Source organism: Vibrio sp. CAU 1672, assembly GCF_029223195.1.
GTDB lineage: Bacteria > Pseudomonadota > Gammaproteobacteria > Enterobacterales > Vibrionaceae > Vibrio.
Window position 1 is genome coordinate 173014 of record NZ_JARHUF010000005.1, and the last position, 57671, is coordinate 230684.

The 57671-nt window shown below is 48.4% G+C and carries 48 protein-coding genes (2 of these 48 only partly in view); 24 read left to right on the top strand and 24 right to left on the bottom strand.

From position 1 onward, the window contains the following. From nuoF to P2G85_RS07210, 3 genes are all read left to right on the top strand, one after another. On the top strand, positions 1 to 757 hold the 3' portion of the coding sequence (gene nuoF / locus P2G85_RS07200; RefSeq protein ID WP_275863424.1) for an NADH-quinone oxidoreductase subunit NuoF. Its footprint begins 2381 nt before the window's first position; the window shows 757 of its 3138 coding nt (coding positions 2382–3138); its start codon lies off the left edge, out of view; the stop codon is at positions 755 to 757. Then, positions 750 to 2522 carry an NADH-dependent [FeFe] hydrogenase, group A6 gene (locus tag P2G85_RS07205; protein WP_275863425.1) on the top strand — a complete coding sequence of 591 codons (1773 nt, stop codon included), beginning with the start codon at positions 750 to 752 and terminating at the stop codon, positions 2520 to 2522. The genes nuoF and P2G85_RS07205 overlap by 8 nt, the downstream gene beginning before the upstream one ends. 240 nt (positions 2523 to 2762) lie before the next feature. Continuing rightward, entirely contained in the window at positions 2763 to 3377 is a 615-nt protein-coding gene (locus P2G85_RS07210) for a 3'-5' exonuclease (RefSeq protein ID WP_275863426.1), read from the top strand. Positions 3378 to 3757: 380 nt separating this feature from the next. Here the strand turns inward: P2G85_RS07210 and P2G85_RS07215 are convergent, their stop codons facing one another. From P2G85_RS07215 to P2G85_RS07225, 3 genes are all read right to left on the bottom strand, one after another. Next, a complete protein-coding gene (locus P2G85_RS07215; RefSeq protein WP_275863427.1) occupies positions 3758 to 4639 on the bottom strand; it encodes a hypothetical protein in 882 nt (293 codons plus the stop codon). Beyond that, positions 4639 to 5379: a DUF3944 domain-containing protein gene (locus tag P2G85_RS07220; RefSeq protein ID WP_275863428.1), complete on the bottom strand. Its 741-nt coding sequence runs from the start codon at positions 5377 to 5379 to the stop codon at positions 4639 to 4641. The genes P2G85_RS07215 and P2G85_RS07220 overlap by 1 nt, the downstream gene beginning before the upstream one ends. Before the next feature lie 644 nt (positions 5380 to 6023). Next, the gene (locus P2G85_RS07225) at positions 6024 to 6239 is read right to left on the bottom strand and encodes a DUF3820 family protein (RefSeq protein ID WP_275863429.1); all 216 of its coding nucleotides are present in this window, start codon (positions 6237 to 6239) and stop codon (positions 6024 to 6026) included. A gap of 138 nt (positions 6240 to 6377) precedes the next feature. Here P2G85_RS07225 and P2G85_RS07230 point away from each other — a divergent pair, with 138 nt between their 5' ends. Then, on the top strand, positions 6378 to 6686 hold the full coding sequence (locus P2G85_RS07230) for a cysteine-rich CWC family protein (protein WP_275863430.1): 309 nt from the start codon (positions 6378 to 6380) through the stop codon (positions 6684 to 6686). A gap of 169 nt (positions 6687 to 6855) precedes the next feature. On the opposite strand, the gene P2G85_RS07235 is transcribed toward P2G85_RS07230, so the two are convergent. Further along, a complete protein-coding gene (locus P2G85_RS07235; RefSeq protein ID WP_275863431.1) occupies positions 6856 to 8535 on the bottom strand; it encodes an amidohydrolase in 1680 nt (559 codons plus the stop codon). A 110-nt stretch (positions 8536 to 8645) separates the two neighbouring features. On the opposite strand from P2G85_RS07235, the gene P2G85_RS07240 reads away from it, so the two are divergent. Further along, positions 8646 to 9536: a LysR family transcriptional regulator gene (locus P2G85_RS07240; protein WP_275863432.1), complete on the top strand. Its 891-nt coding sequence runs from the start codon at positions 8646 to 8648 to the stop codon at positions 9534 to 9536. A 121-nt stretch (positions 9537 to 9657) separates the two neighbouring features. Here the strand turns inward: P2G85_RS07240 and P2G85_RS07245 are convergent, their stop codons facing one another. The 3 genes from P2G85_RS07245 to phhA all read right to left on the bottom strand — a co-directional run bounded on the left by P2G85_RS07245 (position 9658) and on the right by phhA (position 11482). Further along, positions 9658 to 10005, bottom strand: coding sequence for a HopJ type III effector protein (locus P2G85_RS07245; RefSeq protein ID WP_275863433.1), 348 nt, complete (start codon positions 10003 to 10005; stop codon positions 9658 to 9660). Positions 10006 to 10359: 354 nt separating this feature from the next. After that, positions 10360 to 10698 (bottom strand): 4a-hydroxytetrahydrobiopterin dehydratase, encoded by a 339-nt coding sequence (locus P2G85_RS07250; protein WP_275863434.1) that lies wholly within the window; start codon positions 10696 to 10698, stop codon positions 10360 to 10362. Then, the gene (phhA, locus tag P2G85_RS07255) at positions 10688 to 11482 is read right to left on the bottom strand and encodes a phenylalanine 4-monooxygenase (protein ID WP_275863435.1); all 795 of its coding nucleotides are present in this window, start codon (positions 11480 to 11482) and stop codon (positions 10688 to 10690) included. Before phhA ends, P2G85_RS07250 begins: the two co-directional genes overlap by 11 nt. Positions 11483 to 11703: 221 nt before the next feature. Between phhA and P2G85_RS07260 the strand changes: the two genes are divergently transcribed. Further along, the gene (locus tag P2G85_RS07260) at positions 11704 to 13692 is read left to right on the top strand and encodes an acetoacetate--CoA ligase (RefSeq protein WP_275863436.1); all 1989 of its coding nucleotides are present in this window, start codon (positions 11704 to 11706) and stop codon (positions 13690 to 13692) included. A gap of 58 nt (positions 13693 to 13750) precedes the next feature. Here P2G85_RS07260 and P2G85_RS07265 read toward each other — a convergent pair whose 3' ends face one another. Then, positions 13751 to 14326, bottom strand: a complete 576-nt coding sequence (locus P2G85_RS07265) for a class I SAM-dependent methyltransferase (protein WP_275863437.1) — start codon at positions 14324 to 14326, stop codon at positions 13751 to 13753. A 172-nt stretch (positions 14327 to 14498) separates the two neighbouring features. Between P2G85_RS07265 and P2G85_RS07270 the strand changes: the two genes are divergently transcribed. Both P2G85_RS07270 and P2G85_RS07275 read left to right on the top strand, forming a co-directional pair. After that, a complete protein-coding gene (locus tag P2G85_RS07270; protein ID WP_275863438.1) occupies positions 14499 to 15377 on the top strand; it encodes a LysR family transcriptional regulator in 879 nt (292 codons plus the stop codon). Between the two features lie 175 nt (positions 15378 to 15552). Beyond that, positions 15553 to 16446: a cation diffusion facilitator family transporter gene (locus P2G85_RS07275; RefSeq protein ID WP_275863439.1), complete on the top strand. Its 894-nt coding sequence runs from the start codon at positions 15553 to 15555 to the stop codon at positions 16444 to 16446. A gap of 99 nt (positions 16447 to 16545) precedes the next feature. Here P2G85_RS07275 and yddG read toward each other — a convergent pair whose 3' ends face one another. After that, on the bottom strand, positions 16546 to 17448 hold the full coding sequence (yddG, locus tag P2G85_RS07280; RefSeq protein ID WP_275863440.1) for an aromatic amino acid DMT transporter YddG: 903 nt from the start codon (positions 17446 to 17448) through the stop codon (positions 16546 to 16548). A 130-nt stretch (positions 17449 to 17578) separates the two neighbouring features. Here yddG and P2G85_RS07285 point away from each other — a divergent pair, with 130 nt between their 5' ends. The 4 genes from P2G85_RS07285 (at position 17579) to P2G85_RS07300 (ending at position 21069) form a co-directional block, all read left to right on the top strand. Further along, positions 17579 to 17719 (top strand): hypothetical protein, encoded by a 141-nt coding sequence (locus P2G85_RS07285; protein ID WP_275863441.1) that lies wholly within the window; start codon positions 17579 to 17581, stop codon positions 17717 to 17719. Positions 17720 to 17731: 12 nt separating this feature from the next. Beyond that, positions 17732 to 18382 (top strand): isoprenoid biosynthesis glyoxalase ElbB, encoded by a 651-nt coding sequence (elbB, locus tag P2G85_RS07290; RefSeq protein ID WP_275863442.1) that lies wholly within the window; start codon positions 17732 to 17734, stop codon positions 18380 to 18382. Between the two features lie 326 nt (positions 18383 to 18708). Further along, positions 18709 to 19857 (top strand): L-threonine dehydrogenase, encoded by a 1149-nt coding sequence (gene yiaY / locus P2G85_RS07295; RefSeq protein WP_275863443.1) that lies wholly within the window; start codon positions 18709 to 18711, stop codon positions 19855 to 19857. Positions 19858 to 19986: 129 nt separating this feature from the next. Next, complete coding sequence (locus P2G85_RS07300; protein ID WP_275863444.1) at positions 19987 to 21069, top strand: PQQ-dependent sugar dehydrogenase; 1083 nt, start codon at positions 19987 to 19989, stop codon at positions 21067 to 21069. On the opposite strand, the gene P2G85_RS07305 is transcribed toward P2G85_RS07300, so the two are convergent. After that, a complete protein-coding gene (locus P2G85_RS07305; RefSeq protein ID WP_275863445.1) occupies positions 21064 to 22053 on the bottom strand; it encodes a S66 peptidase family protein in 990 nt (329 codons plus the stop codon). The two genes, P2G85_RS07300 and P2G85_RS07305, sit on opposite strands and share 6 nt — an antisense overlap. Positions 22054 to 22179: 126 nt before the next feature. On the opposite strand from P2G85_RS07305, the gene P2G85_RS07310 reads away from it, so the two are divergent. Beyond that, positions 22180 to 22815 carry an HAD-IA family hydrolase gene (locus tag P2G85_RS07310; RefSeq protein ID WP_275863446.1) on the top strand — a complete coding sequence of 212 codons (636 nt, stop codon included), beginning with the start codon at positions 22180 to 22182 and terminating at the stop codon, positions 22813 to 22815. Here the strand turns inward: P2G85_RS07310 and P2G85_RS07315 are convergent. Both P2G85_RS07315 and P2G85_RS07320 read right to left on the bottom strand, forming a co-directional pair. Then, on the bottom strand, positions 22812 to 23669 hold the full coding sequence (locus tag P2G85_RS07315) for a sterol desaturase family protein (protein WP_275863447.1): 858 nt from the start codon (positions 23667 to 23669) through the stop codon (positions 22812 to 22814). The genes P2G85_RS07310 and P2G85_RS07315 overlap by 4 nt on opposite strands. Positions 23670 to 23677: 8 nt before the next feature. Then, entirely contained in the window at positions 23678 to 24697 is a 1020-nt protein-coding gene (locus P2G85_RS07320) for a DUF2804 domain-containing protein (RefSeq protein ID WP_275863448.1), read from the bottom strand. Between the two features lie 530 nt (positions 24698 to 25227). Between P2G85_RS07320 and P2G85_RS07325 the strand changes: the two genes are divergently transcribed. From P2G85_RS07325 to P2G85_RS07335, 3 genes are all read left to right on the top strand, one after another. Then, the gene (locus P2G85_RS07325; RefSeq protein WP_275863449.1) at positions 25228 to 27978 is read left to right on the top strand and encodes an EAL domain-containing protein; all 2751 of its coding nucleotides are present in this window, start codon (positions 25228 to 25230) and stop codon (positions 27976 to 27978) included. A gap of 305 nt (positions 27979 to 28283) precedes the next feature. Beyond that, a complete protein-coding gene (locus P2G85_RS07330) occupies positions 28284 to 29672 on the top strand; it encodes a nodulation protein NfeD (RefSeq protein WP_275863450.1) in 1389 nt (462 codons plus the stop codon). 9 nt (positions 29673 to 29681) lie between these two features. Next, complete coding sequence (locus P2G85_RS07335) at positions 29682 to 30449, top strand: slipin family protein (protein WP_275863451.1); 768 nt, start codon at positions 29682 to 29684, stop codon at positions 30447 to 30449. Positions 30450 to 30510: 61 nt separating this feature from the next. Here the strand turns inward: P2G85_RS07335 and P2G85_RS07340 are convergent, their stop codons facing one another. The 7 genes from P2G85_RS07340 to iolC all read right to left on the bottom strand — a co-directional run bounded on the left by P2G85_RS07340 (position 30511) and on the right by iolC (position 39785). Further along, positions 30511 to 31929, bottom strand: a complete 1419-nt coding sequence (locus P2G85_RS07340) for an aspartate kinase (protein ID WP_275863452.1) — start codon at positions 31927 to 31929, stop codon at positions 30511 to 30513. A 73-nt stretch (positions 31930 to 32002) separates the two neighbouring features. After that, complete coding sequence (locus P2G85_RS07345) at positions 32003 to 32389, bottom strand: ectoine synthase (RefSeq protein ID WP_275863453.1); 387 nt, start codon at positions 32387 to 32389, stop codon at positions 32003 to 32005. 25 nt (positions 32390 to 32414) lie between these two features. Then, the gene (gene ectB / locus P2G85_RS07350) at positions 32415 to 33680 is read right to left on the bottom strand and encodes a diaminobutyrate--2-oxoglutarate transaminase (protein ID WP_275863454.1); all 1266 of its coding nucleotides are present in this window, start codon (positions 33678 to 33680) and stop codon (positions 32415 to 32417) included. A gap of 25 nt (positions 33681 to 33705) precedes the next feature. Next, positions 33706 to 34248, bottom strand: a complete 543-nt coding sequence (gene ectA / locus P2G85_RS07355) for a diaminobutyrate acetyltransferase (RefSeq protein WP_275863455.1) — start codon at positions 34246 to 34248, stop codon at positions 33706 to 33708. Between the two features lie 564 nt (positions 34249 to 34812). Then, the gene (locus P2G85_RS07360; RefSeq protein WP_275863456.1) at positions 34813 to 35994 is read right to left on the bottom strand and encodes an EAL domain-containing response regulator; all 1182 of its coding nucleotides are present in this window, start codon (positions 35992 to 35994) and stop codon (positions 34813 to 34815) included. Between the two features lie 322 nt (positions 35995 to 36316). Beyond that, entirely contained in the window at positions 36317 to 37825 is a 1509-nt protein-coding gene (locus P2G85_RS07365) for a CoA-acylating methylmalonate-semialdehyde dehydrogenase (RefSeq protein WP_275863457.1), read from the bottom strand. 10 nt (positions 37826 to 37835) lie between these two features. Continuing rightward, on the bottom strand, positions 37836 to 39785 hold the full coding sequence (gene iolC, locus P2G85_RS07370; protein WP_275863458.1) for a 5-dehydro-2-deoxygluconokinase: 1950 nt from the start codon (positions 39783 to 39785) through the stop codon (positions 37836 to 37838). Between the two features lie 780 nt (positions 39786 to 40565). Here iolC and P2G85_RS07375 point away from each other — a divergent pair. After that, positions 40566 to 41396 (top strand): MurR/RpiR family transcriptional regulator, encoded by an 831-nt coding sequence (locus tag P2G85_RS07375; RefSeq protein ID WP_275863459.1) that lies wholly within the window; start codon positions 40566 to 40568, stop codon positions 41394 to 41396. 518 nt (positions 41397 to 41914) lie between these two features. After that, entirely contained in the window at positions 41915 to 43288 is a 1374-nt protein-coding gene (locus P2G85_RS07380; RefSeq protein WP_275863460.1) for a carbohydrate porin, read from the top strand. A gap of 54 nt (positions 43289 to 43342) precedes the next feature. Here the strand turns inward: P2G85_RS07380 and P2G85_RS07385 are convergent, their stop codons facing one another. Then, positions 43343 to 44329, bottom strand: coding sequence for a LacI family DNA-binding transcriptional regulator (locus tag P2G85_RS07385; RefSeq protein ID WP_275863461.1), 987 nt, complete (start codon positions 44327 to 44329; stop codon positions 43343 to 43345). A 242-nt stretch (positions 44330 to 44571) separates the two neighbouring features. Between P2G85_RS07385 and P2G85_RS07390 the strand changes: the two genes are divergently transcribed. The 3 genes from P2G85_RS07390 (at position 44572) to P2G85_RS07400 (ending at position 48610) form a co-directional block, all read left to right on the top strand. Next, complete coding sequence (locus tag P2G85_RS07390; protein WP_275863462.1) at positions 44572 to 46011, top strand: sucrose-specific PTS transporter subunit IIBC; 1440 nt, start codon at positions 44572 to 44574, stop codon at positions 46009 to 46011. A gap of 166 nt (positions 46012 to 46177) precedes the next feature. Then, positions 46178 to 47101: an aminoimidazole riboside kinase gene (locus tag P2G85_RS07395; protein WP_275863463.1), complete on the top strand. Its 924-nt coding sequence runs from the start codon at positions 46178 to 46180 to the stop codon at positions 47099 to 47101. Between the two features lie 72 nt (positions 47102 to 47173). Further along, the gene (locus P2G85_RS07400) at positions 47174 to 48610 is read left to right on the top strand and encodes a sucrose-6-phosphate hydrolase (RefSeq protein WP_275863464.1); all 1437 of its coding nucleotides are present in this window, start codon (positions 47174 to 47176) and stop codon (positions 48608 to 48610) included. Between the two features lie 192 nt (positions 48611 to 48802). On the opposite strand, the gene lamB is transcribed toward P2G85_RS07400, so the two are convergent. Further along, complete coding sequence (gene lamB / locus P2G85_RS07405) at positions 48803 to 49999, bottom strand: maltoporin LamB (protein ID WP_275863465.1); 1197 nt, start codon at positions 49997 to 49999, stop codon at positions 48803 to 48805. Positions 50000 to 50634: 635 nt separating this feature from the next. Between lamB and P2G85_RS07410 the strand changes: the two genes are divergently transcribed. Further along, positions 50635 to 52176 (top strand): sulfatase-like hydrolase/transferase, encoded by a 1542-nt coding sequence (locus tag P2G85_RS07410; protein WP_275863466.1) that lies wholly within the window; start codon positions 50635 to 50637, stop codon positions 52174 to 52176. Positions 52177 to 52282: 106 nt separating this feature from the next. Then, complete coding sequence (locus P2G85_RS07415) at positions 52283 to 53434, top strand: anaerobic sulfatase maturase (RefSeq protein WP_275863467.1); 1152 nt, start codon at positions 52283 to 52285, stop codon at positions 53432 to 53434. A gap of 149 nt (positions 53435 to 53583) precedes the next feature. Here the strand turns inward: P2G85_RS07415 and P2G85_RS07420 are convergent, their stop codons facing one another. The 3 genes from P2G85_RS07420 to P2G85_RS07430 form a co-directional block, all read right to left on the bottom strand. Further along, positions 53584 to 54480, bottom strand: coding sequence for a LysR family transcriptional regulator (locus tag P2G85_RS07420; protein WP_275863468.1), 897 nt, complete (start codon positions 54478 to 54480; stop codon positions 53584 to 53586). Positions 54481 to 54607: 127 nt separating this feature from the next. After that, a complete protein-coding gene (locus tag P2G85_RS07425) occupies positions 54608 to 55612 on the bottom strand; it encodes a DUF2955 domain-containing protein (RefSeq protein WP_275863469.1) in 1005 nt (334 codons plus the stop codon). Beyond that, entirely contained in the window at positions 55602 to 56666 is a 1065-nt protein-coding gene (locus P2G85_RS07430) for an HlyD family secretion protein (RefSeq protein ID WP_275863470.1), read from the bottom strand. The genes P2G85_RS07425 and P2G85_RS07430 overlap by 11 nt, the downstream gene beginning before the upstream one ends. 177 nt (positions 56667 to 56843) lie before the next feature. Here P2G85_RS07430 and P2G85_RS07435 point away from each other — a divergent pair, with 177 nt between their 5' ends. After that, a protein-coding gene (locus P2G85_RS07435) for a LysR family transcriptional regulator (RefSeq protein WP_275863471.1) crosses the window boundary here: on the top strand, positions 56844 to 57671 show its 5' portion. It continues 72 nt past the right edge of the window; only the first 828 of its 900 coding nucleotides appear in the window; it begins with the start codon at positions 56844 to 56846; the stop codon falls past the right edge of the window.

Here is a 57671-nt window from a genome sequence, read left to right on the forward strand (position 1 = left end):
GGGCAATGCCGCCATTGATGCTGCTCGCACCGCGATTCGGCTGGGTGCGGAGACGGTCACCGTGCTCTATCGTCGTACCCGCGAGGAGATGCCAGCCTACACCGAGGAGATCGATGAAGCGATCCAGGAAGGGGTCAGGATTAAAACCCTGACGGCGCCACAAGAGATTAAGAGCGATTCGGCAGGCCGGGTGGCCGCGGTGAAATGCCGACATATGCATCTGGGTGAGTTTGACAGATCCGGTCGCAGGCACCCTGAAGCGGATGAAAATGAATGTTTCAGCGTCGATGCCGACCAGGTGATCCTGGCGGTGGGACAGACTCTGGATACCAGTGTGTTTGGTACAGAGCCGTTACTCAGCAGCAATGGCTGGGTGAAAGCCGATCCTGTCACCGGCCAGACCGCAATGGAGGGCGTGTTTGCCGGTGGCGATTCTGTGACCGGACCGATGTCGGTGGTCAGGGCGATTGCCGATGGTGAGCGGGCTGCCGTGGGCATCGACTGCTTCCTGAGCGGTAAGAAGCATGCCTTCTGGCGGGCAGAGCATGAAAATACCACCGACTATGATCCCGATGCCGATCCCGTTCCCTATCCAAGGGAGGCAATACAGATGATCCCGGTAGAAAAACGCAAAAATAACTTTGATGAGGTGGAGCTGGCGTGGAACGAGGCCGAAGCGATCCGCCAGGCGAAACGTTGCCTGCGCTGTGATTATGGCAAATGCCCGATTCACGGGGAGGAGGATTCTGATGCATAAGGTTACCATCAATGGCAAGGAGGTTGTCGCAGGGGAAGGCACGACCATTCTGGAGGCGGCGAAGCAGGCCGCCATCCATATTCCTACGCTCTGCTTTCTGGAGAAGCTTGCTCCCACCGGGGCCTGTCGGGTCTGCCTGGTTGAAATAGAGGGGGCGCGAACCCTGATGGCTGCCTGCTCTACACCGGTTGCAGACGGAATGCAGGTGATGACCCATAGCCCTAAAGTGCGTGACGCCCGCAGGAAAGTGGTTGAACTGATCCTTTCCGAGCATCAGGGCAACTGCCAGATCTGTGACCGTAATGAAGATTGTGAGCTGCAGCAACTGGCCGCAGAGCTGGGACTGAAAGCGATTCGCTATCAGGGCGAAAAGGCCACCTCACACATCGACGACAGTACGCCAGCACTGCTGCGCGATACGGGCAAATGCATTAAATGCCGCCGCTGTGTCACCGTCTGCTCCCAGGTGCAGGGCGTGGGGGCACTCTATCCGCAGGGGCGCGGCTTCGATACCGTTATCGGACCAGCATTTACCCAGGAGCTGAATGATGTGGCATGCGTCCAGTGTGGTCAGTGTGCCGCGGTTTGCCCGGTTGGTGCCATCTCAGAGCGCAACCATGTAGAGGATGTCTGGAAAGTACTTGAAGATCCGCAGCAAACCGTGGTGGTGCAGACCGCTCCGGCCATTCGCGCGGCACTTGGTGAGTGCTTCGGCTGTAAGCCCGGTACCCTGGTGACAGGCAAGATGACCAGCGCACTGCGCCAGTTGGGGTTTGACCGGGTGTTCGACACCAACTTTACTGCAGACCTCACCATTATTGAGGAGGGAACAGAACTGCTGATGCGGCTGAAGAAAGCGCTGCTGGATAAGGAAAAGGTTCCACTGCCAATGTTCACCAGCTGTTGCCCTGCGTGGATCAATTTTGCCGAATATTACTATTCTGACATGCTGCCCAACCTCTCCAGCTGTAAGTCGCCACAGCAGATGTTTGGTGCGGTTGCCAAAACCTACTATGCCCGCAAGCTGGGGATCCGGCCGGAACAGATGACTGTTGTCTCCATCATGCCCTGTACAGCGAAAAAATTTGAGTGTCAGCGGCAGGAAATGACAGATAGCAGCGTGCAGGATGTGGACTATGTTCTGACAACCCGCGAATTAGCGCAGATGATCAAAGAAGCAGGTATCGACTTCATGGCACTACAGGAGAGCGAGATGGATGCACCGCTGGGGCTGAGCTCCGGAGCTGCAGATATCTTTGCCAATACCGGTGGGGTCATGGAGGCAGCATTGCGTACCGCCTACGAGATAGTTACCGGACGGGAGCTACCGATGGAGAACCTGCACGTTACTCCGGTGACCGGACTGGAAGGAATAAAGGAGGCATCGATTGTGATTGAACAGCCGGTGGCAGACTGGTCATTCCTGGACGGCGTGGAAGTCCGCGTGGCGGTATCGCACGGGCTGGCCAATGCCCGCAACCTGATTGAACGTATTACATCAGGCGAGAAGAGTTACCATTTTATCGAGGTAATGGCTTGTCCGGGTGGCTGCATCGGCGGTGGCGGGCAACCGCGCCTGACCAATGATGCGGTACGCATGAAACGGATTAACGCAATTTATGCTGAAGACGAAGGCAAGCTGTTGCGTAAGTCCCATGAGAATAAAGCGGTTCAGCAGTTGTACGCCGAGTTCCTCGGAAAGCCGCTTGGCGAGAAATCTCACCATCTGTTGCATACAAAATACAAGGGTAAACCTCCAGTCTGAGTTAAGCGGGAACATCGAAGCCAAACTGAAGACCGCTGGCCGTAATGGCCAGCCGCGGGCTGCTGAACAACACCCTGTCAGACACGTGGCTAAATTAGCCATTGTCACATAACTTCAGGTATGGGAAAGTCGCTTCACCCAGTGTCTGGTTTTGATGGTGCAGATCAGAGCGTCATCGCCTTTCTTTTTCTATCGTTTTCGATGATACTCTTGCAGATTATTGTCTAGTAGGAAAACTTCATGCCTCAAGCAAACTCCGTGGTCGTGCTCGACTTTGAAACCACCGGCCTCTCTCCTAATCAGGGCGACCGCGCAATTGAAATCGGTGCGGTTAAGTTAGTCGATGGTGAAGTTGTCGATAGTTTTCAGCAACTAATGAATCCTGGCTTCAGAGTGAGCTCATTCATTGAAAATTACACCGGCATCACCAATAACATGTTACGTACAGCACCAGGCTGCGATGAGGTAATGGCATCCTTTAGTGAGTTCATTGCCGATGAGAACCTTATCGCTCACAACGCTTCGTTCGATAAACGATTTCTGGATGCAGAGCTTGAGAGAATCAACTGTGGTTATTCAGGAGAGTTCGCTTGCTCGTTATTGGTGGCGAGACGACTGATTCAAGATGCGCCGTCACATAAACTTGGTGAGCTTGTCCGCCACAGAAACATCGACAACGACGGTGTTTTTCACCGAGCATTAGCCGATGCACAAATGACAGCCAAACTTTGGCTTCAAATGGTAGACGACTTAGAGCAATCAGGAATTGCCAAGCCAAGCTTTAAGTTTATGCAAACCGTTAGTAAAACAGCCAAAGGGAAAGTGGACCTGCTACTCGCTAAAAATCGCGCTTAACTCACTCTTACTCAAACGCTTCTTCATCAAACATTAAAAAACTTTTGAGTTCAGGCTCTGCGACGTTTAAGTGAGTATCCAAATATCAGCGACATAGTTCGTTACCACAATGTATGTCGCTATATTTCTGTTTCACAGCAAAGACTAACCAGTTCAAAAGCATTTGGGGACATTACCTTCTTAGAGTTTCAACTTAATTTAGAAAAAAGCGAATTAATTTAGGTATGGAATATTATTATGCGTGGCCAAATTTGCTATTCCACTACACTGCGCTTGACCTCTAGCGTGAGCTTTTCGGTAAGTCCCCGTTGATAGCTGCTAGCAACATTGATCAAACAAAGCTCTTGAACCAACTTGCTACACCATATCCGCTTATGGCGTTAAACATTATTGGTTATTAATCCAGGAGACTTCATTTCCTGTAAAAGCATCTGATTATCCTGAGAGTTGAACAACGCTTTAAGATCATCTTTTTTCTCGTGGAACGAAATAGCTACAGGATTTGAATCACCGCGAATCGTATCCTTAACTTTGGAATTGCACCAATCCCTAAAGTACTCGATGCTTCGACTATAGCGCTTTGTGTTTTCTCTCATAAGGTGATCAGATAACTTGAACTTACCATATCTATCGCAGAACTGGCTTTCGATATAGATAGCCTTTGGCAAAAGATCTAATACTAAAATAATGAAATCCAACATTTGCTCAAGATGCCGCTCAGTTAACTGGTCTGCGAAAGATATCAAGTTATCAACCAAAGAGAGTACTTCATTTCTTTTTACTGCAAGCTGTGAAATAAGATTCGTTGCAATATCTCTGGTTTCTGAGACAAGAGATTTGTCCAGAAGGATAACTCGTGCTGACTCCACTGAACCAAAGTACTCAGAGAGCTTTTCCATATAAAATATTGCATTCTGAGAAGATATGTCAGATGAAATGACGTCGATTGTCTTTTGAAGCTTATCGATCTTTCTTGATAGATAGATAGTTTGAACAACAATAGCACCGACGATAACAGTAGTAGATAATCCAATAGCAGCTAACTGACTAGTATGCGCTGACTGAATAAGCTTACTAAGCTCATTCAGCTTTTCAGGATCAAAGCTCATTTGCTTAAGCGGCATGTGCTGAGCAATTCCCGATTTTTCGGCTAGTTCTGTCCAGTATGCAACACCATCACGAATAGTAATTGAGCCATCCTGATATCCTTTCAAAACCTCTGGATAAACCTTATCCCAATCAAAAGTAAAAACAGTATCCATTAGAAAACAGGTTCCTCCTCTTTTAGCATTTGTTGCCTCATAGCGGCTACTTGCACAACGGCTGGCAATGTTACTCTAAATGCAGGGCCACTTATTGCGGGTACAGTCAGAAGGACAGTGAAAGCAATACCCACAGGGCCAGCAAACACACCAATAGTTCTAGCTAAACCAGCATTGGTTACGATCGACAGCCCCCTACCAAGTAATGCTTTTGCCACTGCATTAGCAACGATCATTGCGACCTGGTAAGACATAAATCCTCCCATTCGAATCGCGGTAATAATCGCAGTAAGCGCAGCACTACTGGTCAAGGAAGGATCGATTTTAAGCTCCCTTCTAACCTTCTCTCTTTGAGATTCAGACATGTTTTCCCATGAATCTTTAAATAACTTTGCTAACAGCGCTTGCTCGATATTTACCACATCAGCATTGTAGTTGGTTTTGATACTTAGCTTTTTACAGACATCGACTAGTATTTCTCTGTATTCAACACCAGATCGCCTGAAAAAATTTACTATGGTATCTCCACCATAGTGCTGTAGTTCACCTGCAATTAGTTCCCAGATTTTTTGATAGTCCCCATTTGCAGATTTAAACTTGCTGTTACCTGTAAGTGACTGTGTATACCGCGCTTTTCCATCCTTATCGGTTGTCAGGTAATTTACCAGAACCCCTAACATATTGTTGTCAGCGTAACGAAGAAACTCTAAGTTTTTATCTTGTTTATAAGTATTGCTCATACCGAACGTTGCTCTATTATTCTTCTTTTGTTTACCATTGGATTTGATATAAAAAGCAAGTTGATTAGTAATTAATCGACACAATCCATTAGCGTGACGGATGCTGGTCTCTTACCATGAATCGCCTTAACGCCCGCATGTAAAACACCGAATTTTACGCAGTCAAGATTGCTTCTTCTCTAGAATCTAATGCGTTATTCCTACCCAACAAAACATTAATGACAGCCAAGAACCGTGTATAAACGTGTTGCTTAGTGACAGTCGCGTTCTCCTAACTATGGGAAGTACCCTGTACCCGCACTAGGCCTCTGACATGAAATCCAAACGAACAAGCATAAACGATATGAATACATATGCAAAATCTTGATATCCAAACTAGCTTAAATCTTTGTTCTAGTGCAAGCCCAAGGCTCAAGCATTGATATCAGTAACCACAATAGTCATGTGAACGCTCACATTATTCTAAGGTAGGGGAAACACACATCAACGGGATGTGAATAAGCTTTGGGTTTAACTAATAAAGGCACAAAAAAGAGTCAGAACAGATTGGACTGACACCTTTATAGTCATCAATGTATTTTTAGCGCAGGCAAACCTTTAAAAGACCATCATATCGATTACAGGTCGACCATTGCTGCGAAAAATCACATTCGCTTTAAAGGTTTAACCACACTGTCCAGCCCTTCAATCTTTAATGCCAGGCAGAGCTTTAACAAATCGCCCAGTTCGCCGGAAGGCCAGCCCTTTTTATCGAACCAAAGTAAATATTCTTCCGGCAGATCGATCAAAACACGTCCCGCGTACTTGCCAAATGGCATTTGTATACGCGCTAATTTGAGTAAATTTTCTTTTTCTAACATGGTTTTTTGATTTGCAAAATTGCGCTGCGCCTAGCCTATCACCGCACCTTGGTTTAAGCCAGCATCAGGGGAAGCAAAACGCTCGCCCTTTATGCTATGGTAACCAGCAAAGAATCAACCACAACTAGTTAATGTCTCATGAAATCACCATGCCGCGCTGCGTGTAAAAACAATGCTGGGATCTGCTCTGGGTGCCACCGCACCATGGAAGAGATCGCCGAATGGAAGGATATAACCGATCATCAGCGTGATGAGATCGTCAAGCAAATCAGCGGGCATGTATCGACGCATCTGTGTGAAGAATGCGACAAGCCAATGCACTGCGATATCAGCGCGGGCAAATCTCGCTGCTGGTGTTTTGAGCTCGAACCACGTGACCTGTCCGGCTCAGGCAACGATAAGCGTTGTTTGTGTCGTAAATGTTTAGAACAAAAGCCCATAGCATAAAGCAATGAAATTAGTGGGCTTTATCTTTTTTTAAGCGGGTACTTAAAATAGTAAAGCCCCTACTCGATGGCAGGGGCTTACCAATGCCGGCAACCTGTCGAACACATTGCCTTAGCACTATGTTGTCATGAGGTACACTCCGTGTGTGCCCCACTCCATCCACAACGGTTTATTTTCTGAAAACGGTATTACCATCTTTGATGGTTTCAAGCACAGGAATGTCTTTAATCGTCATCGGATCGACTTCGATTGGGTTCTGAGCCAAAACCACTAAGTCAGCGCGTTTGCCCACTTCGATAGTCCCCTTGCTCTCTTCTTCAAAGATTTGGTACGCCGCGTTGATCGTCAGCGCTTCCAGTGCCTGGTATGGGCTGATTTTGTGCGCCTCACCCAGAGTTTCACCAGTACGTGTGGTGCGGTTTACTGCTGCCCACATGTTAGTCATCATATCCGGGAACAGAACCGGCGCGTCCATGTGGATGGTGAACGGCAGGTTGTACTCATTGGCCCAGCCTAACGGCGAGATGTTAGAAGCACGCCATGGTCCAAGCACAGACTTTTTATGGTAATCCCCCCAGAAGTAAGTATGTGCCGGGAAGAAGGAAGCCAGCATGTTGGCATCGACCATACGTTGCACCTGATCAAGACGTACTGTCTGACCATGAATGATCGTGGTACGGTGGTCACGCTCACCATATTTCTCGTTGGCTTTTTCTACCGCCTTGATCAGAAGATCGGCCGCAGCATCACCATTAGCATGGCTGATCAACGGCGCATTATGTTTGAAAGCAAGATCAACATAATGGTTCATCTCATCTTGTTGTAGCGTTGGGTAACCGTGGTAATGATAGCTATGGCTGTGAGGCACTTCCCAGTATGGCGTTGACAGGTAAGCCGTTTTACCCTGTGGCGAACCGTCACCGGTGATTTTCATCCCGGCAAACTTAAACCCATTGTAGTATTCACCGATTGGCGGCATTTCATCCAGAATATCTTCAAAATCAAGCCATTTGGTGTAGGCGAGAACGTCGATGTCTAACATATTGTTGTCAGCCAGCACTTTCATCGCGCGTATAGTATGGCCCATCGCCAGGCCTTCTTGCGCGGTGGTCACACCATAGCCGGTAAACATATCCTGAACTTTTTTGTAGTTCACCGGCAGCTCTTCAGGCGAGACACTTAAATAAGGGAACATAGCGTAGGTTGCTGACTCTTCGAGTAAACCGGTTAGCTCCCCGTTTTCATCTTTGCGGATCACACCGCCTGGAGGATTTTCTGACGCTTTGGTATAACCGATTTTTTCCAACCCTTTCGAGTTACACACTGCTAAGTGACCGGAAATATGGGTCATACAGGCGCTAAAGTCTTTGGTGACTTCGTCCAGCTCCCAGCGGGTTGGATGGCGTTTTTCCGCCAGTTCTGCATTATCGTAACCAAAAGAGAAATGCAATGTATCTTTATCCAAACCCGGCTGAGCAAAATAAGTACGTAACTCATTCTGCAAATCTGCAATTGAATCACCATTTCCCATCGGAGACGGGTACACAAAAGGAGAATTGATCACCGGCAAGTACTGAGAAAAGTGACCATGGCTGTCAATAAAGCCCGGCGTCATGGTTTTCCCAGCCAGATCGCGTACCTCTGTACGTCTGCCTTTCTCTTTCATCACCTCTTTGTTACTGCCCACGGCAATGATGTTGCCATCTTTGACCGCCACCGCCTGAACTCGGTGCTCCTCGCCGGTCATAGTGACAATGTCACCATTAATAAAAATTAAGTCGGCATTAGCCCAGGCAGCACCAGAGGCCATGGCTAAAGCGAGAGATAGGGCAGATTTACGTAATTTCATGTTGTTATCCTCATGACCAAAAATCATTTTGCCGATATCATACGAGGAACAGACCAAACAAAAAAAACACAAATGTATGGACATACCATTCATGCGTTAGAGGCACGATTATGCACACCCTTGAACAGCTAAGCAGCTTTGTCGCGGTATATGACACCGGTTCATACAGTAACGCGGCTAAAATGCTTGGAAAATCACGGGCCACGGTTCGCGAACAAGTCGTCAGCTATGAAGACAGTCTCGGCTTCGATCTTTTTGTCATAGAAGGCAAAAAACTGATTGCCACTGAAAAAGCCCAGGCGCTGTACCACCGGGCACGGCTACTGATTCGCCTGAATGATGAGTTGATCTCCTACAGCCATGCGTTTTTTGACCAGGACTTGATAAACTTAACTGTTTACCATGACACCTCTGTCCCGTCCGATATGCTGGTTTATCTGGAGGATTATCTGCGGCAACGTTTTGCGCACATATCGGTTAACTGGCTGCACCGCAACCGAGACGAAGCGCTGCAAGGCTTGATGGACAAAGAAGCTCAACTGGCATTGCTGCAAAACCGTTCGTCGATCTATCCGGAAAAAGAACTGGAGTTCATCACGCTCGGAAATTTACCAATATCCGTTTATGTGGGCGCTCATTCTCCGCTGTTGGCACAACAACGTGTCCCCAGGCGAGAAATTCAATTACATACCCAATATGTGTTTGAAAACGAAGCCAGAGCCAATAGTTTCTTTGCTAAAGCTTCGCCAAAAACCCATCACGTGAGCAATCCTGACATGCTGTGTAACCTGATTGCCCGGGACGGATGGGGGCTGATACCGGATGCGATTGCTGCCCCCTTTGTAAAACTGGGTCTGCTTAAAAAATTAGAAGTGGATACATTGACCAACTCGCCTCACATCGGCTTGTCGCTTTTCTATCGGCATGGTAATGAAGAGCAGCCCGCTGTCAGTTACCTAATCGACTGTTGTCGGACGTTTGCGAAGACATACTTAAGTTGATGGTTGACTCGGATCCATGCAACCTTAACAAATGCAGCAATGTAAGCCGTAAGCGTTGTCCGGTAGTGAGCCAATAGCCCAGGCGCTGCACTACCGGAATAACGGCCGGACTATCTGGGCCTCATTGTTTTTTCATCAATGCTGGCGTATCAAAGTCAATACCCTGCCAGCCGGTCAGGATAAAATTGCGAATGTTCTGGTGATCGGTGTTGTCTGGGTGTTGCAATACATCTTCCCGGTAAAAGCGGCCAAAGCAGGCCAGCGTCGCTTCCTGGCTGAGTTGATTTAGCTGTCCAAACGCAAATATCTTGCATGAACCGTTGTTTTCTCCCGCTTTGTTTTCAACTTTACCATTGGTAAACGCGCTGGGCGTAAACTCATAATTCTCATCAATCACCGCCATCACCGTTTCAAACTCGATATCCATAGGATTGGTGTTGAGTGCACTGAGTAGTTGTTGCAGTTCCATTTGGTTTTCTCTCCTTTAGTATTAGTGGCCACACGCTGAATGGCGAATCAGTATTATATCAAGCCTGTCTTTAAATCTTGAGCATTCGTATACTCAGACCTACAAGCATGCATAAAAACGCAGTTAGTCCGCATACCAGACATTGTTATTAACAAATAAGGGAATATCATGAACTGCCTACTGCAAGCAATAGATACGTCGATTTTAGCCTGTCGCCTCAAGCAGAAAATACTTTATCACCGTGAGTCATGAAGTCTCCGGTACCGCTTTAGTATTTCGCATCAGACTTTCAGCACTTGCGGCTACAACAAAAATGCCCAAACAGAAATTTGGGCATTTTTCGATCAAGTCATGTTATGCATTATTTGCCAACGCATCACATTTCGCTGCACAGATAAAATCATTGTGGTGTAAACCTTTGATGGAATGGCTCCACCAGGTTACAGTGACGCTGCCCCACTCCAACAAAATGGAAGGGTGGTGGAACTCTTCTTCCGCCAACTCTGCAATCTGATTACTGAATGCCCAAGCCAACTTGAAATTTTTAAACTTGTACACTTTTTCTAGCTGCGGAATACCTTCTCGCTCAATAATTTGCCAGTCAGACAATTGTAACAACAGGGCTTGCTGCTCTTCTTTCGACAGAGCGACAGCATCTAAACTACAGGCTTGGCATTTTTGTTCATTCAACATGAGCAGGTTCCTTAGGTTCAAAAAGTGGGGGTAATAATCCGGCCGCAATGGCTTGGTTAGCCTGTCCGATCAGGTTCATCTGGCTGATTTGAAATAGCTGTGACAGATCTTCTATCACATAGTATTTGGGTTGCATGATATCTATCCGATACGGCGTTCTGAGAACGGTTTGCAAGTCAAACTCGTCCCGGATCGGGCTATCACTCTCTAATGCATAAATGGTTTCACCCGGTGAAGAAAGGATCCCACCACCATAAATTTTGGTTGTGTCCCCCTCTTTGACCAACCCGAACTCAACCGTAAACCAATACAGCCGAGCCAAAAACGCACGTTGCTTCGGGGTTGCAGCTTGCCCCAACTGACCATAGTGTTCAGTGAAGGCGGCAAAATCAGGATTCGTGAGCATCGCACAGTGACCAAAAATTTCATGGAAAAAGTCCGGCTCCTGCAGGTAATCAAACTCCTCACGTGAGCGCAGAAATGTCGCCACCGGAAAGCACTTGCTGCCAAGCAGATTGAAAAACCGATCAAAATCAATCAGGGCCGGGACCGGTTCTACCTGCCAACCCGTTGTTTCTAACAGAACACGATTAATCTCTGGCAGCTGTGGCACACGATCCTGCGGTAAATTGAGCAGCTTCAATCCGTGTAAATACGCCTCGCAAGCACGATCCTGAATCACGCTCATTTGCCTGGTGATCAAGTCATGCCAAATCGCGTCCTCTTCCTGGCTCCATTCCACCAAGCCATCCTGACTAACAGGCTTTGAACGATACTGAGTCATGCGGCCTCTCCGTTAACATTTCCTTTACATCAAGCCTATCGACACTCGTTTGACCTTCCAATCCTTAAGCAAATTTTAGCCCCACCCCAAGATGTAACATTATATTTACACTTAAAGATAAGGTGCTGATTTATTGGCCTGGCTTAGCTTAAACAGTGGTTTGACTTTCTGTACATCACCACCCAGACTAGATTTGTAACTTAATTGTTAACGAGGGAGTTATGTCAAACGCAAAACAAATACTTAAAGCAGATAGACCAGTATGGCTACCCAGTCAGGAGCGAATAGAAAAAGCAAACCTGACGCAGTTTATCGAACACATCAATCATCAGGGATTTGATATCAGCGATTATCCATCCTTACATCAATGGTCTGTCACAGATGAAGAGTTATTTTGGCGAGAAGTGTGGCTGTTTTGCGATCTTATTGGCACTCAGGGTGAGCGGGTTCGCTGTTTGGGAGACAGCAAATGGCAACAATCAATGCCTAATCGTGACACCATCTGGTTTCCTGACGCGCAAATCAATTATGCCGAAAACCTGCTTAGTTTTGACTACCAGCTGGCAGAGCATCCCGCCATCAAGTTTGCTAATGAACGCGGAGAGAAAGCAACCTACACCTGGCAACAGCTGTGTGACCAGGTTTCCAGCGTGCAGCAATGGCTGATTGAGTGTGACGTCCGCCACGGTGACGTGGTTGCAGGCTATTTACCCTACCTGCCACAAACCGTCATCGCCATGCTTGCCACCACCAGCCTGGGTGCGATCTGGACATCCACCTCACCAGATTTTGGCGTCGACAGCGTAATTGAACGTTTTGGTCAGGTAAAACCCAAAGTACTGTTTACCTGTGATGGGTATACCTTTAACGGTAAGACCTTTGATATGTCAGATAAAAACCACCTGTTGTCTGATCAATTAGACGGACTCAAACATGTCTGCCAGATCAACTACCTGAAACCACAGAGCACTGGATGTGATGTCTGTACCCAGGATTGGCAAAGCTTACTCAATCAATATGAACCGCGTCCGCTGAAATTTACCCGGGTCAGTTTCAATGCCCCTCTGTTTGTGCTGTACTCATCAGGAACAACCGGCAAACCCAAATGCATCATTCATTCGGTCGGAGGAACCACGTTAAATCACTTAAAAGAACATCAACTTCACTGCAATGTGCAGCCACAGGATAATGTGTTCTATTACACGACTTGCGGCTGGATGATGTGGAACTGGCATGTTTCAGCTCTGGCTAGCGGTGCGACACTGGTGATTTACGACGGCAGTCCAGTGTACCCAAGTTACGATGTGCTGTGGCAATTGGCTAACGATAGCGATGTCAGTTTGTTCGGCACCTCAGCCAAGTACCTGGAAGCGCTCGAGCGCACAGAGTACTCACCGAAGGACCATTATCCGCTAACCAGCCTGAAGACCCTGTGTTCAACCGGGTCAGTGCTCTACCCTGAGCAGTTCGATTATGTTTATCAACACGTGAAAGACGACCTTCATCTGGCTTCAATCGCCGGTGGCACCGATATCTGTGGCTGTTTTGTCCTTGGCAACCCTATTTCTCCGGTCTATCGCGGTGAATGCCAGTACGCTGGCTTAGGGGTCAATGTCCAGGTTTACAACCCACAAGGTGAGGCGGTGATCGGTGAACGCGGTGAGTTAGTCTGTACCAACGCCCTGCCCAATTTTCCGCTCGGATTTTGGCACGATACAGGAGAGCGCTATCACCACGCTTACTGGGATAAGTTTTATAATGTGTGGCATCACGGAGACGACGTGAAGCAAAGCCCACAAGGCGGTTATACCTTTTTCGGCCGCAGCGACACCACACTTAACCCAGGCGGGGTGCGGATCGGCACGGCAGAAATTTACCAGCAAGTGAACGCGATTGACGGCATCATTGACTCGATCGCCGTCGGCAAAGCGCAGGAACGTAATGAAGTGATTTGGTTGTTTGTCCAGCTCAGCGAAGGGCAGACTCTGGATCAGGAGCTGGTAACGACAATCAAACACACCCTCAAATCATCATGCTCGCCGCGGCATGTGCCCAGTCAGATTTTTGCTATCAGTGATATTCCTAAAACTCGCTCCGGCAAGTTAGTGGAGCTGGCCGTGAAACAAGTGGTCAACGGGAAAGCAGTTGAAAACCAGAGCGCAATTGCCAATCCGGAAGTGCTACAAGAGATTAAGAACATAACCACTTAATTACTAAAAACAAAAAGCGAGCCACTGGCTCGCTTTTTTAATGAAACGTATAGAGAAATTAACGTCGACCGACACCCATAATCACCGGCATGGTCTGCCCGTCAGAGGTGACTTCAAACGCCACACTGACCTGCACGTCATTAAAGCCGGCATTCTCTAATAGCTGTGTTGACCGGGCCTCAGTAAGACCTTGCTGATCGCTATCAGCCAGCCAGTCAAAATGGACAAAGTAACCACCTTGATTCAGTAGGGAATGGGATATTTCCAGTGAGGTTTCAATGTCATTGACAAAGCCCAGCACCGAAGAGGCAACCACAAGATCAAACTGACCACGAAAAGCAGGATGCTGTGCCACCAATCCACGGGTCAATGAATCGACCACCGGTTCTACATTGACAAGTTCTTTTTTATCCAGCTCTTCAATCATGGCTTCAGACGCATCGAGTGCCACTATCTCTTTTGCCAATGGTGACAACAGCTGACTCAATAGCCCCGTTCCACATCCAAAATCCAACACTTTAATGCCATCAAGCTGAGTAAGCGGTTGTAACTGTGCAAATACCGACTGCGCAAATTGTCCTGTTGCTGGATTTGATTCCCAGTCTTTTGCTAAGCCGTCCCAATCTTGTGCCATTGTGGCCTCCATGTTCACTTCTTGTAACCCCCATAGATTACCGCAAAAACTTTAAAAGACCATAGACTTATCTGGCGATTCACGTATTTTTCCGATAATCTTTCTTCACTATGAGATCCTCTGTGCAGGTTTTCGAACATCTCGGTTTTTACAACGCAGGTTATTGCCAATCATGAACTTAGCTCAAGTAGAAGCATTTTGTACCATTGCAGAGTATGGTTCAGTATCTGAAGCGGCCCGGCAGCTTAATTGCAACCGCACCAAACTCAGTATGTCTATCAAAGCATTGGAAAAAGACCTCAATGTTGAGTTGTTTTTCAGAACCGGTAATCAGCTCAGCCTCTCTGAAGCAGGTAAAGCCATCTTTAAAGATTGTCAAAGCCTGCTGGTTACCACGAAGAGGATCAAAAAGACCTGTGCTCAGGTATCAGAAGGATTTAACGCCGAAGTCTGGATCGCACGGGATGACTCCCTGCCAGATGAGCTATGGCAAGATTTATCTCACAAGCTCAATAACCGCTACCCTTCGACTACTTTTAATATCATTCTCGCCTCCAGTGGGGACTTAGCTAACCTCGTCACCACCCAGCAAGTCGATTTTGCCTTTGGCGTAGACTATGAGCGGCGCGGTAACCCACACATCACCTACAATCCTCTCGGCAAGATTCGCATGATGTCCGTCTGTCGGGTTGATCACCCTCTTACTAAGATGCGCCGGGTTGCCGACGACGAATTACGCAATCAGATGCAAGCTTTAATGGTGTATCTCAATGAAAAGGACAACCCTGAACTACAGCCCTTTTCAACACGCTATATCGGCTTTTCCAGTTTCGACTACATGCTCAACACCATTTTAGATGAAGATGCCTGGGGCGTACTGCCGGAACCGTTGATCCGCGATTACCTTCGTCAACAAAAATTGGCCGTAATTAAACACACTTATGGTTTAACCCACGAAGACTACTGTATGTTTTCTCCAAACGGGCAAACAGAGCACCCCGCCATGACCTGGTTATCGGACAAATTGAGTGATTATTTGTTTGACTTCTAAACATTATTCAGTCAGCGTCAACAATATTGACAGCAAGCTTTAGTCATAACCTATTGAATAATAAGAAATAAAATAAAACACGGCCGTTTCAAGGTGAAATATCAGACAGTTTGTATTTGCCTATTCCGGCGAATAGGAGAACAATAAATAGGTAATTTTAACCCGAGCCTATTTTATGTGTCCCCAAACAAGCAAAAATGAAAGTCGTACTCTAACCATCTCAGCCCTGTTAGCATCCGGGTTTGCGGTCGGTGGTATTGCTCTTGGTTTGCTGGCAGGCTCGATTGTTATCGTTTTCGATGGCGTATACTCCTCTGTCAGCCTGCTGTTAACTTTATTGTCACTGGCAGCATCGCATTACATTAACCAACCATCTAAGTCTATTTTCCCGTTTGGCAAAGCCGTTCTGGAGCCGATAGTCATTGCGATTAAAGGCGCGGTTATTTTGTTGGTTGTCAGCTACTCATTGTACTCCGCCATCATCTCCCTTTTTGCCGGCGGACAAGCAGTGGAGCCTTCAATTGCCACCCTTTTTGGGGTGATTAATATCGTCGGATGTGGTTTTGCCTGGTGGTTTGTTGCCCGTCGTCGTCGTCGTTTTTCTTCAGGCTTAATTGAAGCTGAAGAGAAACAGTGGCAAATGGATACATTATTGAGCGTTGCTGTAACGGTAGGCTTCGTTGTCGCCTGGCTGGTATCACTAACCCCCTACGCACACTACGCGATCTATGCCGATCCACTGATGATGGTTTTGATGGGTTTTTACTTCCTTAAAGTACCTTTTGATATGCTGCGTGGTGCGCTACGCGAGTTGTTAATGATGACCCCAAGTAAAGAGCTGTGCCAGATCGTTAACAGTGAAGTTTCTGCCATCGAGAGAATCACAGACCAGCAACTAAAGTTGGCAGGGGTGACCAAAGTAGGTCAGGAGCTACGGGTACACGTTAATCTGCATGTTGATGAAGACATGATTGCTCTGGAAACACTGGAAGAAACGCGACGTCACCTTACCCAGCGTTTATCCAAACACCAGTACAAACTCCAGCTCAATTTAGACGTCGCATACTAAGCAATCGCGGTAAACCGAGGGGGAGCGAACATCCCCCTCTCCCTCTATCTATATATCACATAATAACGTTCGAGCTCTAAACTATAATCTCACCCTGCCTTATCCCGCTGCTTCACGCTTTTCTCTGGTCACTACCCAGCATAACAACGATCCTGTCGTCACCATGAGCACCCCCTGCCAGAACCCCTGGCTTAACGTTACTCCCAGGAGCAGCGATGAAAATAAAGCAGAGAAAACTGGGGTAAAATAGGACAAGGTCGCCAAAAACACCATGTTGCCTCCTACAATCGCAATATTCCACAGCCCATAGCCTCCCGCCATCAGCACAGCCGAGGCTGACAGGTAGCCGATACCTGCCCAGGAGAACACCATCCGGGGTTCATCAGTAAACGCATATTTCACCCACAAAGACACGGCCGTCGCGATAAAAAACAGTGTGATAGCATTGTGCTTTGACTGCTGTTTTTGCGTCAGATTGCAGTATATGGCCCAGATCACTGCACCAGTAAACGCCATTACATATACCGCTGGATTGCTCGCAAGGTTAGTGAACAACTGACGGGCAGACAATCCGTCGCCACCACTGACTGTCCAGGCAACACCAACAAAAGCGAGTAGCACGGCCGGATAAAGAATCCAATGCGGTTTTTTATTACTGCCCAGAACCGCGAATAACACGGTTAATGCCGGCCACAAGTAGTTCACAATCGAGACTTCAATCGCCTGCGACCGCGAATTTGAGTAACCCAGGGACAGAGCCAGAAAAATCTCATAGCAGACGAACATTGCCCCGCCTAACAGCAAATATTTAGGAGCAAAGTAAGAGAGTTTGGGAACACCGATAACGATCATCAACAAAACTGAACTCAGCGTATAGAGCATCGCACTCCCGCCAACCGGGCCAAAACTTTCTGTCACCAACCTTGCCATACCCAGTAAACCGCTCCATGCAAGAATAGCGATACAACCATAAAGAGTGAAACGAACTTGAACCGATTGCATTTTATCTCTGTGACCTACTGCTCATCAAAATCAAACAATCTCACAGCTTAAAGCAAAAATGATCCTCTTCAACGTAAACCGTGAGCAAAATTACTATAAAAAACCACTAAATAAGTAGATAGGAGTTGATATGAAGCATTTTCTTCCTTCGAGTGTCATGCTGACCCCGTTTGTTGTGCGCTACTATGAAGAAGACACAGAAAGTGAAGCCGTGGAACCCAAATCCACTGTCCATTCACCCGCAACAGAAGAAACGGAAGCAACAGACTAAAGGAACTCTGAAATGAAAAAAGTCGCAGTTATTTTAAGTGGTTCAGGCGTCTACGATGGCTCTGAAATTCACGAAGCCGTCTTATCCCTCTATGCAATTGAACGGGCGGGGGCAAGTTGGCACTGTTTCGCACCTAACATTGAACAACTTCATGTCATCAATCATGTCACCGGTAAAGAGATGGATGAAACCAGAAATGTCCTGGTTGAATCTGCACGCATTGCACGGGGCAATATTCAGGATGTTGCCCGCCTCAATGTCGATGAATTTGACGCGCTACTCCTGCCGGGAGGATTCGGTGCGGCCAAAAACCTCACTGACTTTGCCGTATCGGGAGCAGAGTGTTCGATCAACACCCACGTCGCCCAAGCCTGCCGTGGCTTTGCTCGTGCCAATAAACCTGCCGGTTACCTTTGTATCTCACCGGTGATCATTCCGATGATTTATGAGCATGGCGTACAAGGCACAATTGGCCATGACGAAGCAACCGCAGCAGCATTCAACCAACTTGGGGGAGAGCACGTGAATTGCCAGGTTGATGAGATCCACTTCGACGAAACCCACAAAGTGCTGTCAACTCCTGCTTATATGCTGGCGGAGAACATCTCACAAGCCGCTTCTGGCATCGACAAGCTGGTACAAAAACTCATCGATATCGCCTGATTTTACTAATTTACTATTACTCACATTATCCCCATTGATTTTTAATCAGTGGGGATTTTTATTTTTTTAAGCAACTAAGTGCACCTTCATCTTTAAGTGCCTGTTTTACTTAATCGTTTGCCTAATAAAACCGGTATCATATGCAACGAAAATTAACTGATACACCAAATTTGTGTGCAACAGGATCCTGTTCACACATCCACTGAAAGGTAAGACCAGTACTTTAAGGAAATTGTCTCAGATCAAATTCTGTCAACGTCAGCATGTGCCAAATTATTTGCAGAAAACACATAACAACTAAATACTAACTATGGAGCAATCCTGATATGACAAGTGCTTTTTTTATCCCTACAGTAAACCTGATGGGTGCTGGCTGCCTGAAAGACGCAACGGACAACATCCAATCACAAGGCTTTAAAAAAGGTTTGATTGTAACGGATAAAATTCTTAACCAAATCGGCGTAGTAAAACAGGTTCAGGATCTTTTAACCGAGCGTGGTGTCGCCACCGTCGTTTTCGATGGTACCCAGCCTAACCCGACCATCAACAACGTAAATCAAGGTTTAGCGCTGTTAAAAGACAACCAGTGTGACTTTGTCATTTCTCTTGGCGGCGGATCACCACATGACTGTGCAAAAGGCATCGCCCTTGTCGCAGCCAACGGCGGTGAAATCGCTGACTATGAAGGGGTTGATCAGTCAGCGAAGCCAATGTTACCTCTGATCGCAATCAATACCACTGCCGGAACGGCGTCTGAAATGACCCGCTTCTGCATCATTACCGATGAAGAGCGCCACATCAAAATGGCGATTGTGGATAAACACACCACACCATTAATCTCAGTCAACGACCCTGAGCTGATGCTGGCCAAACCAGCGTCACTGACGGCAGCAACTGGTATGGATGCACTAACTCATGCCATTGAAGCCTACGTGTCTATCGCAGCAACGCCTGTCACCGATGCGGTGGCGATTAAAGCAATCGAGCTGATCCAGGCACACCTTCGCACCGCAGTAAGCAACGGTGAGGATCTGGAAGCACGTGAACAAATGGCCTACGCCCAGTTCATGGCGGGAATGGCATTCAATAATGCCTCTCTGGGTTATGTTCACGCCATGGCACACCAGCTAGGTGGTTTCTACGATCTGCCACACGGCGTATGTAACGCAATCCTTCTTCCTCATGTTCAGCGCTACAACGCACAAGTCTGCCCAGAGCGTCTGCGTGATGTGGCAAAAGCCATGGGCGTTGATGTAGAAGGTATGACTGCAGAACAAGGCGCCGAAGCTGCCATAGATGCCATTGTTTCGCTGGCAAAAGATGTCGGTATTCCAGCGGGTATCCAGCAATTGGGCGCGAAAGCAGAAGATATCCCGACACTGGCAGACAATGCCCTTAAAGATGCCTGTGGCTTTACTAACCCGAAACAGGCAACACACGAAGAGATCTCGGCGATCTTTACAGCCGCAATGTAACAACGCGGCAAACATCACTCCAATCCCCGGCCCGGTGCCGGGGATTGTTATATTTACCCCCTCGCACCTGACACATTGGTCATTTTGGTGTTAGCTTGTTAGATAAGTACGCTGACTCCGGAGGGAACCATGAAAGTTATCGCAACGGCCCTGCTCGCCTGCATCTCACTCTCAGCCCATGCTGTCACCTATCACGCCCAACTGATCACCCAAGGTCAGGATGTTGCCTGGGGGATTGAATTTATCGATCACCACCGGCTGATCGTAAACGAAAAACAAGGCAACATCAGACTGATCGACGTCACCACGGGAGCCAGCCAGCACCTGCTGAAGGTGAACGATGTCGACTCGCGCGGGCAAGGCGGTTTACTTGACGTGGCACTGGCCCCCGGCCAGTCTCCGGATCGCCAGCAATTATATTTTACCTACAGTAAAAGCACCAGCAGCGGGACAACCGTAGCATTAGCAAGTGCGGTGTTACAGGACAGCACTCTGAGCAACTGGCAAGATGTGTTCATCGCCGATGCCATCACCACAACCGGGCGCCACTTCGGTAGCCGGATCGCCTTTATCGATGATCACCTTTTCATCTCCATCGGTGATCGGGGTGAACGTGACAATGGTCAGAATGCAAGCAACCATGCGGCAGCGATCTTACGCCTTAACCTTGACGGTAGCGTACCGGAAGACAATCCCTTCATTAAACAGCAAGGCAAACCTGAAATATGGAGTTTTGGCCACCGTAACCCGCAAGGACTATTTTACGATCAGCAAACGGAGCAACTTTGGTCTGTGGAGCATGGCCCTCGCGGCGGTGACGAGATCAACCTGATTGAACCGGGGAACAATTATGGTTGGGCGCGGGCCTCACATGGCAAAGAATATTGGGGACCTCTGGATGTGGGTGAGGCGAAGTCTTTACCAGGTATGATGAATCCAAAGCTGGTCTACATCCCCTCGATAGCCCCCAGTAACCTGATCCTCTACCGAGGTGACAAATATCCGGAACTGGATGGTAAGCTGATCATTGCTGCTCTTAAACTTACGCACCTTAATGTCGTCACAATCTCAGGTCGCAGCACGCTTGCCGAATCCAATCGGTTACTAGAAGAGCTCGGCGAACGGATCCGGGATATCACCACCAGCCCGGATGGTGACATCTACTTTTCAACCGACAGCGGCAAAATATTCCGCCTGGTGCGCAATTTATAACGCTACCGACACCGTTTTCTGCTCAAAATCCAGCGTCATGGTTGCCCCTAACGGCACCGTTAGCATCGGGTGGGTATGGCAGCTGTCAAAGTCATATACAATATTGATATCCTGCCCGTTCAACACTTCAAGCAAGACATCGATTGGCGCTCGTCCGGTTCCTTTGTGATTAAATTTTTCATGTTTACCTAACACTATCGCAGACACTTTATCCAACACGCCGGAAAGTTTAAGCAGCGCAAAAGAGCGCTCAACGGAATCAATGCCCTGCAGGCAGTCCTCGATCATTAAAATATCGCCGTCCTTAATCTCCGGCATATACTCACTGGCCCAAATACAGGTCATGGTGTTCAGGTTGCCGCCAATCACCCGCCCGGAAATCACGCCATTCCCGATAAACTGCCATTGATTCGGCAGCGTCGTTTTTGCCCGCTCCTGGGCAGACCACTCAATCCATTCATCGGTCCACTCGGCTGGCATGGGATACGTATGATCCAGCTGGGCAAGCGCTGAAGTAACCGATTCAAAAGATGCAAAAGTTTCATCAACCAGCGGTGGAAACTCGCCTAAAGAGGCAACCAGCGCCGGTCCGTAGAAGGTCACAATGCCTGTGCGGGCGTAAATGCCCATCAGCAGCGCTGTCACATCAGAATAGCCGACGATGATCTTCGGATCTTTTTTCAATGCGTCATAATCAAGGTAAGGCAGTAAGGCATTGCTGTTAAAACCACCAATGGTGGACATAATGCAGCGTACCTCAGGGTCACGGATTAACGCGTTCAGTTCGTCAACGCGTTCCTGAATCGATCCGGAACGATATTGGTCCGTTTTGCCGGTCAGGCTGCCGGCTTTGACTTGATAACCCTGATTTTGCAAGTAGGCTTTCGCGCGCTCAAATCGCTGGGGAGCAAAAACAGTTGCAGGGGAAGAAGGCGAGAAAAAACCGATGGTATCGCCTTTTTTTAATGGTGGTGGAACTAGCATGTCGCCTCCGGATTTTGTGATGCACCGTTGAATTATTTTTCCCCAATCTAAGCAAAATTATCTAAGCTTAACAATAAGTTTATGTTTCTTAGTGATAGTTTTTCGGTTACGTGGTACGAGGTAACTATGATCCCCTATCCTTTACAGTTAGAGAAAATCAAAGCGGTGGTGTTTGATCTGGACAATACTCTGGTCAGTTCCGATATGAATTTTACGGAACTGAGACGGCAGCTTGGGTGCCCGGCAGACCAAGACTTATTGGACTTCATCGACAACGCCGATCACCCTCATTTCAAAGAGCATGCGCATAATATTATCCTCAACTACGAGCTTACTGATGCGGAACACTCGCAGCCCATGCAGGGTTGTCACGAACTGCTCAGCCACCTGCACCAAAGTGTGATCAAAACAGCCATTATTACCCGCAACTGCATTAATGCCACGCACCGGAAGCTCGAACACAATCAAATCAGTGTCGAGCGCGTGATCACCCGTGAGTGCTTTCCGGCCAAGCCTGATCCCCTCGCCCTGCAGACACTGGCCAAAGAGTGGCGGCTGTTACCTGATGAAGTCCTCTATGTCGGCGATTATCTTTATGATCTGCAAGTGGCCTATAACGCCCAGATGCCTTCATGCCTGATTCATCACGGTATTGAACTTGATTTCACCGAACATGCCTCACTGGCCGTCAGTGAACTGAGTGATTTGCTGGCCCATTTTGAAGCGTTACCAACCATCATCAAGAATGGCAAACGCTGCTAGTCTGAAGAATCAGAAGGGGGCGAAAACAAACATCGCCATTTCTCCTGCCAAGACAGATTTGAGCGGGTAACCTCATGCAACATATCGCGCCACTCAGCAAAGGTCACCGTCAGGGGGTTGAAGCTGTTGACGGGCTTGGAAATACCATAGCGAACGGTTTCTACTTCCGGCTCAAACGTGCCAAACAGCCGGTCCCAGATGATCAATACACCGGCGTAATTTTTATCAATATACTGGCGATTCACCCCGTGATGAACCCGGTGATGGGAAGGGGTATTGAACACCCGCTCTAATGGCCCGAGTGAGCGTATCCACTGGGTGTGAACAAAGAACTGCAACCCCAAATTGAGTAATACCACAAACACCACCCATTTAGGGTTAAAACCAATCATCACCAAAGGCAGCCAGAACAGCCACATTCCCGCCAACGGATACATCAGGCTCTGACGAAATGCAGTGCTGAAGTTCATCCGCTCCGAACTATGGTGCACCACATGGGCCGCCCACATCCAACGAATACGATGACTGGCACGATGGAACCAATAATAGAAAAAGTCCTGTAGCACCATCAATAAAACAAATGATGCCACAGATATGTCAATATCAAACAGACGCCAGCCAAACCACCACAGATACAACTTAGCGATCAGCAGGCCCGCCAGAATATCACTCACCTGGTGCATACCTGCCAGTACAAAGTTGCACGCGACCTCAGGGAGATGATAGCGGGCGTTATCAGGCAGTCGTCCCCGGCGCTGGCCAAGCCAGTACTCCGCCAGAATAAAAATAAAAAACAGCGGGGCTAACGCCATCAATAACCAATCCGGATTTTCCATTAATTGCGACCAATCCATTGTTTGTCCTACCATTTCGCAAAGTGATCTTCTGTCAGTCCCAGAACATGCTCTAACTCATGCCGGGTACCATCACCATCAATAACGGCCCCGGAAAAATGACCAACGTATTGACGGAAGTTGCTTTTCAATAAAATGAAGTTTTTCTTTTCCGCCCGAACACATCGCGGCTTAAACATTAGGTTCACGCGTCCGTCTTGCGACGAGATCTTCCAGCCTAGATCCGGTTTAAGGCGGAAGAACTGGAACGATACTGATGGCAATAAATGACGCACGCCATTGACCCACAACACATTTTCACATGCACCCGTTTCATTGACACCAGCAGCCAGATTTAAACCAATCGATACCGTATCGGTACGATGATTAATGCTTGCCCAGCGCCAGCTGGTCTCACGGCGCATGTACCCCGCAGAGAAGTCATATCCGGCACTCGCCTTAGACAACTCCTGTGGTTGGTTATTGATTCGCAGCGAACCGGAAACTCGCAGCGCATTATGTTTTTGCGTGTACGTCCAGCCGGCATAGCCGGTCGGCGTGCAGAGCATCAGCGGCTCACTGTCACTTAACGGCTGTAAGCAAAGATCCGCTGTGATTGTCGACGTGTTCAGCTTGATCCGCCATTCACCACCGCTAATAACAAACTGCACCCTGCCCTTCGCGATTTGTGCGCTACTTTGCCAGCTGGATGACTGAGTTTGCGCACCAATATTTAATGGCCTTAGCCATTGTTGTTCGCTTAACACTTCCTTCTGCTTATCGAAGACATAACAAAATCCCGACACCAGATAACGAATATCCGCGATTGCCACGCCAACTACATAGTCACTCGTGACAATCGAAACGAACTGGAACTGTTTATAGTCAAAAAACTTGCGCCAGCGGGAAGCCGGATTGTCCATTTCATTCCGATATTGAAATGCCGGTAAACCGAGTTGCAGGGGAATCGCCTTCAACTGGCCGTATTGCGGCATTCCGTCCTGCCCTATTAAACTATGCTGCGTATTAAGGGTCACGATGCTATCCATTGGTTGGTTACACCGGCCAACATTAACATCAATTTAACATCCCACTCCTTGCGCTGTGCCACAAGACTCATCGATAAGATAGGCAATTTCCGATATAAGTGTGAGTTAGATCACTCAATTTGGCACAATTCCCAATCCAATTAGAGCTTTAACTTATACAGAGTAAACAAAATGCTTAAATACGTAAATAAGAGCAAAATAACTCGTATTTGCATCTTAGTGACTGGTGCACAAACAGCGTTAAACCGCCTTCCAGAGGAAGGCCAGCCCATACCAACTTTCAATAGTAATTTGAAAGATAATACTGTTTTTATGCAAAAACAGAGCATAGCTCATAGTACTCGCATAACCCTGATTTATAACCATTATCATTGCAAGAAACGCCACAAAAAATTCGCCAACCGTTTGCGTTTAGAGGGCAATATACTATTTATCTAAAACGAATGTGATTAAATTGGACTTGTATCAATTCTTACGCATAATAGCTGTCGTACAATTTCAACCTATGAATACATAATAACAATATTTCAATGTCCTCATTTCGTCGTTTAAATGCCAGCCTCCGCCACAAAACCGCCTTGTACTTTTCTCTGGGCTTAGTTGGCATGATTGTCAGTTTTCTGTTTATTACCCGTTATTTTTTCCTCTACAGCCTAGATGAGCTGGAGAGAATGGATATCACAAAAGCAAGTCGCCAGGCACAAAGTGCGATCAGCATGATGGTCGCTCGGCAACTGGAACATTCGTACGACTGGGCACATTGGGATGAAACCTATCACCTGCTCGATAAGCCAGAACAAGAAATCGCAGGCTACCGGGAAAGAAACCTCTATGAGGGGGCACTCGATGTACTCTCTCTCGATATGCTCGCATTTGTTACCCGCGATGGTTCGCTTGTTGACCAGTTGAGCCGAACCCCCAGTGCTGCTCAATCTGCCGACTTAATCACTCAGATCCTGGCTCATCCCGCAATCCGGCGCCATATTGCCTCAATGGAGATCGCAGCCGATTTCAACCTTAAAAGTAAATCCGGCTTATTCAAAATTGACCAGCAAATCTGGTCGATCAGCCTGACGCCCGTGCGCAACAGTGAAGGAACGTCCATATCATCAGGATGGCTTATTTGGGGACAAGATCTGACGCTGCGTTTTCCTGGCGATTTCAAGACCATACTGACATCGGAGAGCCAGCTGTTGTTGGCACTCCCTGCCGAACTCGAAAAACAGCAGCAAATCTTAAGCAAACAGGGTAGCTTGCTGGAGCGCGACAACAAAACCATGACGCAATGGACGCCTATTCTCGATAACGATCTTGAGCCTATTGCATTTTTGAAAACGGTCGCGCCCCGCGCTTATTATGTAAAAGGCCACAAGTTATTCATCTGCCTGTTTGGGGCGGTCGGTCTTGCCGCTGGTGTCATTGGATTGTGTACTTTCTTTTTATTCAGTACACGGGTCGGTACACGCTTCGCTCATTTTGAACAAGGCATCAGCCAATTGCTCTCTCAGCACCAAATAGAGCACCCGGAAGAGAAAAAGATCGATGAGCTTGAGCTGGCCACAAAACTGGTCAAAAAGCTCTCTGATAACACCAGCGTAACTCAAACCCAGCTGAAAGACTCACTGGAGAAATTTAACGCCATTTACCATAGCGGTTCGGTTGGCATGTTATTGGTGTTAAATCGCGAGATCATTGACTGCAATGAAAAGACTCTGGAACTGTTAAGTTATCAGAGTGAGCAACTACTGGGTTACCCACTCGACAAACTTTGCCCGCCATCGAGCAAAGATGCTTTGCTCATCGAGCAGATATTTAACCAGCTCAAAGATACCACCACCAAGCTGGAAGCTCCGCTGGTCAACAGCCTTGGCGAGGAAATCGCCTGCCTGCTCGAAATCAGTCAGATCCAGCACAATGGCCAGAATGCCCTGCTGATGCTGATCCATGATTTGCGAGAAACCAAACAACAAGCCCAGTTAATCCAACAGCTGTCATATCTGGATCCGGTATCCGGGCTGCGGAATCGCCCTTCAATTTTGAACGCGTTACAAGAGCGGAGCGCAAATGAGCCCAATCAGTTCTCTTTCTTGTACATCAGCGTCAAAGGCCTTAAGCAGATCGCGGAAGTTTATGGCCATCTTATCTTTGACGAAGCGGTCAAGTTTACCGGGAAAATGTTTGCGAAACACCTTTCTGCCTATCAAGTAGGCCGGATCAGTGAGTTTGAGTTTATCGCCATCATACCCAGCGAACAAGATTTCTATCAGGCGATGTCTGCAACTCACAAGTTAATGGATAAGCTCTCACAAAAAGTCGAAGTGTCTGATTTGATGATTGATCTGCATTGCAAAGCAGTAATCGCAGACAAAAGAATCACCCATAAACCTTTGGATTTACTACTGCAAACAGCGATTTATACAGTACAAACTACAGAAACCCGTTATTCTAACGAAGTGGTCGTGATTGACGAAAAACTCACAGAAAAGGCGCAGACTGCACTGTTAATCAATCGTGACATCGAATATGCCATACATAATGACCAAATCATTGCGTACTACCAACCGATTGTGAATACCCAGAGCGGTAAAATCGTCGGATTTGAAGCATTGGCGCGCTGGAATCACCCCAGCCTGGGCCTGATCTCCCCCGACGTCTTCATCCCTCTGGCGGAGCAAAGTAAACTTATCGTTGAGCTGGGCGAATCGATTTTGAAACAAGCGTGTTCGTTTGTTAGCCAACTCAACCAACAACGTGCCAAGCATGGCTTGAAACCATTGTCTATCCACGTCAACATCAGCGCACAACACTTTTATCATGCGCGTCTGACGGAACATTTGCATTTTGTGCTGGCAGAATACTCGATCGCTCCTGGTATATTGGCGCTGGAAATCACGGAAAGTATGTTAATGGGTGTCGAAACCGAAACCATCCAGCGTATGAACGAAGTAAAAGAACTCGGTGTTCAACTGGCACTGGATGACTTCGGCACCGGCTATGCGTCATTTGGCAGCCTCTGTGCGTTTCCTCTTGACGTAGTAAAGTTGGACAAGTCTTACATTGATCAAATTGAAACCAACGACCGAGCAAAAACTCTGGTGCGTAATATAGCCAAAATGGCTCAAGAGCTAGGCCTGTCTATCGTTGCTGAAGGCGTTGAAACCGCCAGCCAGGTGCGCAAGCTTAAAGTTTGGGATATCGATGAGCTGCAGGGTTACTATTTTTACAAACCTATGCCTGAAGCCGAAACTCACGCCCTCTTCTGTGGTGAAAAAGTCCACTAGTCCGCTTTTGCCAGCGAAGTACAAAGACACCTGTACTTCGCTTTCCTCCCCTGCCAATCAACATAAATCTATTTCATTTCTCTCATATTATTTTCCGTATCTATACTTAAGTTAGTGTTTTGTCGTTCTATTCGAACCAATCGATTTGTGAATCCATGGCGTAGCAAAGTGAGTGTCCAAGTCACGGCATAATTCGCGATGGCCACGAGGAACAACCAAAACGATAGGCCGCGCCAAGGACAAACAAGCTGTTAACCCTTGAGTTCTTCTGTGGTCCGTTAACCATTTAGTACAAGGAGAGCACGATGAAAAGGTTATGGATATGGATCTTCACCTCGCTCGTGCTGGCCAGCCAGGCGTTTGCTGACACGATTTGGGTGGTTCCCATCAAGGGTGCCATTGGCCCGGCTACCAGTGACTACGTCAGTCGAGAAATCGAGCAGGCTCAAGCAGAAGGCATCAGTTTGGTGGTGATAAAAATGGACACCCCTGGTGGCTTAGACAGCGCCATGCGGGACATCATCCACGCAATCACAACCTCAACCGTGCCGGTGGCAACATGGGTAGGCCCATCAGGCTCGCGTGCAGCCAGTGCCGGTACCTATATTTTACTCGCCAGTCATATTGCCGCGATGGCCGAAGCCACCAATCTCGGGGCGGCGACACCGGTCAGCCTTGGTGGTACCCCACCCGGTGCGCCAACACCCGGCGGCGATGATAAAGGCGACAGCGAACCAGCCTCCGGTGATGATGATGCCGGCACCCGTTCTGATGACGAGGTTCCCGCCAATACCACAATGGAAAAGAAAGTAATTAATGATGCCAAAGCCTATATCAAAGGCCTCGCACGGCTGCATGGCCGTAACGCCGAATGGGCGGAAAAAGCGGTCAGCGAAGCGGCAAGCCTGGATGCCACCGAGGCTTTACAACTTGGTGTGATTGATTACATTGCCTCCTCACCTGAAGATCTGGTGAAGCAAATAGAAGGCAAGACAATCAAAATAAATCAAAAAGAAGTGACAATGTCACTCAAAGATCCCATCTGGGTGGAAAGAATGCCAGACTGGCGCGCAGAAATGCTGGCAGTGATCACCAACCCCAACGTCGCGTATATTCTGATGCTGATTGGTATCTATGGCTTGTTGCTCGAATTTTATAACCCCGGCATTGGCCTGCCCGGAGTCCTCGGAGGTATTTGTCTGCTACTGGCCATGTATGCATTGCAACTCATGCCTGTTAATTATGCAGGACTTGGACTAATACTATTAGGGATTGCTTTGATGATTGCCGAAGCCTTCAGCCCAAGTTTTGGCATACTCGGACTGGGTGGGGTCGTCGCGTTTGTTCTGGGTTCAATTTTCTTATTAGACAGCGAGTTACCCGGCTTTCAAATCGCGCTGCCTCTGATTTTTGGTATCGCTATTTTTTCCGTGCTATTGATAGCGCTAACCATCGGGTTACTGCTCAAAATCAGGCGCAAACGCGTAACTACCGGCATAGAAAACTACTCAGGTAAACTCGCGACCGTCAGTGACGACTTTATTGACGGACATGGCCGGGTACAACTTGATGGCACGTTCTGGCAAGCAAAAACGCACGAAAACCAACCACTCAAACAAGGTGAGCAGGTAACAGTGGTTGACGTCAAAGGGCTGACTTTAACAGTCGCTCCCAAATCACGCCCTAAAGGATAGGAGGCGCATATGATGCTCTATACTGTGGCAGTTGTAATCTTGTTGCTGTTTGCATTAGCGACACAAATGTTCAAAGTTCTGCGTGAATATCAACGTGGTGTGGTGTTCTTCCTCGGTCGCTTCCAAGAGGTCAAAGGGCCGGGTCTGATCATTTTAATCCCCTTCATTCAACAAATGGTGAGAGTTGACTTACGTACCATCGTACTGGATGTGCCAACACAGGATCTGATCACCCGGGATAACGTTTCCGTCCGGGTTAACGCGGTAGTCTATTTTCGGGTGGTAAACCCGGAGATGGCGATCAACAACATCGAAAGTTACGGCGAAGCAACCAGTCAACTGGCACAAACAACCCTGCGCTCGGTGTTAGGCCAACACGAACTCGATGAACTGCTGTCGGAAAGAGAGCGGCTCAACAAAGACCTACAGGCTATCCTCGATCAACAAACCGACGATTGGGGGATTAAAATCTCCACGGTTGAAGTTAAGCATGTCGATTTAAACGACAGCATGGTGCGCGCATTAGCCCGCCAGGCTGAAGCCGAAAGAACCCGCCGGGCTAAAGTCATCCATGCAACCGGTGAACTTGAAGCCTCAACCAAGTTAAAAGATGCGGCAGCAATGTTGAATGAATCCCCCAATGCATTGCAACTGCGCTACATGCAGACACTGACTGAAATCTCAACCGATAAGACCTCGACCATCATATTCCCGATGCCGATCAACTTAATTGAAGCGCTGAGCGAAGTGGTAAAATCAAGCAAAGACAAAGAGTAATGCTGCATAAAAACAGCCGCCTTATGGCGGCTGAATCGTATTTTCGGTTCAGTTATTCTGGCTAGGCTACTTTGCTGGACAGGCTTTTTTGTCGATCAAAAAATTCCTGATGCAGCGCACATATCGACTTCTGGTACTCCTGGTCGTTCACCACTAACTGGACATTAACATTGCGCATCGATGAATGGAGTGCGACTGGGGTAATATCCTGCTTCATCAATGCAAGCACACCTTTCGCCAGCGCTTTATTGGTATCAATCTGAGAACCAATCACCGAGATGAGCGCCACCATACGGCCTTTGATCGACGCTTTGGGATAACGTTTTTCTGCCTTATACAGCACTTTGTTCAAACTCTCGGCACTGCCGCCAAGGTAATACGTGATGGAGTTGGCGTTCATCTCCTTGCCGATCAAACTGACCCGGGTATCAGAAATAATTTCCATCAACTCATAACTGACGTTGTCGACCTGACCGACGATTGCCTGATCAAACAAGTGTAAAGCGAACACTTTCTCCTTCCCGGCAATAATTTCAATTTTGTCGGTTTCCGGGCTGTAATTCGCAGAAATCAACGTACCTTTGTGCTCTGGTTCAAAGGTATTTTTGATCTGCAGTTCAATCCCGCTCTCGCGTAACCCTGCCGCAGCATTCGGGTGGATCGCTTCCATACCAAGGTTTGCCAGCTGGTCAGCCACATCATAATTAGTATGGCCAATCGGCAGGACCTTCTCCGGCCCAACAACGCGGGGATCTGCTGAACTCAGGTGATACTCTTTATGAATAATCGCGATATCGGCTTGTGTAAGTGATGCAATCCGGCTGAAAGTCATTTCGCTGTAACCGCGATCATAAGTACTCATCAGGCCTTCCTGGCAGTAGGCATAGCCGGTGACAATCGGCAGCTCTTGAGTGACATCAATGTCTTTGAACGCATCAAGAATAGAGTCATCCAACGTTCTGGGGGTTTTGCAGTCCCAGCCGGAAAGATCAACAAACTTAGCCTTAATGCCGATATTTTTAATTTTCAGTGCCGTATTGTAGGCACTGTGCGACTCACCAATTGAAGATAAAAACTCTCTGATCTGCGGCAGGTACTGACGCAACGAAAACTGCCCGTACTGGCACGTTTCCAGGATATTGGTAATGCAGCTTTTTGCTTCGGCAATACGGGAACGAATGAACTTGTCTGCCCGCATCCGGTTCATCGGATCGGCAAAGATGTGTTCATTCGTGAGTAACATACGCTTTTCAACATACGCAAGCGCGTCTTGCCACGCGTCGTCACGCTTGGCGATCAACTGATAGACACCGGGTTTGCTGGTTTTTTTGCATTCTAACAGTGCGTCAGTCATTCCACCGTACGCTGAGACCACAAACACCCGATTGTATGGCTGTTGTGGGCGAAGAATAATATTGTCGAGCACTGCATCGAATGCTGTCATTGATGTACCGCCGATTTTTTCTACGGTATAACTCATGAAGGGTCCTTTATTGATTGGTAACGAGAGAAAAGAATGCAAAGAGTGGGGCTTTCACCCCACAGCAGGATGATCAGTCCACGAGCGGGTAAACTCCACGTTCATCATGAACTTCAGCGCCGGTGATCGGCGGGTTAAACACGCAAGCCATCACCATTTCCTTATTTTTATAAGCTCGCAAATAGTGTTCGTCGTGTTTATCGAGAATATAGAGCGTCCCCGGTTTGATTGGGTAGGTTTCACCGCCCACAACTTCAATCTCGCCTTCGCCGCTCATGCAAAAAACCGACTCCAGGTGATTCTGGTAATGGATATGGGTCTCTGTTCCCTCATAAATCGTAGTGATATGAAAAGAGAAGCCCATGTTGTCGTCTTTCAGCAACATGCGCACACTTTCCCAGTTATCCGCCACTACGCGGCGTTCGCTGTTACGACACTCTTCGAGCGTTCTGACAATCATGTTTATTTCCTTGTTATAGAGCTTGTTATGATACTTGTTTGAAATATTTTCCGGCCACCGACTCGACCGCGCTTTCGAAAATGCCAAGGCCCTGCTCCAACTCGGATTCGGCGATGGTCAACGGACAGAAAAACTTAACCACCTCATCATCCGGGCCTGCGGTCTCAATAACCATGCCTTTATCAAAACAAGCACGGGCAATATCACTTGAAATAGCACCGTTTTTGCATTCAATACCGATCATCATGCCGCGGCCTTTCTGCCTGATGAATAGCTCGGGGAAGCGCTTCACCGCCCGTTGGATGGTTTCGCTCACTTTTTGCGAGGAGTGCCTAATGTGCGCTTGAAAATTCGAGTTTGACCAGTAAATTTCCAGAGCCTTTGCCGCTGTAACAAAGGCATGGTTGTTGCCGCGGAAGGTACCGTTATGTTCACCGGGCTTCCATTGATCCAGCTCCGGCTTGAGTAATACGATCGCCATCGGCAAACCGTAACCACTGATCGATTTCGACATAGTGACAATGTCAGGCGTGATACCCGCAGGCTCAAAGCTAAAGAACGTCCCCGTTCGTCCGCAACCAGCCTGAATGTCATCGACAACCATCAGAATATCGTGTGCCTGGCAGATCTTGCTTATATGCTGTAGCCATTGGTCTGAAGCAACGTTAAGCCCGCCCTCGCCCTGCACGGTTTCCAGTAATACGGCGGCTGGTTTATCGATCCCGGCAGAGTTGTCTGCCAGCATGGTTTCGAATAACTTCAGGCCATCAATATCTGCATAGCCATCGAACGGGATACGTGTAACATCATTCAGGCTGGCTCCTGCCCCCTGACGGTGGTGCTGGTTACCGGTTGCAGCCAGTGCGCCTGCAGTACAACCGTGGAAACCATTGGTGAAAGCCACAATGTTGCTGCGCCCGGTGACTTTTCTCGCCAGTTTCAATGCTGCTTCAACCGCATTGGTGCCTGTAGGCCCGGTAAACTGAACTTTATAGTTAAGATTTCTGGGTTGTAAAATATAACGCTGCAACGCCGTCAGGAACGTGGCCTTGGCATCGGAGTGCATATCAAGACCATGGGTAATACCATCCATTTCGATGTACTCAAGCAATGCCTGCTTAAGTACCGGGTTGTTATGTCCGTAGTTAAGTGAACCGGCTCCTGCAAGGAAGTCTAAATAACGTTCTCCGCTTTTTGTTTCCAGCCAGCACCCTTTGGCTTTTTGAAATACAACAGGAAAGTTGTTTGAGTAAGAGCGAACTTTTGATTCTTGCTTCTTGAAAATTTCCATGATGAGACCGTGTTTTGATTCCTATTTATTGAGGATTATTTAGTGGGATACGGTATAAATATTCCGTATCGTGCTTGCCTTTGAAATGCGCCTTTTCATCAAGAAAAGTCGTCACCTCACCTTGATTGCCATACCTAGCATCCAGTTTTTTAAACAGCGCCCAAGACGCGCTGTTGTCTTCAGTAATCGTGGTTTCAATCGTCTGAACCCCTGAAAGATGTTCTCTGTTCAGCAACGCATCCAGCATACGAAACGCCAGGCCGTGCCCCCGAAAACGAGGCGATACCGCGACTTGCCAAACAAACAATACTTGTGGTTCATCCGGTTTCTGGTAACCAGAAATAAATCCCGCAACCTTACCGCCGAACTCGACCAGCATGCAGGTTTTGCTGAAATGGGTTGATTGTAGAAAGTTGCAATACGAAGAGTTCATGTCCAATGGCGGGCACTCAGCAATCAAGCTGTAAATTGCGTCACCATCGCGTACCGTTGGTTCTCGAAAAGTCCATTTTGTACTTGGAGACGTCCCAATTTCTGGATACATCACCCAAGGAGCAGATGTGATCATGTGAAGATACATATCCTTTGATGTCTAATTAAAAAACAACAGTATTATGGCCATCCCCCACGATCAAAAATCAAATATTTGGCAAACATAAGCCCATTATTGTGATCAATAGCTCATTAAAGGCCAACTTAGACAAATATTAAAATAATTTGAACACTAATCTTTTATTCAGCATGACGACCTGATTAATCGCTCAATTAACGTGAAAACGCTTCAGAGTTTGCTCAGATATAACCATCAATTTGTGTGCGCCAGCCGGGCAAAAACACATGGGAGTTTTCGCCGTTGCCATAGAAAAACGGCTCAAGGCAGATAAAGAAAACTGGGCCAGGGTCCCGCTTACTTAAACAAGACACCAACAACCAGACACAAAAAAGCGGTGCCGATCTTAAATCGGCACCGCTTTTGGCATTCAGGCTGAATTAGGCCACTGTTGTGGAGGAAAAGTTACCCAACAAACTGATTTTCTTCAACCAGCAAGATAGGCTGCGTCGTGCGCTGCTTCAGCTCAATCGCTTCACGCATTCCGAGATCTGGAGTCGCCAGCACGATGGATATCCTGGCTTAAAAAGAATCAACTTCGCTCAGGCTTTCAAGCAGTTCGCTCATGTTCCGCGCTTGAGAGAAGTGATAGCCCTGCCCGATATGACAACCTAAAAACTCAAGATAAGTTGCAACTTTCTGGCTTTCAATACCTTCTGCAACCACATCCATACCAAGTCCCTTGGCCAGATTGATGCTTTTTTCAACCACAGCCGCCGATTTGCTGTTCGTCAGGCAATCCAAAACAAACAGTTTATCGATTTTTAACTCATCGAACCGCAATGCATTAAGCTGTTCCAGAGAGGAATGACCTTTACCAAAATCATCTAGCGATAAGCGAAAATTCATCTTTCTCAGGCGTAAAATTTGGCCGCTCAACATGCCCCGGTCTTCACTGATCGCCGCCTCCGGGATCTCACAGATTATGCTTTCAGGCGATAACTGATAGTGCTCGGTCACCTCTTTTAACCAATAGGGAAAGCTCTCCTGCTCCAGCACCAAGTCAGAGATGTTAAGCGAAACAGTCATCTTGCCCAACTGGTGCCGATGGCGGTGCATCACCGCAAAGGCCTGTTCTATCACCGATTTGGTCAGCCTAAGCATCAGTTCAGGGTCACTTTCTGCAACCGGAAGAAACACATCAGGAAACAGCCACTGGCCATATTCATTTTTTAACCGCACCAGAACTTCAAAGCCTTTGATCTCTTTACTGGCAAGGTTAACCTGAGGCTGGAAGTAAGCGATTAGCCTGCCCTGTTCAAGATGCTGGGCCAACACCTCTGGTGTAAGCGCCATCTGCAATGCTCGTTTGGCTTGGTGGACATACTCAGCAGCTTCAGCCAGGATCCGTTGTACCGCATCGAATTTAACCGGTACCGGCACGCAGCCGACAATACCGAGGCTATACTGTGTGGCGAGCATTAAGGATAACAGATCTTGTTCTTCCTCACTGATCAGCACAATCGCTCCGGAAAACTGGCTCGACGCTAGGTATTCAAATAACGACCACCCCTTATCATCCGGCATATTCCGGTTATAAAAAATCAGGTCAATCGAATCTTGTTCGATATATTTTCTAACTTCGACATCACTTTCCGCCAGAAAGAGCTGATGATAGCCAAGGTTGTTCAGGCAAAGCTCCAGCGTATGCCGGACCGCTTTTTGCCCGTTGATGATCAGAATATTATTGATTGTATGGGTCACTTCCTCTCTCCCCTTTGCCATCTAAACTGACTACCGTGAAATGACCGTCTCTACATCCCACCGAACCGGGTTAATCGCTTAGTAGCGTGTGAGTAGAGCCTCTTTAAACTGTAGTACATAATTGCCCCAGCTTTAGAATTATCAGTATATTTAAGCCATTGTAAGAACAAAGGATAGATTAGTGCCACGCAGCCCTGACCAGGATGGAAACGTGGTCAGGGCCCGGGTTAAAATGAACAGGTTGACTCGGGCCGGGCGTCTGGCAAAGACCCCATATCAGGCCAAGGAACCGGCTCGGTACTGAGGAGTGCCAAAAGAAATACTACATGGTTGGCATCGTAAACGCGCTGCGGTGTAGTTCGAGGCGGGAACCTTCAGGCCAGCGACTGGTTATGGTTTTCATTTTGGTATAAAAACGCACCCCATCCGTACCATGCACATTCAGTGGGCCGAAAATTGACCGTTTCCACCCGCCAAAGCTATGAAAAGCCATCGGGACCGGGATCGGCACGTTCACCCCTACCATGCCAGCTTGTACCTCTTCACCAAACTGGCGCGCAGTTTCTCCATCTTGGGTGAATATTGCCGTGCCGTTGCCATATTGGTGCTGATTGATCAGCTCTAATGCCTTGTCATAGTGGTCTACCCGGACAAGGCTCAGTACCGGCCCGAAAATCTCCTCTTGATAGACCGTCATATTGGGAGCCACGTTGTCCAGCAGCGTCGGGCCGACAAAATACCCCTCTTCGTTGCCACTCACGGTAAAATCCCGGCCATCGACCAGCAATTTGGCCCCTTGCGCTTCACCGCTACTAATGTAATCACAGATGTTCTGCTTATGTTGTGCTGAGATCACCGGCCCCATGTCATTTTCCGGTCCCTCAGCCAAACCGGGGCCGACCCGCATCCGGGCAATTTTGGCGCTCAGCAGATCAATGAGTTTGTCGGCGACCACATTGCCGACCGCCACGACCACAGAAAGTGCCATACAGCGCTCTCCGGCCGCACCGTACGCCGCGCCCATGATAGCATTGGCCGCCATTTCCAGATCCGCATCCGGCATCAACACGCAATGGTTCTTCGCCCCGCCCAATGCCTGACAGCGTTTGCCATGGTTGGAGGCAGTGGCATAAATGTACTCGGCAATCGGTGTAGAACCGACAAAGCTGACCGCCTCCACCTGTGGATGGGTCAACAAGGCATCAACCGCTTCTTTGTCACCATTGACCACATTAAACACCCCGTCAGGCAGTCCCGCCTGCTTAAGCAGCTCAGCCAGACGGATCGCCACGGACGGATCTTTTTCCGACGGTTTAAGGACAAAGGTATTTCCTGTCGCCAGTGCAATGGGGAACATCCACATCGGCACCATAGCCGGGAAGTTAAATGGCGTAATACCGACACATACGCCCAGAGGTTGCATCAGGGAATGGCTGTCGACGCCCGTTCCGGCGTTGGCCGAGTGCTCACCTTTTTGCAGGTGGGGAATACCGCAGGCAAACTCGACCACTTCCAATCCGCGGGTCACTTCACCGACAGCATCTGAATAGACTTTGCCGTGCTCAACAGAAATCATCCGCGCCAGTTCATCCATATGCTGTTCCAGCAAGGCTTTAAACCTGAACATCACCCTCGCCCGTTTTAACGGAGTGGTTTTCGACCAGGTCACAAACGCTTTATCGGCAATGCTCACGGCCTCTGCCACTTCGGCAGCACTGCTTAACACCACCTGTTTGATTTGCTGCCCGGTCGCCGGATTAAACACCGATGCCACCCGGCCGCTGTGGCTGGCCACTGTCTGGCCATTAATGTAGTTCTGGACTAGTTCCATGATCTTCTCCTCAATTGATCAACGCGGATTCGGTCTGACTTGCGGGTGAATGACAGCCACGCAGACGCCACCGCGTCACGAGTGCGCGGTAATTTGACTGGACTTGTTGTATCAGTGTTTGGTCGTCAATCGCTCCGCAAAGCCATTGCTGCGCAGGCTGGCCGAATATGCTGCGCCCGACCGCAAACCCTTTGACAACCTGGCATGCTGCCGCGTTTTCAAATGCTTGTTCAAGCTCTGCGAGCGGCGCGTCCAAACCGAGCAGCACCACGCCATGGCAATGCGGATCCTGCTCCGCGATAAGTGCCTCGATCACTCGCCAGCTTGACGCTTGCATAGCCGGCAGTTTCCACCAGTCGGGCTTAATACCCAGTTGGTATAAGCGTTGCAGGGCTAAGTAATAGTTTTCTTCGGCCTGGGAGGCATCTTTAGGTAAAATCACCTCCAGCAGCAGTTCGTGGCCGCTCTGGCAACAAGCCTGATAGACCTCCTGTAACAACCTTTCTTGCTCCTCGCGCAAATCAGCTTCATCACCGGGGTGATAGAAAACCAGGCACTTAACAATGTGCTCCTGCGGCCAGGATTGCAGTTGAGAGCCAATATCGCCGTTTTCAAGCTGTAACGGTCTCGAACCGGGCAACTCGACTGGGCGCCCAATCCACAAACCATTGCCGGTGGCCTGATTCAGTACCGGTTGCCCATAACGGCTGTCACATAATATTCCTAGATCACCGGTAAAAGCGTCTTCCCGGCTCACCGACTGGCCGGCACGGAAAATCAGCTGTTTAAGCTCACCAATACGCTCCACCCCGACACCGGCCTGCCGTGCCATCTCCTCTAGCTGACTGCGGTGATCAAAGGCCAGAATACACAGTTCTTGCCACTCTTGATCTCGGGTTGTCACCCGGTGCAAATGGTTTAAGCGTGGATCCGTATCAGGGCGTTGCACTGCGTACTGGCGTGACAGGTAATCATCGAGCTCTTGTTTGCTTGGCATTGCGGGCGCACAGCCATGACGGGAAACCACCAGCGCACCACACGCATTCGCATAACGACAGGTTTGCTCCCATGCTTCCTCATTGAGGTAACCACGCAACAGCCCCGACATAAACGCATCGCCCGCGCCAAGCACATTGAGCACCTCGACCTGCACCCCTTGTGCATTGATCCCACCATCTATGTGTGCAGGGATCGCGCCGGTAAACACCGAGCAGCCCAACTGGCCGCGTTTGCACACCAGGGTCGCATCCGAGACCTCACGAACACCGCGCAGCGCGGCCAGTGTATCTGTTGAGCCCCCCGCGATGTGGAACTCCTCTTCGGTGCCCACAATCAGATCAAACAATCCCAGCACCTCTTGCAGCTGTGTAGTGACCGATTCAGATTCGATAAACCGGGTTTCGCCATCCCCAAGCGAGGTAAGCCCCCACAGTACCGGCCGGTAATCAATATCAAGCACGGTTTTGACACCATGCTGACGCGCATAACCAAGCGCGGTCAGCACCGCCTCGCGTGTATCGGGATGGGACAAATGAGTGCCGGTGATCGCCAGACAACGCGCCGACGCAATGTACTGTTCATCGATATCCTCGGACGTGATCGCCATATCGGCACAATTATCACGATAAAAAATCAGCGGAAAGGTGTCCTGATCTTTGATGCCAAGGATCACCAGCGCCGTCAGGCGTTCCTTATCGGTGATCAGGTATTGCGTATCAACCCCCACGCGATCCAGCTCCTCGCGGATAAACCTGCCCATATGTTCGTCACCCACCCGGGCCAGCATCGACGACTTTAAGCCCTGCCTCGCGGTTCCATAAGCGACATTGCCGGATGACCCACCAAGGTATTTGGCAAAACTGGTCATATCCTCTAGTCGCGAACCCACTTGCTGCCCGTACAAATCAACGGCAACTCGCCCTAAGCAAATCACATCTAGCGCTTTATTGCTGGTTGTCATAGCGCACTCCCTATCAGGTATGTATCGAATCCGGTTTTCGTTGCAAAGCCAGTTTTAACTCCGCTAACGCGGTTAACCCCAGCCACAAAGAAATGTTTATTTCATTTTTAGGATACTATGAAATTTTTAATTCGAACCGTGATCTGCGATCGATTCTGATAAACACCCGGCCATAGAGTTCAATTGTTGGAAAATATATTTCACGTAAACACGTCGAGAAAATCATCATGCAAAGCCAGTGCCCTCACCATCGCGATCACTAATCACCGTTAAGAAACACACCCATAAGTCACGATTAAGCAGCAATATATGCTGAAATACTTAATAGAGAGAACTGTGCCAAGCTGCCATAAAAGATACCGCGCTTGACTGATAAATCAGACACGGCTCATTGAAAAGCCCACCGTCCATTAAACAACCAATAAAATGAAAATAATTTTTCACTCCAAGTGCCGTTAGCGAAACAGCGGAAGAAAGAGTTAAGTGAAACGAAAATGACCAAAAACCAATACCAACCCAGTAAATGACATATTCATTCTGACTGCCTATCTGTCTATCTGGGCATTGAGTGCGGGGCGACGCTCAGAGCTACCACTTCTGTTCAAGGTAGTAAGATACAAACCTCTGCTTCACAGCTAACCGGAGTTAAGTTTTGCTCAAGCGCCGCTCTTTCATTAGCGGCATATCACTCACGGCTTAACGAAAAAGCGAAACATATGTTCCACTTTCTGTCAGGTTTGGGTATTTTAGTTTGATACGATTCATTCAGGATGAGATAAAATGCAAACCGCCACTTCACTCAGCGAGTTACATGAGCAAATCCGCGTAAGCCATTCATCACTCAGCAAACGCCTGCAGCAAGTTGCTGAGTATGTTCTGGAAAATACAAACAGTATCGCGTTCGATACCGTGGCGGTGATCGCTGAAAAAGCGTCCGTGCCCCCTTCGACCCTGATCCGCTTTGCCAGTGCATTTGGTTTTAGTGGCTTTAACCAAATGAAACAGCTATTTCGCCAAAGCCTGGTGCAGGAAACCACCAACTACCCTGAACGGGTCAAACTCTACAAGCAACTGGAAGGTACAACGCCGCTCGCCGCCACACCCAAACAGCTACTGGAGCAGTTTTCGCTGGCCAACGCCCAGGCCATGGAGCAACTGGCGAACCAGACGACCGACGAACAAATGGAACGCGCCGTTGAACTGCTGAGCAACGCAGACACTATCTATCTCGTCGGTCTGCGCCGTTCATTCAGTGTCGCCTCTTATCTGGCTTACGCCTTCAGCCATCTGAATAAACGCGCCATCCTGATTGACGGACTTGGCGGGATGTTCAAAGAGCAGCTTAATATGGTGAGCCGCAATGACGTGGTGCTGGCGATCAGTTTTAGCCCTTACGCCGAGGAAACCCTCTCACTGTGTAAGTCGGCCGCGCAAGCCGGCGCCCGGCAAATCACCATCACTGACAGCCTGCTGAGTCCTTTAGCCTCCCTGAGTGAGGTCTGTTTTGTCGTAAAAGAAGCCAAAGTTGACGCTTTCCGCTCGCAATCGGCCAGCTTATGTCTGGCGCAATCGCTGGCGGTCGCCATGGCCCATCAACCGGATGCCAACTAACAGCAAAGGATTCTGCCGCCTGGCCTGATGCCACATGGTGGCTGTCTCGCCTCGCTGCACATTAATGCTATCGACCCCTGAACAGTTACGAGTTGAAATGCAAAAATCCCTACAAAACAATACTTTAAATGATTTACGGCAGATTTATCTGGCAGAGCGACCCGTTCCTGGCGTTACGATCCACCTTGAAAAATGTCCGCGACAACCACCGGCAAAGACGGTGATCTGATCTTTCGGCGCGATAACCGGCGCAAGGTACGTCACAAAGATAAACGTTCGGCTTCAGTGGAACAATTTTCGTGACCCACCCTTCAAAATCGGCCCTTTTTCGGGATCGTTACCAAAAAAGACCGTATATTCAGGCCAAACAGTATTAATACCTTCGTTGATAGTGGAAGGTTAAGTAAAGCAAACCACCTATCAACCATTGATGCTGTGTGTTTTCTATTTTTTGAACTTTTACTGGGAACGTTTGCAACCAATCCCTTTATAATTTCCAAGAATGGAGAAATACAACGATGAAACAAAGTGTAATTGCCCTCGCCGTGGCGTTCGTATGCGCGTCAAATACCGCCGTTGCTGATACATCTGTGGGAGATCTTGAACAACGCATTAATGAACTGGAAGCGCGCCTGGCTCAAACCGAGCAAGTCGCCAATGATGCTAACGATCAGGCTGCTTCTTTTGAATTTCATGGCTATGCCCGTGCCGGCTTGCTGATCAACGACGATTTGAATGGTGCCACTGGCACCGGTCCCTACATGACCTCAGCGGGTGCTTTGGGCGCTCCGGTAGGCCGACTGGGCCTTGAAGATGATCACTATGTGGAAGCGAACTTAATTCACAATCGTAAGCTAGAGGATGGCTCAAGCGCCCGGTTCCACATAATGCTGGCAGACAGCGTTGAAACCAATAACGAATGGACAGCCAGCGAGAGCCAGTTGAATGTACGCCAAGTCTATTCAGAATTAGCTAATCTGAGCATGTTTGCCGATTCCACTGCATTTTCTAACGCGACGTTTTGGGCCGGCAAACGCTTTGACCGAGCTAACTACGATATTCATTTTTTTGACTCTGATATTGTTTTTCTTTCAGGTACCGGTGCCGGTGTTTACGATGTCCAACTGGCTGATAACTGGAAAGCGAACTTCTCTATCTACGGGCGCGATTTCGGCACAATAGATAGCTCATCGCTCGACATTGAAAACTATGTCGCGACGATGAATAACTGGGTTGGCAACTGGCAGTTCATGCTCAGTGCTATGACCGCTTCAGATAATAAAGATCTGACTGAGGGTGCAGCAGACAAAGGCCTGCATGCTTTGCTTGCCTACCATAGCGACAGCTTTTACGGCTTGAGCGAAGGCTTCTCCAAGACCGGCGTGTTGCTCGGGGACGGACTAGGCGCAGAACTGAAAGGCATTGGTTCAAACGGCTCGCTGACTGAAGATGCTCAGGCGTTCAGAGCGTTTAGCTATGGTGTGACAAGGCTTGGTGACAACTGGCGCATCGCACCTGCGTTGATGGCAGAATACAGTCAGGATCGTTTCAAAGCCAATGACGAATTTCTGTGGGCCTCTGCCAACGTACGTTTGGCTCAGGAGTTCACAGAAAACTTCGAGATGGTCTACGAAGGCTCATATCAGTACATGGACTTAGATAACTCTGTTGAACAAGCCAGCGGCAGTTACTACAAAGCAACGGTAGCACCGACCCTCAAGCTATCAACCAGCTCAGGCTTCTTTGACCGCCCTGAACTAAGATTTGCCGTAAGTTACGTTGACTGGAGTGAAGACCTGAACAACTACTCGGTAAGCCTGGACTCAGGCGCTTCCACCATGGGTGACGGCGGTGAAATGATCTTCGCCCTGCAGATGGAAACCTGGTTCTAATTTAAAATTATTTATCCCTGCCCATATTCGCCAGCCTTCCAGGCTGGCGTTTTTTTAGCAAGTCTGTCGTTCGACATTCTGGAACGTCAACACCACCTTGCTCATTTCAAGCCCTTCATGGTTAATCCGTGCCAGCAGCAACTTAGCCGCATTTTCACCTGCTTTATCAAAGGCATAATTAAACGTTGATAATGCTGGTGTACACACCACGGACAATTCATCATTACCGACCCCAAGAATTTTGACATCCTCGCCAACTTTTAAGCCCAGCTCATTTGCCGCCCTGAGTGCACCTACCGCAATTCTATCCGTGGCACAAAATAATCCATCCGGCACAGCTTCTTGACTCAGATACTCTTTAGCCTGCTGATAGCCAGAATCAATGGAAAAGTCACCACGAGAATGGAACTGCAGCTGCAAACCATGAAAGTCCAACGCCTGAATAAGGCCTTGAGAGCGCTGAACGTCAACCGCAATATCGTCCCCCTGAACCCCGATAAAGCCAATATGTGTACATCCGGCCTCAATCAGGCGGTTTCCCGCTTCAAAACCCACCCGGGCATCATCATGAACAATACTCGGAATGTTATACATCGAGCCATCCTGGCCGACTAAGACGACCGGAGCTGCCGATTTTTGGATTGCCGTAACCAGATTTTTATCCAAATGAGTCGCGTACAGGATGATTCCCTCCACACGCTTTTGATTGAAGATCTGGATATACTCCAGCTCTTTCTGGTGCTCTTGCTGAGTACTCGCAAGCAACACATGCTTCCCTGCCTGCTCAAGAATATGCGTCAATCCATCAACCCCCTGAGCGGTGGCATGTGAAGCAACGCGCGGGACGATCACGCCGACCAAGTTGGTTTTTTGTGACTTAAGATCTTTGGCAACCTGATTCGGCACATAGCCACACTCTTGAATCGCTTTTTGCACGATAAGTTTGGTCGCTTCTTTAACACCATATTCGTTGTTTATTACCCTTGAAACCGTCGATTTAGAAACGCCGGCAACTCGGGCGACATCATGAAGACTCGCCATTTGTGTTATTCCATCTAGCTATACTGACGTAAGAATTGGGATTGTTTGCAACTAAATCCCCCTCCGTCTGAGGATTCTACCCCGAATAACACGCTTTCAGGAGCTTTTCTGCCGATCAATTTCACATAAATCCTGCTAATCTTTTGACGAGCAGCTATAATTGGGCAAAAATCAATCTTGCAAACGTTCCCAAAAGGTTTCTTGAATATAACCTAAATATTGATAGCAAATCGGGGTATACCATGAATTATCCGTCAATAGCACAAGAGTTAATGACTCATCTCGGTGGCAAAGAAAATATTGCCGCTCTGGCGCATTGCGCAACTAGACTGCGCTTAGCCGTAAAAGATGAGTCTCTCATCAATGAGCAAACAATTGAAAACCTGGAGGGCGTAAAAGGCCAGTTTAAAGTTGCGGGACAGTACCAAATTATCTTTGGTTCAGGCATCGTGAATCAGGTCTATGCCGAGATGACAAAACTCACTGGTTTGAGCGAAATGTCAACTAAAGATGTCGCTTCAGCAGGCGCCCAGAAGCAGAACATTGTTCAACGGGCGGTGAAAGGCCTGTCAGACATCTTCGTCCCTATCATCCCTGCGATTGTTGCCGGCGGTTTATTGATGGGTATCTACAACCTGCTAACCGCACAGGGACTCTTCATTGAAGGGATGTCATTGATCGAAGCCAATCCAGGCCTGACTGATCTGGCAAGCATGATTAACACCTTCGCCAACGCACCTTTTGTCTATCTACCCATATTGCTTGCTTTTTCCGCCAGCAAAAAGTTTGGCGGCAACCCATTCCTTGGCGCGGCTCTGGGTATGTTGATGGTTCACCCGGATCTATTGAATGGCTGGGGCTTCGGTAGTGCTTCCGTTTCGGGAACGATACCAACATGGAACATACTCGGTCTTGAAATTGAAAAAGTTGGTTATCAGGGCTCTGTTCTGCCGGTACTGGTTGCGGCCTTCATTCTGGCCAAAGTAGAGCTGGGGTTACGCAAAGTTATTCCTTCGGTATTAGATAACCTGCTGACCCCGCTACTGGCGATCTTCATTACCGGCCTGATCACCTTTACCGTTGTTGGACCATTTACCCGCGATCTTGGCTTCCTGCTCGGTGATGGCCTGAACTGGCTGTATGAATCTGCCGGATTTATCGGTGGTGCGGTATTTGGTCTGATCTATGCGCCATTTGTTATCACTGGCATGCACCACAGCTTTATTGCGATTGAAACTCAGTTGCTGGCAGATATTGCAACCACAGGCGGTACGTTTATCTTCCCAATCGCAGCCATGTCTAATGTCGCTCAAGGCGCAGCCGCTCTGGCGGTAGGTGTGATGAGCCGAGACAAGAAAATGAAAGGCATTGCTATTCCTTCTGGTATTACCGGTTTACTGGGCATCACAGAACCTGCCATGTTTGGTGTTAACCTGAAGCTTCGTTACCCATTCATTGCCGCAATCTCTGCCGCTGCGGTTTCAAGCGCATTCATCACCATGTTTAGCGTCAAAGCCCAGGCTCTGGGTGCGGCCGGTCTGCCAGGTATCATTTCCATTCAGCCTGACAAACTTGGCTACTACATCGTCGGTATGGTTATCGCTTTCATTACCTCGTTTGCATTGACTGTCGTCTTGGGCATGCGAGACCAGGCCAAGCAAAAAGCAAAGGCCGCTGCTTAGCGTTTTCTGACTAGCAGCTATTTCGCTAGCACTTTTAACTGTTAACTCCTTGGATGTTGAACTCCCCCAGACAACATCCCTCCTTATCGTAGTTCGATAGGTTTGCTAGTCGAGCCAATGTCGTCTCGACTAGCCTTTTTAAACTTTGTAATTAAAGGTAAGTAACATGAACCGTGTATGGGTAACAGGCGATGCCGTTGTTGACTTGATTCCAGACAGCGATGGAAAATTACTCAAATGTCCGGGAGGGGCCCCTGCTAATGTAGCAGTGGCTATTGCTCGTTTAGGCGGCAATACTGCATTTTTTGGCTGTGTCGGCCAAGACCCGTTCGGAAACTTTATGAACAACACCCTAATCCAGGAAGGTGTGAATACACAATACTTACGTAAAGATCCAGCTCAACGCACCTCCACGGTCGTGGTTGACCTGGATGATAGTGGTGAACGCAGCTTTACTTTTATGGTGAAGCCCAGCGCAGACCAGTTTATGCAAGTTGATGATATCCCTCCTTTTTCCTCTGGTGAATGGTTACACGTTTGTTCGATTGCACTGGCAAATGAGCCCAGTCGCAGCAGCACTTTAGAAGCGATTAAACGAATCAAGCACGCCGGCGGATATATCAGCTTTGACCCGAACTTAAGAGAAGAAGTGTGGGCAGACCCGACTGAAATCAAACCAGTCGTCAATCAAGTCATCCAACTCGCGGATGTGATTAAGTTTTCTGAAGAAGAACTGATGTTTTTAACCGACACCAACTCGATCAATGAAGGACTAGACAAACTGCAACGCCATAACAACACCTTAGTGCTCGTCACTCAGGGTGCCAAAGGCGTATTAATGGCTTTCGGAGATTCGAGAGAACTGCTCCCCGGGCAAAAAGTTACCCCCATCGACACAACCGGAGCCGGCGATGCATTCGTTGGCGGATTATTGGCAAAACTAGCCCAGCACACCAAATGGACAACGCCCGACACCATATATTCAGCAATCCGTTGGGCAAATGGTTGCGGTGCACTGGCAACAACCGCAAAAGGCGCAATGAGTGCTTTACCCAACGCTGCAGAACTCGCTGACTTTGTTCGCGCTTGAGTACAGGCAACTACTACACCTAACAACCTCACTGACACGATTTCAGTAGTCAGCTGACTATGAGGACCAGTCATGAATTGGACAGTCGAAAAACGTTATAGCCGATTAGAGGAAATTGCGCCATCCTCCGTAGAGCATATGGCCCACGAAACAACCCGAGATCCGGGCTATCCCCGCTATCACATAGCACCCAAATTTGGCCTGCTCAACGATCCCAATGGCTTATGCCATTTCAACGGCGAACACCACATTTTTTACCAGTGGACCCCGGTCGGCCCGGTGCACGGAATCAAATACTGGTATCACCTATCGACCAGAGACTTTGTTAATTTCACAGATCATGGCGTCGCACTTCACCCCGATCAGGATTACGACTCGCACGGAGTCTACTCAGGTAGCGCGCTCGTTGAAGGTGAGCAAGCGCTGCTGTTTTTTACCGGCAACAAACGTGACCAGAACTGGATTAGAACACCAACCCAGTGTTATGCCACGATGGATGCTGAGGGCACGATAGAGAAACAAGGTGTGATTGTCGAAAACACCATCTATACCGAACATTTCCGTGACCCCAAAGTGTGGAAAAAAGGCGACGAGTATTTCATGGTCGTGGGCGCACAAACCCGGGACAAAAAAGGAACCATGGCACTTTACCACGCCCAGGAGTTAGGCCAGTGGCAGCACAAGGGACAAATAAAAACCACCTGCAATGACTTCGGTTACATGTGGGAATGCCCGGATTTTTTTGAACTGGACGGCAAAGCAGTCATGCTCTTCTCCCCGCAGGGCGTTTCCAGCTCTAACTCTTATGATTTCAAGAACATATTTTCTGTCGCATATCTGGTTGGCGAGCAACTTAACCTGGACACAATGGAGCTCGAAGGGCTCCAGGAGATACGCCAGCCTGACTACGGCTTCGATTTTTACGCACCTCAGACCTACGTAGATGACAAAGGCAGACGAATTATGTTGGCCTGGATTGGCTTACCGGATATTGATACACCTTCGGTCAAGCACCAGTGGGCCGGCATGCTGACACTGCCCAGAGAACTCAGCGTAGAACAGGGCTACCTGGTGCAGAAACCTCTGGAAGAAATCCAGGCTCTGCGAGGCCAAGCGACTGACTTTAAGCATTCACTGACGCTTGATTCAACCAGTTTCTGTTTATCGTTTGAAACTGATCAGGAAGAATTTTCCGTCACACTACGCAACCACAGCGGAGAGAAGATTCAATTTTCGGCCACGCCAACAGAGTTGATCTTAGATCGCTCTGAAATGAGCGAGTTATACGCAGAAGAGTTCGGTCTGGTACGCAAAGCACCGCGGCTTGAAGCAAAACAACAGATTGAAATGTACGTCGATGGATCCGTGATTGAGATTTTCCTCAATAATGGTAAACACACCATGACCAGTCGCTTTTTCATTTCTGACTTAAGTAGCATTGAAGCTTGTGGTGAACTGGATTTAACTTACTGGCCCATGGCCAATATCAGTGGTTTAGACCGAACCTAGGACAAACCACCGCCCGGTTAGCAACACAGCAAGTGCATGTTACAACATCAAAGGAGACGGTAGTTCCGTCTCCTTTTGTTTTATCACTACCGCGTACAGGCCAGTAAGAAGCATGCCCCTGAGGGCTTGAATAGAGCCACTCAAATCTGTTTGCAGTGGAGTAAACTCAGTGAGTGATTATACCTGCAGTGCTTACCACCAGGCTTCCACCTGCATACCGACACTAATGTCAGTATCAGCATCCTGACCAAACGCATTTTCGTTTTCAGCGTCGTTCAGATAAGAAGCAAACACACGAATTTCCGGACGAGCCCAGAAGCCCGATTGTGGTACCCACGCCTGAGCGACGGTGAATTTGCTACCTGCGCCATCCTGATCATTGATCGTTTCTGAGAATCCACCAATTTCAAGTAATGTGCGCATACGTTTATTCCACTTATAAACCGGTCGAACTACCACGCTGAAAGTAGAATCATCAGTATCTGTACCATCGACATCGGTTGCGGCCGCATAACGAACTGAATGACCCAGTTCGATGTTCTCACCAATGTTAACGACACCCCAGTTTATAATCCGGAAACCTTCTGCATCGTTGTTCGATGCGTCACGAACAATGCCTTTGCCGCTACCATAAGTCGTCATTTGCTCTGCATAGCCGGAGTTGGCCAGCTGTAAAATCGTTTTGTTAAAACCGTTATCCAAAGTGTGGTTAAGGCTGGCCGTAAACATTAGGGCATTATCTGCATCAACGGTTTGATCCTTTCTTTCTTTTACTACGTTGTAGTCCAGACCGATTTCCAGATCCGCTTTATCCCACAAAGGGATACCCGCATAGCGAACATCTGCGATTACGCCTGTAACATCATCATCTTGTTCATCAACAGTATCCTGGATCAGCGCGACCGATAACTTACCTGGCCCAATATTGATATGCTCGAAACCGCCACCAATGCCACTTACATCCCAGTAATAGTTATCAACAATGTGCACATCATGACGTTGATAGTAACGGTCACCAGCCCAAACTGTAATATCTTTATCCTCGAACAAACCTTTTGCCTGTACATTAAGCTGGACGATATTCACCGAGCGGTCTGAGGAGTTGTCATCCTGGCCTTCCCAATAAGCAAGCATTGAGTCAACCCTGAATGTCACCTCATCTTCGTTATACAGTTCTTTGTTGAAACCGAGTTCGCCATATAGATCATTTTCATTCCCTAAACGACCAACTTTATTCACTTCCCATTTATTGTTTGCTCCGCTTTCCTGGCTTAGTCCAACACCACCTCGCATGTAGCCGTTGAATCCCAAGTTAGAGGCGGCGCCTTCAGCCATTGCGGTTGATGTAAGAGCTAGGGCCAGTGCACCGACAAGTGGGGATATTTTCATACTTATGTTTCCTTGTTTAGTTTGTACCAGGTTCTCTCCATCCAAAATGGGAACAGTCCCAGAACAAAAGAAATAAAAATGGGAACAGTCCCATAAATCGAAATGATGCTATTATTTTATGGATTGGTGCAAAAGTGATTTAGTTAATGAATGATAGCTTTATCACTAAATTAGAGGGTTTTGTGATCTTGCCACGTAGTCAGATCACGACTTGGGGTGATGAGCGCTGCTTTAGCTGATGTTCTTCAGCAAACCGGCAACCACGAAAATCGTCGGCAACACAGCGCCCTGCCGGATATCATCTCGGCCTATAACCTTTATTACTTTTTTTAATAGATACGCGTTTTACACATCAACAACCACAAATCAATGGAATAACCAACTGATTTTATTGGTCTTAAATTAAGCTAACGTCAGAGAAACGCTCAGCCAATAACACAGCAAGCCCACTACCCACTCCGTATTAAGATCTGTAATAAGCACTATTACCCCGGTTAAGAGCGCTTTTCAGTATTCTTCTTTTATCTGATTGCTAACACATTGATTTCAGATATACGCGGCATGGATTCAAATCATCAAAGCCGCCTAAGGATATCACTCACGCACGGAAGCCACTCAATCGATAGAGGAAAGCTATGACTGTTAATAAATCCCTGCTGGCGCTTGCGGTGACCTCCGCAGCCTCATTCAACGCGGCGGCAGCCCTTGAGCAACCCAATATCGTGATGATCATGCTGGATGACGTCGCACCGATGGATATCTCCGCCTATCACCGTGGGCTGGGAGCGATCAAAACCCCGAACATTGACCGCATTGCAGACAAAGGGCTGATGGTTTCAGACTACTACGCACAAGGCAGTTCGACGGCCGGGCGCTCAGCATTCATCACTGGTCAGTACCCTATCCGTACGGGCCTGACTTCCGTCGGTCAGCCAGGTTCTTTCCGCGGCCTGAACCAAGAAGACCCAACGCTGGCTGCAATGCTGAAAGACAAAGGCTACGACACCATTCACGTGGGCAAGAGTCACTTAGGCGATCGCAACAGCATGTTACCGACCGTCAACGGGTTCGATGAATACTATGGCTTCCTTTACCACCTGAATGTGATGGAACAGCCTGAACAGCCGGAATACCCGCAAGATCCGAACTATGTCGGCCGTCCCCGCAACGTTATCCACACTTTCGCGACTGACACGTATGACAACACCGACGACCCGCGTTTTGGTGCAGTCGGTAAACAGAAGATCATCGACAAAGGTGAACTGGGCGCAAAGCGCATGGAAACCATCGATCAGGAGTTCAATGAGTTTGCGATTGACTGGATTGACGCACAGCAAAAAGCAACACCGAATAAACCATTCTTCATGTGGTACAACCCATCCCGCATGCACTCCATTACCCATGTTCAGGAGAAGTACCTCGGCTCAAGTCAGGTGAGTTTTTACTACGATGCGGTTCGCGAACTGGACGATCAGATCGGCAAATTACTCGATAAACTAGAAGCGACCGGCGAGATGGACAATACCATCATCCTGTTTACCTCGGACAACGGGGTCAACCTTGACCATTGGCCGGATGCGGGTGCGGCGTCGTTCCGCGGGCAGAAAGGCACCACCTATGACGGCGGATTCCGGGTACCGATGTTGGTGAGCTGGCCGGAAAAACTGCCTCAGGGCGCATACGTTGACGGCCTGATGAGTGCAGAAGACTGGGTGCCAACCCTGATGGCGGCAGTCGGTGAGACGAAAATCAAGCAAGATCTGCTGGAAGGTAAAACCATCAATGGCAAAACATACAAAGTGCACCTGGATGGTTACAACCAGCTCGACATGCTGAAAAATGGCGGCGAAAGCAAGCGCCATGAGTTTTTCTACTACAACGAAGACAGTCTGAACGCACTGCGAGTCGATCAATGGAAAGTCCACCTGCGCACCAAAAAGGAGTGGGCAGCACCGGTCGTCGAACAGCCATTGGGAATCTTGCTTAACATTAAAGCTGACCCGTATGAGCGCTCTATTGATACCCGCGGCTGGTTTCTGTGGATGAAGGAACGCACCTGGGTGGTGCCTACGCTGCAAAAATACATGATTCAGCACCAGAAGTCGCTTGAAGCGTTCCCGCCAAGACAAAAAGCCGGCGGTATCGGTATGGCCGATAAATCCGTGGTTGCCAAGTAAAGCAGCCCATTGCAACAGAAGGGCAAGCTTGTCCTTCTGTTGCTAGCTAACACGACCCCAAAACCCGTCGTCATGGATGGCGAGCATCAATAAGTGAGATCCAGTAATGACGACTCAAACCCCGCTTCCCTTCAGCCTGTTTATCAAAACAGAAGGAGCAAAATGCAACCTAGACTGCAGCTATTGCTACTACCTGAACCACCAGCAGCAATACGACAAAGGCATGGCACTAGGCACCGTTGAGAAACTGATTAAAAACCATATTCGCTCCCAGCCGAACACACATGCTCCTGTTGATTTTATCTGGCATGGTGGGGAACCTTTACTTCGTGGTCTGCAGTTCTATGCTCAGGCAGTCACTTATCAGCAGCAATTTGGGCAAAGGCGTCCGATCCGCAACACCATTCAGACCAATGGCACCTTAATCAACAACCGCTGGGCAGAGTTTTTCAAAAAACACCAGTTCATGGTTGGTGTGTCTGTCGACGGCCCGCAAATTCACAATGACATTGCCCGAGTAGATAAAAACGGCGGGTCCTCTTTTGAGCGTACCATGCGCGGTATCGAGCACCTTAAAAAGTACGAGGTCGAGTTCAATACCCTGACGGTGGTGAATAACCGTACTTATAAGCATGGCCAAGCCATCTATCGTTTCCTCAAAGAACACGGCAGCGACTACCTGCAGTTCCAGCCCTGTCTCGACCACGAGCTGGATCGTCGCTCCCAATATGACTGGAGCCTGAATGGGGCTCAGTGGGGCGAGTTTTTATGTAATGTTTTTGATGCCTGGTGCGAAGAAGACATCGGCAAAGTATACGTTCAGTTCTTCGAAAACTGCCTGATGATCCTGATGGGTCAGCCAAGCCAGATGTGCCATCACAGCGCAACCTGTGGTCAGCAGCTAATGACCGAAGCCAACGGCGAGGTGTACAGCTGTGATCACTTCGGTTACCCCAGCCACAAACTCGGTAATCTCGAAGACACTCCGCTTCAGGGTATGGTGAGCTCGAAACAACAGCGGTCATTCGGCCTTGAAAAGCAGACGTCACTTTGTCACCAGTGCAACAACTGTGATTTTCTCGGCTTGTGTCACGGTGGCTGCCCGAAAAATCGAACCCTAGCCGCGGAACCCGGCAAGCAACTCAATCAGCTGTGCGATGGCTACCGACTATTCTTCCGTTATGCGTTACCCCGCCTGCTGAAAATGGTAACCGCAATGCAACAAGGCTACTCACCGGCATTTTATCGTTTGTTTTAATATGCTCTGACCTTGTAGCGGGAGCCTGCATGGTTCTCGCCATTTTCCGGCGGTCGACACAAACGATAGTCGATGAGCAAGGCTGCCGATGCACTGAACATCGCTCAGCCTGTCATCTGGATGAGGTTGTTAAATCAGGCATCGCTGATTCATTCACACATGATCGCTTTGGCCTGATCAAACAACCAAGTTGTCAGAGGATCAATGCGGTTTCTCTGATGGGTAAACAATGAAAACTGACGGTAACGCGCGTCATTGGTCAGCACTTCCGGCAAAGGCTCGAAACGGTAGCGCCCTTTAAAACGCATCATGTTGTGTCTGGAGGTAATACTAATGAAATTGCTATTTTCTAGCAGCCCCAGCAACATACTGATATCACTGGTGCGTACCTGAATGTATTTTTGTAGTTCGATGTTTTTAATGATTTTTTCTCGGCGCGATGACTCATTCTCACCATAAATCAAATTAGTACAGAGCGGGTATTTCAGCGCTTCTTCCACCGTTGGCTCGACAAGCGGATGGTCATTTCTCATCACCATCACAAACTCATCATTGCCAATGTCTTTTTGCAAAATGTTTTTATTGGTGGGCATTGGCAGGTAGCTAAAGCCCCAGCACTTTCGCTTCAGCTCCATATCCCTTATGGCGTCAAACGCCCAATGGTAGCACTCTACCGTCGCGTTTGGCGCCTGCTCAGCAATTTTGTTCACCAAAGGTACCGCCAGGGTACTCATCAGCGGCGGCGAGAAAAGCAGTGAGAGCTCACCGGTGACCTGACTGATATCCCACTTAGACTCGTCAACGTATAAAGTGTCAAGCCCATCTAACAAAGCAGGAAGCTGCTCCAGCAGCTGCTGACAACGTAAAGTCGGTTCCAGCTTATTTTTATCTCTTACAAAGAGAGGATCGTTGAACTGCTCACGCAGCTTTTTCAGCATAACGCTGATCGTGGGTTGGCTCACATGAAGACGCTTTGCTGCTTGTACGGTTTGTCGCTCTTCATTGAGAATGACAAGCAAACGCAGTAAGTTTAGATCTTTAGTCATTGAAAAGGTTACACTAATAAGCACTGTTTCTGTTAGGTACAACATACTAAAGCACATGAGTCCCAACCTCCAAGAACGAAGGACATACTGGTTTTAAATATGTGTATTGGGTTGGTCCCAGGCACCTCTAGCGAGAAGCCTCGGCAAGTCTGACCCTGATACTAGTCAAATTAAGCAGTACCGTCGCCACTAAAACAGACAGTGAGATTGAGATAAGCCGGGTAAACTCAGCACTTAGTGGATCACTGCCTTGATAAGCGATAATTTGACTGACCAACACAATAAAATTGGTAAACAACAACTGGTAAATACTCAGTCGACACTGACGCCGAATAGCAAAACAGGCCAGTTGCAGGCCGAAAAAGCAGGTAACGCCAAGCGTGACCCACACCGGCAAGCCCATACTATGCACCAGCATGATCGGGATGGTCATCATGATCCCGATTGTTGTTGCAGTCAGCCGGTTATTACGAAAGATCCGCTGATCACGTGCAACAGGGATTTTGATCATACTGCCAATAGTGATGGCAATTAACATAGCCTGTGAACTTCCTGTGCCGATCAGCGCGAACAAAACTAACAGCAATGCGGTCGCCTTAAACGCAATCAGGCCAAGATGAAGATCTGCCCCTTCCATATCTTGTTCATCCGGCAAAATATCCTTTTCGTCCCCAGGAAACAGCAAAAAGCTGGTGTAAGTCGCCACCAAAGCAGTGATAAAAGTCTCCAACATCAACAGAGGCAAACTAGAGATAGAGATCCCAAACTGCAAACTGACGACACAGGTAATGATAACGAACAACAACACCAGAGTCGCCAGCATATCTTTAGGATCTTTATGACTACGATAGAAGCTCCAAAACAGCATCAACCAGCAGAACAAACCGTATCCGGTCGGCGAATCCACCAGGCTTTCCCCGATCACAATAACACCAAAGCTCACCACCAAGATCACCGCCAATAGTTTCAACATCATCGCCATCGGCGGCCTGGCTGGCATAATGGTCAGAAAAATGACCACCAGCATCGGGGCTAACACGGGCACCAATGCCCCCTGTGACGCTAGGTAAAACAGTAATAACGTTGGAGTAAACACCAAACGGATAACGGGATTAGCTGCGCTACGAAACATAGGTCCAGATACTCAAGATTCTCATCCACAAACCAGCCAACCATTCACCTAATCGGCTTTGCTCCGTATAAAAGGCCACCGTCGCCTGCGAGCCATAACGAATATTGGTCAACTGAGCGCTCTCATCAAAAACGACATTGATAGGATAACGGTGTGGGCTGGCCCCCGTCGAACCGGCATTGAGAAAACCAGTGGCCGGGTCGATATCGTTACTACCGCCGGTCCCCCAACCAATACTGTCAACTTTGCCCGTCAGTACCCGGCCAGGCAGGGCATCCAGGACGATTTTCACCGTTTGGCCCGGTCGAATATGTTCGAGTGAGTTTTCCCGCGCCAGTGCAGAAATCCAGACGCTGCGCGGATCAATGAACGTGAGCAGTGGCGAACCCGCGGCTGCGGTTTGGCCAACGGTCAACTGCAGATTAGTCACAATTCCTCGCGACGGTGCCACAATTTCGGTTTTCTTCAGATCAAGCTGAGCCTTCTCCAGGTTGGCCATGGCGGTTAAGATTTGTGGATTGTTACTTCCAGTCGGGCCTAAGTTTTTCTGAGCCTGGACTAAAGAAGCCTGAGCCGCCTCCAGACCAGCCTGGGCGCGCTGTTTTACTTCCAGTGCATTATCAAGATCCGATTGACTCAACACACCTCGCCGCGCAAGCTCAGCCGTACGGTTTGCCTGCTCTCTGGCGTTATTCCGCGCTGCCAAAGCATCCACCACACGCGCCTGTGCCACTTCAACCGCAGCCGTACTTGCGCCAATATTCTGTCCTGTCAGCGCCAACTTAGCCTGGGCGGTACGTAGGGCAAGTTGGTAATTGCGCGGGTCAATCTTAAACAGCGTTTCTCCGGACTCAACAATCTGGTTGTTTTCGACCGCAACTTCAATAATATTACCAGACACTTCCGGTGCGACTCTGACCAAATAGGTGTGTACTTGGGCATCACTGGTAATTGGAGTAACGCGATCGGACCACAAACTATACAACCAAACCGCGAGCACGACAGAAATGATTACAATACTCAGCTTTTGAGAGGATTTTTCAGCATCTGACATAACTATCCACTAATAAAAACAATCAATCCTTGAAGTATAAACGATTGATTTAGCGTATAAAGGCTACCAGGTTCAAATTTAGCGTTACAACTAAATTTGCACGCTGGATCGTAACCATGCCGTCATCAATGTGGTAACGTTCCGGTATAAACGCCTATCCTACAGACTATCTACTCTATGAACAAAGATCTCAATTTGCTCCGCCTTATGCTTGTCTTAAACGAAGAAAAGCAGACCGTCAGCACCGCGAAACGTCTGCATGTGAGCCAACCGACGATCAGCGTCATGCTGCGAAAACTCAGAGAGCAATTTAACGATCCGTTGTTTGTTCGTAATAGAAGTAAGCTGGAGCCAACACCACGCTGTATACAGATCCTGAATCAGTTACCCCCGTTGCTCGACCAACTTGATGCGCTATATATCGATGACAGTGCCTGGGATATCAGCAAGTTGTCTGGGGATTACTCACTTATTTTTGCGCCGCCTTTGATGTCAACACTGGGCGCTCCCATCATGCAAAAACTGACCAATCTCGCGCCGGATGTAACCGTAGATTGCTACCAGTGGGGGTTTGATGCCTTGCGGGACCTGGAAATTAAACCTAACTGCTGGGGGATCTCATACCTGCCGATGGAAACCAACAAAAACCTTATGCAGAAAGATATCGGCAAAGACGAGTTTATGCTCATCGTACGGCCAGACCACCCGCTGGAGTCTTATGAACTGGAGCAACTGCTCAAGTATCCAATGTGTATTAACCTTATTCATGGCGAGATCGAGGCATCTCGCAGCGAAAAGCTGATTAAAAAACTGGGGCTGGGTAAGCACATCAGCGTGCGAACGAGCGATATCTACGTGATGATGACCATGGTAGAGCAAAGTGATTACCTCGGCATAGTCTCTAAAAACACCATGCAGAGACTGCAAGGCCGCTTTAAGTTCATTCCTCTACCCGCTGAACTGACCGATGATGCCCGCTACCGGGAAGTCTCCCTGTTTACCCAC

Coding starts and splice junctions, on each gene's coding strand:
- P2G85_RS07400 (WP_275863464.1), top strand. CDS start 47,174: ATGAATTGGACAGTCGAAAAACGTTATAGCCGATTAGAGGAAATTGCG.
- P2G85_RS07305 (WP_275863445.1), bottom strand. CDS start 22,053: ATGCTAGTTCCACCACCATTAAAAAAAGGCGATACCATCGGTTTTTTC.
- P2G85_RS07410 (WP_275863466.1), top strand. CDS start 50,635: ATGACTGTTAATAAATCCCTGCTGGCGCTTGCGGTGACCTCCGCAGCC.
- P2G85_RS07420 (WP_275863468.1), bottom strand. CDS start 54,480: ATGACTAAAGATCTAAACTTACTGCGTTTGCTTGTCATTCTCAATGAA.
- ectA (WP_275863455.1), bottom strand. CDS start 34,248: ATGATCACATCTGCTCCTTGGGTGATGTATCCAGAAATTGGGACGTCT.
- lamB (WP_275863465.1), bottom strand. CDS start 49,999: ATGAAAATATCCCCACTTGTCGGTGCACTGGCCCTAGCTCTTACATCA.
- phhA (WP_275863435.1), bottom strand. CDS start 11,482: ATGACTCAGTATCGTTCAAAGCCTGTTAGTCAGGATGGCTTGGTGGAA.
- P2G85_RS07220 (WP_275863428.1), bottom strand. CDS start 5,379: ATGAGCAATACTTATAAACAAGATAAAAACTTAGAGTTTCTTCGTTAC.
- yddG (WP_275863440.1), bottom strand. CDS start 17,448: ATGCAATCGGTTCAAGTTCGTTTCACTCTTTATGGTTGTATCGCTATT.
- yiaY (WP_275863443.1), top strand. CDS start 18,709: ATGACAAGTGCTTTTTTTATCCCTACAGTAAACCTGATGGGTGCTGGC.
- P2G85_RS07240 (WP_275863432.1), top strand. CDS start 8,646: ATGCACACCCTTGAACAGCTAAGCAGCTTTGTCGCGGTATATGACACC.
- P2G85_RS07210 (WP_275863426.1), top strand. CDS start 2,763: ATGCCTCAAGCAAACTCCGTGGTCGTGCTCGACTTTGAAACCACCGGC.
- P2G85_RS07390 (WP_275863462.1), top strand. CDS start 44,572: ATGAATTATCCGTCAATAGCACAAGAGTTAATGACTCATCTCGGTGGC.
- P2G85_RS07215 (WP_275863427.1), bottom strand. CDS start 4,639: ATGGATACTGTTTTTACTTTTGATTGGGATAAGGTTTATCCAGAGGTT.
- P2G85_RS07425 (WP_275863469.1), bottom strand. CDS start 55,612: ATGTTTCGTAGCGCAGCTAATCCCGTTATCCGTTTGGTGTTTACTCCA.
- P2G85_RS07235 (WP_275863431.1), bottom strand. CDS start 8,535: ATGAAATTACGTAAATCTGCCCTATCTCTCGCTTTAGCCATGGCCTCT.
- P2G85_RS07265 (WP_275863437.1), bottom strand. CDS start 14,326: ATGGCACAAGATTGGGACGGCTTAGCAAAAGACTGGGAATCAAATCCA.
- P2G85_RS07385 (WP_275863461.1), bottom strand. CDS start 44,329: ATGGCGAGTCTTCATGATGTCGCCCGAGTTGCCGGCGTTTCTAAATCG.
- P2G85_RS07320 (WP_275863448.1), bottom strand. CDS start 24,697: ATGGATAGCATCGTGACCCTTAATACGCAGCATAGTTTAATAGGGCAG.
- P2G85_RS07345 (WP_275863453.1), bottom strand. CDS start 32,389: ATGATTGTCAGAACGCTCGAAGAGTGTCGTAACAGCGAACGCCGCGTA.
- P2G85_RS07365 (WP_275863457.1), bottom strand. CDS start 37,825: ATGGAACTAGTCCAGAACTACATTAATGGCCAGACAGTGGCCAGCCAC.
- elbB (WP_275863442.1), top strand. CDS start 17,732: ATGAAAAAAGTCGCAGTTATTTTAAGTGGTTCAGGCGTCTACGATGGC.
- P2G85_RS07415 (WP_275863467.1), top strand. CDS start 52,283: ATGACGACTCAAACCCCGCTTCCCTTCAGCCTGTTTATCAAAACAGAA.
- P2G85_RS07335 (WP_275863451.1), top strand. CDS start 29,682: ATGATGCTCTATACTGTGGCAGTTGTAATCTTGTTGCTGTTTGCATTA.
- P2G85_RS07430 (WP_275863470.1), bottom strand. CDS start 56,666: ATGTCAGATGCTGAAAAATCCTCTCAAAAGCTGAGTATTGTAATCATT.
- P2G85_RS07395 (WP_275863463.1), top strand. CDS start 46,178: ATGAACCGTGTATGGGTAACAGGCGATGCCGTTGTTGACTTGATTCCA.
- P2G85_RS07380 (WP_275863460.1), top strand. CDS start 41,915: ATGAAACAAAGTGTAATTGCCCTCGCCGTGGCGTTCGTATGCGCGTCA.
- P2G85_RS07310 (WP_275863446.1), top strand. CDS start 22,180: ATGATCCCCTATCCTTTACAGTTAGAGAAAATCAAAGCGGTGGTGTTT.
- P2G85_RS07260 (WP_275863436.1), top strand. CDS start 11,704: ATGTCAAACGCAAAACAAATACTTAAAGCAGATAGACCAGTATGGCTA.
- P2G85_RS07315 (WP_275863447.1), bottom strand. CDS start 23,669: ATGGATTGGTCGCAATTAATGGAAAATCCGGATTGGTTATTGATGGCG.
- P2G85_RS07250 (WP_275863434.1), bottom strand. CDS start 10,698: ATGTTGAATGAACAAAAATGCCAAGCCTGTAGTTTAGATGCTGTCGCT.
- P2G85_RS07340 (WP_275863452.1), bottom strand. CDS start 31,929: ATGAGTTATACCGTAGAAAAAATCGGCGGTACATCAATGACAGCATTC.
- P2G85_RS07245 (WP_275863433.1), bottom strand. CDS start 10,005: ATGGAACTGCAACAACTACTCAGTGCACTCAACACCAATCCTATGGAT.
- P2G85_RS07205 (WP_275863425.1), top strand. CDS start 750: ATGCATAAGGTTACCATCAATGGCAAGGAGGTTGTCGCAGGGGAAGGC.
- P2G85_RS07375 (WP_275863459.1), top strand. CDS start 40,566: ATGCAAACCGCCACTTCACTCAGCGAGTTACATGAGCAAATCCGCGTA.
- P2G85_RS07270 (WP_275863438.1), top strand. CDS start 14,499: ATGAACTTAGCTCAAGTAGAAGCATTTTGTACCATTGCAGAGTATGGT.
- P2G85_RS07230 (WP_275863430.1), top strand. CDS start 6,378: ATGAAATCACCATGCCGCGCTGCGTGTAAAAACAATGCTGGGATCTGC.
- P2G85_RS07285 (WP_275863441.1), top strand. CDS start 17,579: ATGAAGCATTTTCTTCCTTCGAGTGTCATGCTGACCCCGTTTGTTGTG.
- P2G85_RS07275 (WP_275863439.1), top strand. CDS start 15,553: ATGTGTCCCCAAACAAGCAAAAATGAAAGTCGTACTCTAACCATCTCA.
- P2G85_RS07325 (WP_275863449.1), top strand. CDS start 25,228: ATGTCCTCATTTCGTCGTTTAAATGCCAGCCTCCGCCACAAAACCGCC.
- P2G85_RS07330 (WP_275863450.1), top strand. CDS start 28,284: ATGAAAAGGTTATGGATATGGATCTTCACCTCGCTCGTGCTGGCCAGC.
- P2G85_RS07300 (WP_275863444.1), top strand. CDS start 19,987: ATGAAAGTTATCGCAACGGCCCTGCTCGCCTGCATCTCACTCTCAGCC.
- iolC (WP_275863458.1), bottom strand. CDS start 39,785: ATGACAACCAGCAATAAAGCGCTAGATGTGATTTGCTTAGGGCGAGTT.
- ectB (WP_275863454.1), bottom strand. CDS start 33,680: ATGGAAATTTTCAAGAAGCAAGAATCAAAAGTTCGCTCTTACTCAAAC.
- P2G85_RS07225 (WP_275863429.1), bottom strand. CDS start 6,239: ATGTTAGAAAAAGAAAATTTACTCAAATTAGCGCGTATACAAATGCCA.